This window comes from Streptomyces incanus (assembly GCF_042656345.1).
Classification (GTDB): Bacteria; Actinomycetota; Actinomycetes; order Streptomycetales; family Streptomycetaceae; genus Streptomyces; species Streptomyces incanus.
Genome location: NZ_JBHSPC010000100.1, coordinates 1 through 57300, shown reverse-complemented (window position 1 = coordinate 57300; position 57300 = coordinate 1). Strand labels below are relative to the sequence as shown.

The 57300-nt window shown below is 72.4% G+C and carries 50 protein-coding genes and 5 pseudogenes (1 of these 55 only partly in view); 40 read left to right on the top strand and 15 right to left on the bottom strand.

Annotated features, from left to right (window positions below):
* The 3 genes in view from ACFP2V_RS28950 to ACFP2V_RS28940 are tightly spaced (each overlapping or abutting the next) and all read left to right on the top strand, a layout consistent with a single transcriptional unit that may run on beyond the window.
* Nucleotides 1-691, top strand: the 3' portion of a protein-coding gene (locus ACFP2V_RS28950; protein WP_381218248.1) for a lycopene cyclase family protein. Its footprint begins 530 nt before the window's first position; the window shows 691 of its 1221 coding nt (coding positions 531-1221); the start codon falls outside the window, past its left edge; the stop codon is at nucleotides 689-691.
* Nucleotides 688-1419 carry a class I SAM-dependent methyltransferase gene (locus ACFP2V_RS28945; RefSeq protein WP_381218247.1) on the top strand — a complete coding sequence of 244 codons (732 nt, stop codon included), beginning with the start codon at nucleotides 688-690 and terminating at the stop codon, nucleotides 1417-1419. The genes ACFP2V_RS28950 and ACFP2V_RS28945 overlap by 4 nt, the downstream gene beginning before the upstream one ends.
* Entirely contained in the window at nucleotides 1416-2963 is a 1548-nt protein-coding gene (locus ACFP2V_RS28940) for an FAD-dependent oxidoreductase (RefSeq protein WP_381218246.1), read from the top strand. Before ACFP2V_RS28945 ends, ACFP2V_RS28940 begins: the two co-directional genes overlap by 4 nt.
* A 106-nt stretch (nucleotides 2964-3069) precedes the next feature.
* On the opposite strand, the gene ACFP2V_RS28935 is transcribed toward ACFP2V_RS28940, so the two are convergent.
* The 7 genes and pseudogenes from ACFP2V_RS28935 to ACFP2V_RS28905 form a co-directional block, all read right to left on the bottom strand.
* On the bottom strand, nucleotides 3070-4077 hold the full coding sequence (locus ACFP2V_RS28935) for a DUF5914 domain-containing protein (protein WP_381218245.1): 1008 nt from the start codon (nucleotides 4075-4077) through the stop codon (nucleotides 3070-3072).
* Entirely contained in the window at nucleotides 4074-5069 is a 996-nt protein-coding gene (locus ACFP2V_RS28930; protein ID WP_381218244.1) for a phytoene/squalene synthase family protein, read from the bottom strand. The genes ACFP2V_RS28935 and ACFP2V_RS28930 overlap by 4 nt, the downstream gene beginning before the upstream one ends.
* Nucleotides 5056-6636, bottom strand: a complete 1581-nt coding sequence (locus ACFP2V_RS28925) for a phytoene desaturase (RefSeq protein ID WP_381218243.1) — start codon at nucleotides 6634-6636, stop codon at nucleotides 5056-5058. Before ACFP2V_RS28925 ends, ACFP2V_RS28930 begins: the two co-directional genes overlap by 14 nt.
* The gene (locus ACFP2V_RS28920) at nucleotides 6633-7775 is read right to left on the bottom strand and encodes a polyprenyl synthetase family protein (RefSeq protein WP_381218242.1); all 1143 of its coding nucleotides are present in this window, start codon (nucleotides 7773-7775) and stop codon (nucleotides 6633-6635) included. The genes ACFP2V_RS28925 and ACFP2V_RS28920 overlap by 4 nt, the downstream gene beginning before the upstream one ends.
* Nucleotides 7776-8120: 345 nt before the next feature.
* Nucleotides 8121-9005: an SDR family oxidoreductase gene (locus ACFP2V_RS28915; protein ID WP_381218241.1), complete on the bottom strand. Its 885-nt coding sequence runs from the start codon at nucleotides 9003-9005 to the stop codon at nucleotides 8121-8123.
* A 129-nt stretch (nucleotides 9006-9134) separates the two neighbouring features.
* Complete coding sequence (locus ACFP2V_RS28910; RefSeq protein WP_381218355.1) at nucleotides 9135-9350, bottom strand: hypothetical protein; 216 nt, start codon at nucleotides 9348-9350, stop codon at nucleotides 9135-9137.
* 396 nt (nucleotides 9351-9746) lie between these two features.
* Nucleotides 9747-10031, bottom strand: a pseudogene (locus ACFP2V_RS28905) (hypothetical protein); the annotation flags it as partial.
* Between the two features lie 50 nt (nucleotides 10032-10081).
* On the opposite strand from ACFP2V_RS28905, the gene ACFP2V_RS28900 reads away from it, so the two are divergent.
* From ACFP2V_RS28900 to ACFP2V_RS28840, 13 genes are all read left to right on the top strand, one after another.
* Nucleotides 10082-10384, top strand: coding sequence for an urease subunit gamma (locus tag ACFP2V_RS28900; RefSeq protein WP_381218240.1), 303 nt, complete (start codon nucleotides 10082-10084; stop codon nucleotides 10382-10384).
* An 8-nt stretch (nucleotides 10385-10392) separates the two neighbouring features.
* The gene (locus tag ACFP2V_RS28895; protein WP_381218239.1) at nucleotides 10393-10758 is read left to right on the top strand and encodes an urease subunit beta; all 366 of its coding nucleotides are present in this window, start codon (nucleotides 10393-10395) and stop codon (nucleotides 10756-10758) included.
* Nucleotides 10755-12494 (top strand): urease subunit alpha, encoded by a 1740-nt coding sequence (locus ACFP2V_RS28890; RefSeq protein WP_381218238.1) that lies wholly within the window; start codon nucleotides 10755-10757, stop codon nucleotides 12492-12494. The genes ACFP2V_RS28895 and ACFP2V_RS28890 overlap by 4 nt, the downstream gene beginning before the upstream one ends.
* Before the next feature lie 2 nt (nucleotides 12495-12496).
* Nucleotides 12497-13192: an urease accessory protein UreF gene (locus ACFP2V_RS28885; RefSeq protein ID WP_381218237.1), complete on the top strand. Its 696-nt coding sequence runs from the start codon at nucleotides 12497-12499 to the stop codon at nucleotides 13190-13192.
* Nucleotides 13182-13886, top strand: coding sequence for an urease accessory protein UreG (gene ureG / locus ACFP2V_RS28880; protein WP_381218236.1), 705 nt, complete (start codon nucleotides 13182-13184; stop codon nucleotides 13884-13886). The genes ACFP2V_RS28885 and ureG overlap by 11 nt, the downstream gene beginning before the upstream one ends.
* Complete coding sequence (locus ACFP2V_RS28875; protein WP_381218235.1) at nucleotides 13883-14659, top strand: urease accessory protein UreD; 777 nt, start codon at nucleotides 13883-13885, stop codon at nucleotides 14657-14659. The genes ureG and ACFP2V_RS28875 overlap by 4 nt, the downstream gene beginning before the upstream one ends.
* The gene (locus ACFP2V_RS28870) at nucleotides 14656-15528 is read left to right on the top strand and encodes an urea transporter (RefSeq protein WP_381218234.1); all 873 of its coding nucleotides are present in this window, start codon (nucleotides 14656-14658) and stop codon (nucleotides 15526-15528) included. The genes ACFP2V_RS28875 and ACFP2V_RS28870 overlap by 4 nt, the downstream gene beginning before the upstream one ends.
* A 476-nt stretch (nucleotides 15529-16004) precedes the next feature.
* Entirely contained in the window at nucleotides 16005-16115 is a 111-nt protein-coding gene (locus tag ACFP2V_RS28865; protein WP_381218354.1) for an urease subunit gamma, read from the top strand.
* A gap of 144 nt (nucleotides 16116-16259) precedes the next feature.
* Nucleotides 16260-16481 carry a P-loop NTPase family protein gene (locus tag ACFP2V_RS28860; RefSeq protein WP_381218353.1) on the top strand — a complete coding sequence of 74 codons (222 nt, stop codon included), beginning with the start codon at nucleotides 16260-16262 and terminating at the stop codon, nucleotides 16479-16481.
* Nucleotides 16465-16830 carry an urease accessory protein UreD gene (locus tag ACFP2V_RS28855; protein ID WP_381218233.1) on the top strand — a complete coding sequence of 122 codons (366 nt, stop codon included), beginning with the start codon at nucleotides 16465-16467 and terminating at the stop codon, nucleotides 16828-16830. Before ACFP2V_RS28860 ends, ACFP2V_RS28855 begins: the two co-directional genes overlap by 17 nt.
* Before the next feature lie 150 nt (nucleotides 16831-16980).
* On the top strand, nucleotides 16981-20286 hold the full coding sequence (locus ACFP2V_RS28850; protein ID WP_381218232.1) for an FUSC family protein: 3306 nt from the start codon (nucleotides 16981-16983) through the stop codon (nucleotides 20284-20286).
* A gap of 177 nt (nucleotides 20287-20463) precedes the next feature.
* The gene (locus tag ACFP2V_RS28845) at nucleotides 20464-20805 is read left to right on the top strand and encodes a tyrosine-type recombinase/integrase (RefSeq protein WP_381218231.1); all 342 of its coding nucleotides are present in this window, start codon (nucleotides 20464-20466) and stop codon (nucleotides 20803-20805) included.
* Between the two features lie 79 nt (nucleotides 20806-20884).
* Nucleotides 20885-21799, top strand: coding sequence for a HipA family kinase (locus tag ACFP2V_RS28840; protein ID WP_381218230.1), 915 nt, complete (start codon nucleotides 20885-20887; stop codon nucleotides 21797-21799).
* A gap of 51 nt (nucleotides 21800-21850) precedes the next feature.
* On the opposite strand, the gene aceB is transcribed toward ACFP2V_RS28840, so the two are convergent.
* Entirely contained in the window at nucleotides 21851-23476 is a 1626-nt protein-coding gene (gene aceB / locus ACFP2V_RS28835) for a malate synthase A (RefSeq protein ID WP_381218229.1), read from the bottom strand.
* 182 nt (nucleotides 23477-23658) lie between these two features.
* On the bottom strand, nucleotides 23659-24357 hold the full coding sequence (locus ACFP2V_RS28830; protein WP_381218228.1) for a nucleotidyltransferase family protein: 699 nt from the start codon (nucleotides 24355-24357) through the stop codon (nucleotides 23659-23661).
* Nucleotides 24358-24648: 291 nt separating this feature from the next.
* Between ACFP2V_RS28830 and ACFP2V_RS28825 the strand changes: the two genes are divergently transcribed.
* Nucleotides 24649-24966 (top strand): DUF5955 family protein, encoded by a 318-nt coding sequence (locus ACFP2V_RS28825; protein ID WP_381218227.1) that lies wholly within the window; start codon nucleotides 24649-24651, stop codon nucleotides 24964-24966.
* A 149-nt stretch (nucleotides 24967-25115) separates the two neighbouring features.
* Here the strand turns inward: ACFP2V_RS28825 and ACFP2V_RS28820 are convergent, their stop codons facing one another.
* Nucleotides 25116-25922 carry an IclR family transcriptional regulator gene (locus ACFP2V_RS28820; RefSeq protein ID WP_381218226.1) on the bottom strand — a complete coding sequence of 269 codons (807 nt, stop codon included), beginning with the start codon at nucleotides 25920-25922 and terminating at the stop codon, nucleotides 25116-25118.
* Between the two features lie 226 nt (nucleotides 25923-26148).
* Between ACFP2V_RS28820 and allB the strand changes: the two genes are divergently transcribed.
* Both allB and alc read left to right on the top strand, forming a co-directional pair.
* Complete coding sequence (gene allB / locus ACFP2V_RS28815; protein ID WP_381218225.1) at nucleotides 26149-27489, top strand: allantoinase AllB; 1341 nt, start codon at nucleotides 26149-26151, stop codon at nucleotides 27487-27489.
* Nucleotides 27490-27703: 214 nt separating this feature from the next.
* Complete coding sequence (gene alc, locus ACFP2V_RS28810; RefSeq protein WP_381218224.1) at nucleotides 27704-28879, top strand: allantoicase; 1176 nt, start codon at nucleotides 27704-27706, stop codon at nucleotides 28877-28879.
* 78 nt (nucleotides 28880-28957) lie between these two features.
* Here the strand turns inward: alc and ACFP2V_RS28805 are convergent, their stop codons facing one another.
* A complete protein-coding gene (locus ACFP2V_RS28805) occupies nucleotides 28958-29713 on the bottom strand; it encodes an SDR family NAD(P)-dependent oxidoreductase (RefSeq protein WP_381218223.1) in 756 nt (251 codons plus the stop codon).
* A 142-nt stretch (nucleotides 29714-29855) separates the two neighbouring features.
* Here ACFP2V_RS28805 and ACFP2V_RS28800 point away from each other — a divergent pair, with 142 nt between their 5' ends.
* Nucleotides 29856-30482 (top strand): dihydrofolate reductase family protein, encoded by a 627-nt coding sequence (locus ACFP2V_RS28800; RefSeq protein WP_381218222.1) that lies wholly within the window; start codon nucleotides 29856-29858, stop codon nucleotides 30480-30482.
* A gap of 44 nt (nucleotides 30483-30526) precedes the next feature.
* Here ACFP2V_RS28800 and ACFP2V_RS28795 read toward each other — a convergent pair whose 3' ends face one another.
* On the bottom strand, nucleotides 30527-30727 hold the full coding sequence (locus tag ACFP2V_RS28795; RefSeq protein WP_381218221.1) for a hypothetical protein: 201 nt from the start codon (nucleotides 30725-30727) through the stop codon (nucleotides 30527-30529).
* Nucleotides 30728-30909: 182 nt separating this feature from the next.
* Between ACFP2V_RS28795 and ACFP2V_RS28790 the strand changes: the two genes are divergently transcribed.
* The 3 genes and pseudogenes from ACFP2V_RS28790 to ACFP2V_RS28780 form a co-directional block, all read left to right on the top strand.
* Nucleotides 30910-32196: a histidine kinase gene (locus ACFP2V_RS28790; protein ID WP_381218220.1), complete on the top strand. Its 1287-nt coding sequence runs from the start codon at nucleotides 30910-30912 to the stop codon at nucleotides 32194-32196.
* Nucleotides 32197-32277: 81 nt separating this feature from the next.
* Nucleotides 32278-32952 (top strand): response regulator transcription factor, encoded by a 675-nt coding sequence (locus ACFP2V_RS28785; protein WP_381218219.1) that lies wholly within the window; start codon nucleotides 32278-32280, stop codon nucleotides 32950-32952.
* Nucleotides 32953-33000: 48 nt separating this feature from the next.
* A pseudogene (locus ACFP2V_RS28780) lies at nucleotides 33001-33252 on the top strand (PaaI family thioesterase); the annotation flags it as partial.
* A gap of 109 nt (nucleotides 33253-33361) precedes the next feature.
* Here the strand turns inward: ACFP2V_RS28780 and tnpA (ACFP2V_RS28775) are convergent.
* The gene (tnpA, locus tag ACFP2V_RS28775) at nucleotides 33362-33760 is read right to left on the bottom strand and encodes an IS200/IS605 family transposase (protein WP_381218352.1); all 399 of its coding nucleotides are present in this window, start codon (nucleotides 33758-33760) and stop codon (nucleotides 33362-33364) included.
* Nucleotides 33761-33841: 81 nt separating this feature from the next.
* Here tnpA (ACFP2V_RS28775) and ACFP2V_RS28770 point away from each other — a divergent pair.
* Together ACFP2V_RS28770 and ACFP2V_RS28765 are read left to right on the top strand one after the other, a co-directional pair.
* Nucleotides 33842-35042 (top strand): annotated as a pseudogene (locus tag ACFP2V_RS28770) (RNA-guided endonuclease InsQ/TnpB family protein).
* 22 nt (nucleotides 35043-35064) lie between these two features.
* A pseudogene (locus ACFP2V_RS28765) lies at nucleotides 35065-35250 on the top strand (PaaI family thioesterase); the annotation flags it as partial.
* A gap of 72 nt (nucleotides 35251-35322) precedes the next feature.
* Here ACFP2V_RS28765 and ACFP2V_RS28760 read toward each other — a convergent pair.
* Nucleotides 35323-36345 (bottom strand): Gfo/Idh/MocA family protein, encoded by a 1023-nt coding sequence (locus ACFP2V_RS28760; RefSeq protein ID WP_381218218.1) that lies wholly within the window; start codon nucleotides 36343-36345, stop codon nucleotides 35323-35325.
* Nucleotides 36346-36473: 128 nt separating this feature from the next.
* Between ACFP2V_RS28760 and ACFP2V_RS28755 the strand changes: the two genes are divergently transcribed.
* From ACFP2V_RS28755 to ACFP2V_RS28690, 14 genes are all read left to right on the top strand, one after another.
* Nucleotides 36474-37211 carry a GntR family transcriptional regulator gene (locus ACFP2V_RS28755; protein ID WP_381218351.1) on the top strand — a complete coding sequence of 246 codons (738 nt, stop codon included), beginning with the start codon at nucleotides 36474-36476 and terminating at the stop codon, nucleotides 37209-37211.
* 277 nt (nucleotides 37212-37488) lie between these two features.
* Nucleotides 37489-38673, top strand: a complete 1185-nt coding sequence (locus tag ACFP2V_RS28750; RefSeq protein WP_381218217.1) for an ROK family glucokinase — start codon at nucleotides 37489-37491, stop codon at nucleotides 38671-38673.
* Nucleotides 38670-39248 (top strand): sugar kinase, encoded by a 579-nt coding sequence (locus tag ACFP2V_RS28745; RefSeq protein ID WP_381218216.1) that lies wholly within the window; start codon nucleotides 38670-38672, stop codon nucleotides 39246-39248. The genes ACFP2V_RS28750 and ACFP2V_RS28745 overlap by 4 nt, the downstream gene beginning before the upstream one ends.
* Nucleotides 39249-39429: 181 nt before the next feature.
* Nucleotides 39430-42441, top strand: coding sequence for a DEAD/DEAH box helicase (locus tag ACFP2V_RS28740; RefSeq protein WP_381218215.1), 3012 nt, complete (start codon nucleotides 39430-39432; stop codon nucleotides 42439-42441).
* Nucleotides 42438-44708 (top strand): SWIM zinc finger family protein, encoded by a 2271-nt coding sequence (locus ACFP2V_RS28735; protein ID WP_381218214.1) that lies wholly within the window; start codon nucleotides 42438-42440, stop codon nucleotides 44706-44708. Before ACFP2V_RS28740 ends, ACFP2V_RS28735 begins: the two co-directional genes overlap by 4 nt.
* Nucleotides 44709-45061: 353 nt before the next feature.
* Nucleotides 45062-45586, top strand: coding sequence for a hypothetical protein (locus ACFP2V_RS28730; RefSeq protein WP_381218213.1), 525 nt, complete (start codon nucleotides 45062-45064; stop codon nucleotides 45584-45586).
* A 450-nt stretch (nucleotides 45587-46036) separates the two neighbouring features.
* Entirely contained in the window at nucleotides 46037-48283 is a 2247-nt protein-coding gene (locus ACFP2V_RS28725) for a hypothetical protein (RefSeq protein ID WP_381218212.1), read from the top strand.
* 98 nt (nucleotides 48284-48381) lie between these two features.
* Nucleotides 48382-49956 (top strand): GT4 family glycosyltransferase PelF, encoded by a 1575-nt coding sequence (gene pelF / locus ACFP2V_RS28720; RefSeq protein WP_381218211.1) that lies wholly within the window; start codon nucleotides 48382-48384, stop codon nucleotides 49954-49956.
* Nucleotides 49953-51320: a hypothetical protein gene (locus ACFP2V_RS28715; protein WP_381218210.1), complete on the top strand. Its 1368-nt coding sequence runs from the start codon at nucleotides 49953-49955 to the stop codon at nucleotides 51318-51320. Before pelF ends, ACFP2V_RS28715 begins: the two co-directional genes overlap by 4 nt.
* A gap of 133 nt (nucleotides 51321-51453) precedes the next feature.
* Entirely contained in the window at nucleotides 51454-52455 is a 1002-nt protein-coding gene (locus ACFP2V_RS28710; protein ID WP_381218209.1) for a GDP-mannose 4,6-dehydratase, read from the top strand.
* A gap of 80 nt (nucleotides 52456-52535) precedes the next feature.
* Nucleotides 52536-53249 (top strand): sugar phosphate nucleotidyltransferase, encoded by a 714-nt coding sequence (locus ACFP2V_RS28705; protein WP_381218208.1) that lies wholly within the window; start codon nucleotides 52536-52538, stop codon nucleotides 53247-53249.
* Between the two features lie 6 nt (nucleotides 53250-53255).
* Nucleotides 53256-54251, top strand: a complete 996-nt coding sequence (locus tag ACFP2V_RS28700; protein ID WP_381218207.1) for an NAD-dependent epimerase/dehydratase family protein — start codon at nucleotides 53256-53258, stop codon at nucleotides 54249-54251.
* The gene (locus ACFP2V_RS28695; protein WP_381218206.1) at nucleotides 54248-54922 is read left to right on the top strand and encodes a spherulation-specific family 4 protein; all 675 of its coding nucleotides are present in this window, start codon (nucleotides 54248-54250) and stop codon (nucleotides 54920-54922) included. Before ACFP2V_RS28700 ends, ACFP2V_RS28695 begins: the two co-directional genes overlap by 4 nt.
* A gap of 38 nt (nucleotides 54923-54960) precedes the next feature.
* Complete coding sequence (locus tag ACFP2V_RS28690) at nucleotides 54961-55809, top strand: endo alpha-1,4 polygalactosaminidase (protein WP_381218350.1); 849 nt, start codon at nucleotides 54961-54963, stop codon at nucleotides 55807-55809.
* Nucleotides 55810-56192: 383 nt separating this feature from the next.
* On the opposite strand, the pseudogene tnpA (ACFP2V_RS28685) reads toward ACFP2V_RS28690, so the two are convergent.
* Nucleotides 56193-56633, bottom strand: a pseudogene (tnpA, locus tag ACFP2V_RS28685) (IS200/IS605 family transposase); the annotation flags it as partial.
* 29 nt (nucleotides 56634-56662) lie between these two features.
* Here tnpA (ACFP2V_RS28685) and ACFP2V_RS28680 point away from each other — a divergent pair.
* The coding region (locus tag ACFP2V_RS28680; RefSeq protein ID WP_381218348.1) for an RNA-guided endonuclease InsQ/TnpB family protein at nucleotides 56663-57300 on the top strand (638 nt) is incomplete at its 3' end.

The following is a 57300-nucleotide window of genomic DNA, read 5'->3' as shown; positions in this document are numbered from 1 at the left end:
GCGCACGGACACCGACCGGTTCGATCCCGGGACCGCCGACCTGATGGACTTCCGCGTGCCGCAGCCGCGCCACGGGCTCGCCTTCGGCTACGTCCTGCCGCTGGCGCCCGACAGGGCGCTCGTCGAGTACACCGAGTTCTCCCGGACCCCCCTGACCACGACGGCGTACGAGGCGGCACTGGGCCACTACAGCCGGGACATCCTCAAGCTCGGTACGTACACCGTCGAAACGGCGGAGCAGGGCGTCATCCCGATGACCGACGCCCGCTTCCCCCGCCGCACCGGGAACGCCGTCTTCCGCATCGGGACCGCCGGCGGCGCCACCCGCCCGGCCACCGGCTACACCTTCTCCGCCGTGCAACGGCAGAGCCGGGCCATCGCCGCCGCCCTGCGCGACGGCCGCGCGACCGCGCCCCGGCCGCACGGGCGGCGGGCCCTGGCCATGGACGCCGTCCTGCTGCGGGCCCTGGACACCGGGCGGATCGACGGCCCCGGCTTCTTCACCGGCCTGTTCCGCCGCGTTCCGCCGGAACGCCTGCTGCGCTTCCTCGACGGCGGCACCTCACCCCGGGAGGAGTGGGGCATCGGCCTGCGCACTCCCCTCGGCCCCATGCTCCGGACCGCCGTCGAGGTTCCCTTCCTGCCCCGTCGTTCCCATCCCGTCCCACGTATCGGAGAGAGCCGGCGATGACACTGCTGCGCGACCGTGGCCTGGCACGCGCCTTCGACCACGCGTCGCACACCTACGACCGCCTCACCGCCCTCAACCCCGGCTACCGCACCGGCCTCCCGCGTTCGGCGCGGCGGCTCCGGCTGCCCCGGGCCGGAGCGGGGCAGCGCATCCTCGGTCCCGGGTGCGGGACGGACGCCGCCACCCCGGCCCTCCTACGGGCCGCGCCCCACGCCCGGATCACGGCCGTCGACGCCTCGTGGAGAACGCTCGGGCGCGCACTGGCCACACCGTGGCCGAGCCATGTGCGCTTCCAGCACCTGACGGCCGGGGAAGCGGCCACGGCCGGGGAGGGACCGTACGACACGGTGTTCGCCGCCTGCCTGTTCCGCGACGTCACCGACCCGGACGGCGTCCTCACCACCGTCCGGAGTCCGCTGCGACCGGGCAAACGCCTCGCCGTCCACGAGTACAGCCTCAGCGGTCCGGCCGCCCACCGCGCCCTGCGGACGGCCGTGTGCCGGGGGGTGGCCATCCCCGCGGGAACCCTCGGCGGTGCCCGTGCTCTCCACCGCCCCCTGTGGCGCAGCGTCCTCGGCTTCGACCCGGCCCCCGACGTCACCGACCGTCGCGAGAGGGCCGGGCTCACGGACGTGCGGATCGTCCCCGTCGCCGGATGGCGGACCGGGATCGTGCACACCTTCCTCGCCCGCAACGGCTCTGCCGCGCCAAGGGAGCACGCCCGATGAGCATTCCGCACCGTGCCGCCCGGCGGGGCCGGGACCGCAAGGCCGAAGTCCTGATGCCCGCCCCCGGCCGGAACCGGTTCGCCCGCGCGGACGCGCCGAGCGTCGCCGTGATCGGCGCGGGGATCGCGGGTCTCGCGGCGGCCACCCTCCTGGCCGAACGAGGAGCCCGCGTGACGCTCTACGAACGCGAGGAGTCGCTCGGCGGACGTCTCGCGGGATGGCGCACCCGCCTCGCCGACGGCAGCGGGGCGACCATGAGCCGCGGCTTCCACGCCTTCTTCCGCCAGTACTACAACCTGCGCGGCCTCCTGCGGCGTACCGATCCCGCGCTCGACCGTCTCAGTCCGCTGCCCGACTACCCGCTACGGCACAGCGGAGGGCTGACCGACAGCTTCGCCCGTGTTCCGCGCACACCACCGTTCAGCGCCCTCGGGTTCGTCGCCCTGAGCCCCACCTTCGGCTGGCGCGACCTCGCCGCCATGGACGCACGGGCCGCGCTGCCCCTCCTGGACGTCCGCGTGCCCGAGGTCTACGAGCGTTTCGACTCGCTCAGCGCGACCCGCTTCCTGGAACGCGTCCGCTTCCCCGAAGCCGCGCACCATCTGGCGTTCGAGGTGTTCTCGCGCAGCTTCTTCGCCGACCCGCGCGAACTGTCCGCCGCGGAACTCCTGCTGATGTTCCACATCTACTTCCTCGGCTCCGCCGAGGGCCTGCTCTTCGACGTGCCGGACGAGCCCTTCCCCCAGGCCCTGTGGGAGCCGCTCGGCGAGTACCTCCAGCGCCTCGGGACGGACGTCCGCACCGGCACGCCCGTGCACGGCGTCCACCCGCGCGACGGCGGGGGAGTGGAGGTGCGGACGGACACCACCGCGGACCGCCACGAGGCGGCGGTGCTCGCCCTCGACCCCGGGGCCCTGCGCGGCGTCGTCGCGGCGTCACCCGGTCTGGGCACCCCCGCCTGGCGCGAGGACATCGCCGCCCTGCGCACCGCCCCGCCCTTCACCGTCTCCCGGCTCTGGCTCGACCGGCCGGTCCGCGCCGACCGCGCCGGGTTCCTGGGCACCAGCGGCTACAACGGCCTCGACAACATCAGCGTCCTGGAACGCTACGAGGGAGAGGCCGCCCGCTGGGCCGCCCGCACCGGCGGCTCGGTCGTGGAACTGCACGCCTACGCCGCCGACGCGGAGCCCGAAACGGTGCAGACCCGACTGATCGACAGCCTGCACCAGGTCTACCCGGAGACCAGGCGGGCACGGATCGTGGACGCCCGCCACGAACGGCGCGCCGACTGCCCGCTCTTCCCGGTCGGCACCTACTCCCGCAGGCCCACCGTCCGAACCCCGCACCCCCGGGTCGTACTGGCCGGCGACGCCCTCCGCTGCGACCTGCCCGTGGCCCTGATGGAACGCGCCGCCACCACCGGCTTCCTGGCGGCCAACATCCTGCTTGCCGACCGGGGCGTCCGGGGCCAGGTGCTGTGGACGGTTCCCCGGGCGGGCCGCTCACCCGCGCTGCGGGCACTCGGCGCTCTCGCCGGACGCTGAGGTCGCGTCTCCCGGCGAGGCTTCCCGGGACCGGGGCGCGCGAGCGCGCGGCGGGAGGGCGGGCGGCGCCGTGCGCCCTCCCGCCGCCCGCCCTCCCGCCGTGCGCTCAGCCCGGAAACCGTCCGGTGCCGCGCAGCGCCCAGCGCCGCTCCGCGTACGCCAGGTCGTCGCGCCACAGCCGGCCGGCCGTCCGGCGCATCAACGGGCGCAGTGCGGGCGCGACGGCCCGCGCCAGCGCGAAACCCCGCCGGTCCGAGGCGGCGAGGACCGCCTCGATCACGGCGGTCCGCGGCCGCTCGTCGGCCTCGCCGGTCAGCGGCGTGGCATGGGTCTCCACCACGGACGTGGTCCCCTCACCCTCGGTGACGCGCATGACGACCGTACGCGGGCCGGGAGCGGTGAACTCCGCCCGGACCGGCACCACCAGTCCGCCGGTCACCCGGAAGGAGACGTCGACGACGAAGGCGTCGTCCTCCTCGCCCCGCGGCGGCCGGACCACCGTCAGGTCGACGAACGAGTAGGGGTGGAACCACGAGCCGTGCCACGGGTCCAGCCGGTTGGCGACCACGTCCTGCGGCTCGCACCGTCCCACCGCCGTGAACACGGCGTCCACCGCGCTGCCCGCGGCCGGCCGCACCGGCACCACGGGACGCTCCGACGGCTCCTCGCCGCCGACCGAGTCCAGCCGGACCCACACCAGTACGCCGTCGTCGTGGACGGGGTACGGATCCCAGCCGGCGAACGACCCGCCGTCCAGGGCCAGTCCGTGCCAGTGGCACACCAGCGTGCCGCACACCACCCGGCTGTCGCGCAGGGGCGCGCCGAGGTGCGGGCAGGCCCCCGGGCCGGCGTGCAGCTCGCCCGTGTCCGACCGCCACAGCACGACCTCGACTCCGCCCACCGTCCTGCCGTAGGGACGGCCACCGGCCCGTACGTCCCGGGAGGCACCGACGACGAACCAGTTTCCGGACGGACGGGCGGACGCCCGCTTGAGTACGTCGGCGATCAGCGCGGGGCGCGCCTGCCGCCAGGTCGGCGTCTGCGTCGCCCAGCCGGACCGGCGCCGCCGTCGCAACGGCGGTGTCCAGCGGGTCCGGTTCGCTCGGTCCCTCACCGCACGGGTCCTTTCCCCTGGAGTGCCGCGCGGGACGCGCGGGGCGCCCGGTCCGCGGCGCGTGCGCGCCGCCGCGCACGCATGATGTGGACGACTCCCACGGCGGCCGTGGCCGCACGGCGCCCGCCCGAGACCACCGCGCGGCGGTGCAGCACCGTGTACCCCTGGTCCGCGATCGCGTCGAGGATGCCGCGGTAGAGGGTGAACGCGGTGCGGATGCAGGGGCGCACCCGCGGGTCGAGCATGGCGATGCCCGGCTCCGCCGCCCGGTACACCTCCCTGGTCATGGCCTCGGCAGCGACGAGCGCCTCGCGAATCCTCGAGTCGCGGCGCCCTGTGCGGCGGCTCCACTCCAGCAGGGGCCGGTCAACGCCGTGGGCGGCGAGCAGGTCCGCCGGCAGATAGACGCGGCCCCGGTCCAGGTCCTCGCCGACGTCGCGCAGGAAGTTGGTGAGCTGGAAGGCGACGCCGAGGTCCGCCGCGTGCGGTGCCGCCTCCTCGCGTGAGGTGACCGTGCCGAGCACGGGCAGCATCTGCAGTCCGATCACCGCGGCCGAGCCGTGCATGTAGGTGCGCAGGTCGGCGTAGGTCGGATAGTCGGCGACGTGCAGGTCGCTGCGCATCGAGGCCAGGAAGTCGGCGAACAGCGTGTGCTCGATGTCGTACCGGGCGGAGGTGTCGGCCACGGCCCGGACCACGGGCTCGTCCCCGCCGCCCGTACGCAGCCCGTGAGCGAGGTCGCTCTCCAGGCGCCGTAGCAGCAGGTCCCGTTCCTTCGGCGGCCGGGGCCGGTCGAGGTCGTCCACGATGTCGTCCGCCCAGCGGGCGAAACCGTACAGCGCGTGCACGGCACAGCGGCGTTCCACCGGGAGCAGCCGGGTGGCCAGGAAGTAGGTTCTGCCGTGGCGGGCGTTGAGCCGTCTGCAGCGGGTGTAGGCGGCGCGCAGCGAGGGATCGGTGATCCCGGCGGCGTCCAGTTCACGACGGGTCATGGGAGCCTTCCTCGGCCGGGGTCGCGGCGGCACGGGCGACGGGCGGTGCCGGACGGGGGCGGACAGTGCGGACGGAACTGCTGCGGCCGCCGCCGGTGACGCGCGCGGCGGCGAGCCTGCCGCTGATGAGCACCGTCGGCACGCCCACACCGGGGGTGGTCCCGCAGCCGGCCAGCACCACGTTCTCGAGGCCGCGCACCAGATTGCGCGGGCGGAACGGGCCCGTCTGGGCGAAGGTGTGGGAGACCGAGAACGGGCTGCCCGCCGCATGCCCCTGCGCGGCCCAGTCCAGCGGCGTCACCAGCAGTTCCTCCTGGACGCTGTCCGCGAACCCGTCCAGGCCCCGGCGCTCCAGCTCGGCGACCAGGCTGTCGCGGTAGCGCGGACCCAGATCCCGCCAGGCGGCGGCGGAGGGCCCGACGGCGGTGTTCGGGCACGGGGCCAGCACATAGTGGAGGTGCCCGCCCGGCGGGGCCAGTGCGGGATCGTGCGCCGTCGGCCGGGTGATCAACAGGGACGGGTCGCTCATCAGCCGTCCCGAACGGGTCAGCTCGTCGAAGGTGCGCTCCCAGGCCGCGCCGAAGGAGAGGGTGTGGTGGGCGAGACCGGGCCAGGTCCGGTCGGTCCCCGCGTGCAGGACCACGGCGGACGGCGAGTGACGCAGCCGCACCGGGCGCCGCGGGGCACGCCCCAGCAGCCGGTGCGCCGCGGTCAGCTCGCAGGTCAGCACCACCGCGTCGCAGGGGATCCGCTCGCCCGAGGCCAGACGTACGGCACGCACCCGGCCGGCCGAGCGTTCCAGCGCGGTGACCTCGGACGACCAGCGGAAGCCGGCGCCCGCGTCGGCCGCCGCGTCCGCCATGCCGCGGGGCAGCGCGTGCATGCCGCCCTTGGGGAACCAGACACCGGCCACGGTGTCCATGTAGGCGATCACCGCATAGGCCGCGAGGGCCCTGGCCGGGGCGACTCCGGCGTACAACGCCTGGAACGAGAAGACACGCCGCAGCCGGGGGTCGGAGAGGAAGCGGCCGATGCGGCGGTCCAGCCGTCCGAAGCCGCCCAGCCCCGCCAGACGGGCCAGGTCCGGGTGCAGGAGCTGGAAGGGCGAGTCGAAGTTCGTGTCGATGAACCGGCGCATCTGCGCCCGGTACAGCCGCTCCAGCCATTCCCGCAGCCCGCGGTAGCCCGCCGCCTCGGCCGGTCCGGCGAACCGTCGCACCTCCGCCTCCATGGCCTCACCGTCGGTGTGGACGTCGAGCGACGTCCCGTCCGCGAAGCACGCCCGGTAGGCCGGGTGCAGGGCCGTCAGATCGACGTGCCGGGCGAGGCTGTCGCCGACGGCGGCGAAGGCCTCGTCGGCCAGGTGCGGCATGGTCAGCACCGTGGGACCGGTGTCCACCTCGTAGCCGCCGAGGCGCACGCGGCCGGACCGGCCGCCCGGACCGGCGTCCCGCTCGACGACCGTCACCCGGCGGCCGGCGCCCAGCAGATGCAAGGCGCACGCGAGGCCGGACAGCCCGGCACCCACCACGACGACGTGGTCCGTCGCCCCCGGTACCGTTCTCACGCGGCCTCCCCGGTCCGCTTCGGAGCAACGCCCGACGCCCGTTCGACCAGCGCGGCGAACTCCCGCCGTACGGCGGGGTCCGCACTGGCCCGCGCGAAGTGCCGCAGGCTCGTCGCCGCCGATTCCGCGATCTTGGCTTCCACGACCGTCCACGCACCGGTCCGCTCCAGTGCCGCCCTCATCCGCTCCACGGTGTCGTCCGACCGGGCGGAGACGTGCGGGCCGAGCACGTCGGCCGCCTCCTCGTCCCCGGAGGCGGCCGCGAGCCGGAGGCCGACGGCGAGCAGGTAGGTCAGCTTGCGGGTCCGCAGGTCGTCACCGGCCGGTTTGCCCGTCAGATCCGGGTTGCCGAAGGCGCCGAGGAGGTCGTCGCGGAGCTGGAAGGCCAGCCCCGCACACCGTCCGGCGGAGCGCAGCGCCTCCAGGGTCTGCGCGTCGGCGCCGGCCAGGGAAGCGCCCAGCGCCAGCGGGCGCTCGACCGTGTACAGGGCGCTCTTGAGGGTGGCGATGCTCACCGCCTCGTCGACGCCGGAGGACCCGGCCGCCTGCGCGTGGATGTCCCGGTACTGCCCCGCGACCATCTCGCCGCGCATCGCCCGCCACTCGCGGTACAGCTGCGGGCCGCACGGCGAGCCGAGTGCCGTCTCGGCCAGCAGATCGTCCGCCCAGACCAGGGCCAGGTCGCCGGCGAGTACCGCGACGGATGTCGCGAACGCTTCGGGCGGACCCGCCATCCGCGCGGCGCGGTGCATGCGGGCGAGGTCGACGTGCACCGCGGGTGCGCCCCGGCGCAGCGGCGAACCGTCCATGACGTCGTCGTGGATGAGAGCACACGCCTGCACCAGCTCGAGCGCGACTCCCGTCCGCAGGAGCGCCGCGGCGTCGCCCGAGCCGCCCGCCGCCCGCCAGCCGCACCACGCGAACGCCGTGCGCAGCCGTTTTCCGCCCCGCCGGACGAACGCGGTGACCCGGCCGGCGACGTCCCGCGCGAACAGGGGGTCCACGTCACGGGCCCGGCACAGTGCCTCGTCGAGGACGTGCCCGAGCTCCGCCTCGACGGCGCGGACGGCGTCGAGGGCCGTGAGCGGACCGTCGACGGGCCCGATCGGTTCGGCCACGGTGGGCCCGAGTCCCCACATACACAACCTCTTCTCACTCTCGGTCACCTGCACGCCAGTGCTTCTGCCGGGTTCCCTTGTGCGGATGCGCTGATTCCTGCCCGTTACGGGGTCTGTTCCGGATGACAGTCACTCCCCTGGCCCAGCGGTGTGGGTGCCATGGCGGTACGTCGCCTCGGGCGCGCCCCTGACGACGCACCGGTGCGATGCCGGTGAGCCGGTCCGACGGTGCCGGCCGGCGCACCGGGCGGGCGGTGCCGGCCCGCGGTACCAGGTCGCCGACGCCGATCCCGACGGTCACGTCGGTGGCCCGGCCGCTCTCAGCCGACCGCGCCCGTGAGCCCGGCATGGTCCCAACGGGAGGCTCTAGCGGTGCGGGGAACCGGCCTGGTCGGCCCGGCCGCCGGCGCCGAGCAGGCCCGTGGCCTCGAACGGCTCCTCGGCGGCGAGACGAGGCAGTTCACGTCGGGACAGCATCGTCACCACAGGAGGCATCGCGGCGCGCACGAGCTGGGCCGACCGTAGCCAGCGGGGCACGTAGACCGACGGGCGGCGCCGTTCGATCGCGGTGACCAGCCGGCCGGCCACGTACTCGACGGGGTACACCTTGCGCGCCGGCGGCGGCATGTGGCCACGGAGCTCTCGCAGCACCGCGTACTCGTCGGCGTCGCGGATCATGTCGGTGTCCGTCCAGTTGATGTAGGCGATCCCGACGCCCACACGCCGGTGGGCCACCTCCGCCCGCAGCGAGTGGGCGAACGATTCGACCCCCGCCTTCGACGCGCAGTACGCGCTCATCATCGGCGCCGCACCGAGGGACGCGAGTGACGCGACCTGGAGAAAGTAGCCCTGGGTGTCGAACAGGTACTTGAGGAACGTCCGGGCCGTGACGGCGCTGCCGATCAGGTTCACCTCGACCACCCGGCGCCAGACCGCGGGATCGGACTCGGCGAACGGACCGCCCTCGGCCACTCCCGCGTTGGCGACCACGATGGAAGGAGGCCCGAGCAGCGCACGGATTTCCGCCCCGGCCCAGGTCATGCCCCGGTCGTCCGTAATGTCGACTTCCCAGCACTCGGACGTACCCGGCAGGGAATCCCTGACCCGGGCCAGCGTTCTCTCCTCACGCCCGAGCAGCGCCACCTTCGCCCCCCGGCCGGCCAGGTCCCGGGCCATCGCCGCCCCCAGACCGCGTGCCGCTCCGGTCACGACAGCTGTCCGTCCGTACAGCGGGCTCTCGGTGACCGGCATGGAACGGTTCCTCTCCCGCGGCGGCGTTCCCCCTCCCCTCACGGTAGGGGTGGACACCGCTACCGGCATGCGGGGCACCGTCGCACCGACTGCACGACGGCCTCCAAAGCCGCTGTGCGCTGTATGCCGTCACTTTTCATAGGTGGACAAGGCCAGACCGAGGGCGAAGAACGTGGGGGCCCACTCACCGACGAAGATGCCCAAGCGGTCGGCGCGTTCTTCGCCCTTCTTCTCCACACTCAGGGAAGCGCACCAGGCGACGACGGACATCCCGATGGAGATGAAGCCGGCGGTGTAGGCGTGCTCGGCACGGATGCCGGATTCGTGCAGCTTCTTGACGATCATGAAGGGCCTCTGCTTTCGGGATGCGGGGACGGGGCCTGTCGTCCATCTCATCCGGGCGCGTCGGGCGACGCGCCCGGATGACGGCCATGCGGCCCAACGAATCCACCCGCCGGCCGGGGCGGAGCCTTTCTCCGCTCGTCGAAGCAGCGGCTCGGACCCTCCTCGCCGGCTGTCACGCTCGGTTACCATGCTCACTTCATGCCGGAGGCCGGGAGTAAGGGGCACGCCGCAACCGACGGACTGTCCCGAAGACGGGGAGAACAGTGTGCCGACCGAGACTCCCCGGATTTTCCCCAGGGCTTGGCGCGGCCGGCTCACTGGGGCACGCCCGCTCAGGGCGGTCATGGACTGTAAGGGTGAAGAGTTGAACGGCCTGGGAGAATGCTGACCGAGGTCACCGCGACCCGCTACATCACGCCCCTGCGGTCCGGCCGCGAGGACGGGCCCGTACGGGCTCTGGGTGACCGGCCGCCAGAAGTTCTCCTTGAGGACGTCGACTTCGCAGCCCTGTCCGGTGGCCGGGGCGGTCACGGTGAAGCGGGCGGACAGCGGGGCGGTCTCCAGCGCGTGCACCGTCCAGCCGCGGGCTTCCAGGCCGGTGCCGGAGGGGGCGGCGATGTCGGCCATGGGGGCCGGGTTCTCGGCGGCGACGTCGAGGTCCTGGCTGGGGCGGTTCAGTACGGGAGCCAAGCTCAGGTTGCGGTTATCTCCCGCGGTACTACAAAGGAACCATGCATCTGTCACCGCAGGAGCAGGAAAAGCTTCTGGTTTGCGTTGCCGCCCAACTCGCCCGCAGTCGGCTGGAGCGGGGGGTGCGGCTGAATTACCCGGAAGCGATCGCGCTGATCACCGAGCACGTCGTCGAGGGAGCTCGTGAGGGGCGCAGCGTGTCCGAGCTGATGTCCAGTGGACGCCACGTTCTCGGACGTGAGCAGGTCATGGAAGGTGTCCCGGAGATGATCGACGACGTACAGGTCGAGGCGACCTTCCCGGATGGAACCAAGCTGGTCACCGTCCACTCGCCGATCGCCTAGGAGGGCCCGTGCTGCCAGGAGAGATCATTCCCGCGGACGAAGCCGTGCCGTTGAACCCCGGACGTGTCCGCACGCGGATCCGCGTGGTGAACCCCGCGGACCGACCGGTGCAGGTCGGCTCGCACTACCACTTCGCCGCCGTCAATCCTGAGCTGGAGTTCGACCGCCAGGCCGCGTGGGGGCATCGACTGGACATTCCGGCCGGTACCGCCGTGCGCTTCGAGCCCGGCGTCGAGCGGGAGGTGACGCTGGTCCCCATCGCCGGGCTCCGCAGGATCCGGGGGCTGCGCCTGGAATGGGCCGGTGACCTGGACAGCCGGGACCACCAGCCGACCGAATTCGCCTATGGACGCAAGGGTGAAGGACACCGATGACTTCGGAAGAGAACACGCCGCGGATGGATCGCGCACGCTACGTCGAGTTGTTCGGCCCTACTACGGGCGACCGAGTGCGCCTGGCCGACACCGACCTGTTCATCGAGGTCACCGAGGATCGCAGCCTGGGGCCGGGCGGTTCCGGCGACGAGTCCGTGTTCGGCGGCGGCAAGGTGGTCCGCGAGTCGATGGGGCAGTCGATGGCGATCCGTGCCGAGGGCACGCCGGACGTGGTCATCACCGGTGCTGTGATCCTGGACCACTGGGGGGTGGTCAAGGCCGATGTCGGCATCCGCGACGGACGCATCGCCGGCATCGGCAAGGCAGGCAACCCGAACGCCGCCGACGGCATCGATCCGGCGCTGGTGATCGGTCCGTCGACGGAGATCATCGCGGGAAACGGCCGGATCCTCACCGCCGGGGCGATCGACTGCCACGTTCACTTCATCGATCCCCGATCGATCGACGTCGCGCTGGCTTCGGGAACGACGACATTGATCGGTGGCGGTACCGGGCCGGCGGACGGGTCCAGGGCGACCACGGTGTCGCCGGGCGACTGGAACATCGGGCGTATGCTGCAGGCCCTCGACGGCGTCCCGATGAACATCCTGCTGCTCGGCAAGGGCAACACCATGCGCCGCGAGGCACTGACCGAGCAGCTGCGCGGGGGCGCCGGGGGCCTGAAGCTGCACGAGGATTGGGGATGCACCCCGGCGGTGATCGACAACGCCTTGCGCATCGCCGAGGAAACCGGTGTGCAGGTCGCGATCCACACCGACACCCTCAACGAGTCCGGCTTCCTCGAGTCCACCCTGGAGGCCATCAACGGCCGGTCGATCAACGCGTTCCACGCCGAGGGCGCCGGCGGAGGGCACGCACCCGACATCATCCGGGTCGCCTCCGAGCCGTACATCCTTCCGTCGTCGACGAACCCGACCCTCCCGCACACCGTGAACACGATCGACGAGCACCTCGACATGCTCATGGTGTGCCATCACCTGAAGCCGTCGATTCCGGAAGACCTGGCCTTCGCCGAAAGCCGTATCCGACCGACCACCATCGCTGCCGAGGACGTGCTGCACGACGTGGGCGCGATCTCCATGGTCAGTTCCGACGCGCAGGCCATGGGGCGCATCGGCGAGGTCGTCATGCGCACCTGGCAGACCGCACACGCCATGAAACGGCGTCGGGGTTCGCTGCCGGGCGATGACCGCGCGGACAACATGCGCGCCCGCCGGTACATCGCCAAATACACGATCAACCCGGCGATCACGCATGGCATCCAGGACGCGGTCGGTTCGGTCGAAGTCGGCAAAATCGCCGACCTGGTGCTGTGGGAACCGAAGTTCTTCGGCGTCAAGCCCCACATGGTCCTCAAGGGCGGATTTGCCGCTCGGGCCGCGCTGGGCGATGCCAACGCCTCGATCCCCACACCGCAGCCGGTGCTCTCGCGTCCCATGCACGGGACGAACCTGAAGGCGGCCGCGGCGAGCAGCGTGCACTTCGTCGCCCCCACAGCGCTGGACGCCGAGCTCCCCGAACGGCTGCGTCTGTTCCGTAGGCTCGTCGCTGTCACCGACACCCGCTCGACCACCAAGGCCGACCTGCCGCTCAACGACGCCACCCCGGAGATCCGGGTGGACCCGGACAGTTTCGCGGTGCGCATCGACGGGGAACTCGTCGAACCGGATCCGGTCTCGGAGCTGCCGATGGCGCAACGCTACTTCCTGTTCTGATCATGTCGTGTTCGCCGGCCATGCTGGCCCTTGCCGACGCCCGTTTTCCGGGCGGTGGCCACGCGCACTCGGGCGGGGTGGAGGAAGCCGTCCGCCGAGGTCTGGTCACCGAGGCCGGAGACCTGGGGGAGTTCCTGTTCGGACGGCTGCGGGGCGCGGGTTGCGTGGCCGCGGTGTTCGCCGCCGCCGCCGCTCACGCAGCCGACGCGGGAGTCGACGACCGGTACTGGCGGCGGCTGGACTCCGAGATCGACGCGCGCACGCCGTCCCCCGCGCAGCGCGAGGCGTCCCGCGCACAGGGGCGCGGGACCGCGCGCGCCGGTCGTGCCGCCTGGCCCTCGGCAGCGCTCGACGCGTTGCTGGCGGTGTCCACGAGACCCCACCACCCGGTCGTCATCGGCGCTCTGATGGGGGGCGCGCGTGCCGGCACACCGCGGGAGGCCGCCGCTGTGGCGGCGTACCTGTCGGTCAGCGGCCCCGCTTCGGCCGCTGTGCGGCTGCTGGGCCTCGATCCCTTCGCCGCGAACGCTGCCGTGGCCGCGCTCGGGCCGGATCTCGAACGCATCACCGAGTACGCCGCTTCCGTGGCCGGGCACGCCCCGGCCGCTCTCCCCGCGATGGGCGCTCCCGCACTCGATCTGCTGGCGCAGGCCCACCAACGACGCCATCGAGACGAGGTGCGACTCTTTGCTAGCTGACCACGACCACCAGCACGACCACGACCACCGGCATCCGGTGAACTTCGATCCGACCGCACCGGAAAAAGACCCCTTCGGCCCCGCGCCCACCGCGGGACGCCCGTTTCGCATCGGGCTGGGCGGCCCGGTCGGAAGCGGGAAAACCGCGCTGACCGCCGCCCTGTGCCGCTCCCTCGGTGCCGAAGTCGACCTTGCGGTGGTCACCAACGACATCTATACGACCGAGGACGCGGACTTCCTGCGGCGTGCCGGTGTCCTTGCTCCGGACCGGATCGAGGCCGTGCAGACCGGGGCCTGCCCGCACACCGCGATCCGCGACGACATCACGGCCAACCTCGACGCCGTCGAACGCCTGGAGCAGCGCCACCCCGGTTTGCGCCTGATCCTGATCGAAAGCGGCGGCGACAACCTGACGGCCGTGTTCAGCCGCGGGCTGGCCGACGCCCAGATCTTCGTCGTGGACGTCGCCGGAGGTGACAAGGTGCCACGCAAGGGCGGTCCCGGCGTGACCACGGCCGACCTGTTGGTCATCAACAAGATCGACCTGGCCGAGCGGGTCGGTGCGGACATGACGGTCATGACCGCCGACGCGCACCGGATGCGCGGCGAGCTTCCGGTGATCACCCAATCGCTGACCGACACCCCTGAAGCGCCCGAGGTGACGGCCTGGGTCCGAGAGCAGTTGGCACGATGAAGGCCCGCGCGCGCCTGGCCGTGGAGCTCGACTCACGGGGCCGCAGCGTCGTCCGGGAGCTGTCCTCGGCCTCGCCGCTGACCCTGATGCCCCGGCGCGGGGCCGTCCGACCCGCCGCGGGACCGGCGGATCGGGCGGTGGTCCACCTGGTCAACTCGGTGACGTCCCCACTCGGCGGAGACGAGCTGGACCTGCGGGTGCGGGTCGGAGCGGGCGCGCGCCTGCTGCTGCGTGGTGTCGCCGCCACGCTGGTGCTGCCCGGACACCGCCGGGGCGGCAGCCGCAGCACCGTGCACGTCGAGGTCGCCGAGGGCGGCACCCTCGAATACCTGCCGGAACACACCGTGGTGACCGCCCGCGCCGAGCACGAGGCCGAGTTCCGGGCGGAGCTGGCGCAGGACGCGCTCATGCGCTGCCGCGAGATGCTGGTACTCGGACGCAGCAATGAGCGCCCCGGTCTGTTGCGGACCAGCACGCACATCACGCGCGGGGAAGTACCGCTGGTGCGGCAGACGCTCGAACTCGGAAACTCCCGCCTGGAGGCCAGTGCCGGCTATCTCGCCGGGGCGCGGGTCGTGGCCACCGAATCCGTGGTCTGGAAGAACGACCCGGTGGAGCCGACGAGCGGCGAGTGGTGGTCGTTGACCTCGCTGGCCGCCGGCGGGGCGACGGCCCTCGCCCTGGCTCCCGACGCGGTGACCGCGCAGCACCGGCTGACCGAAGCCCTTCGGACGCACCCGGACGGGAAGGAGCTCACGGAGGAGCACTGGTGAGCACGAAGACACCCCCACCGGAACATCGCAACGCCCTCGGCCTCGAAGCACTGCGGGGGCTCCCACGTGGAGTCGCACAGGTCTACCTGCAGAACAACACGCTCACCGGTGTGCTGTTTCTGGTGGGGCTGTTCATCTCCGGCGAGATAGCCGGGCTGAGCGCACTGCTCGGAAGCGCGGTCGGGATCGCCACCGCCGCGCTGTTGCGGGTACCGGCCGAGCGGATCGGACAGGGACTCTACGGCTTCAACGCCGCCCTGGTCGCCCTGGGAGCCGCCGGCTCGTTCCGGCCGCTGTGGCTCACCGCACTCGTCGCTGCCGGGGGCGCGGTGGTAGCCACGCTGCTCACGCACGTCGCCCAGTACTTCCTGCGCGTACCGGCCTACACCGCGCCCTTCGTGTTCACCTACTGGCTACTGGAGTACCTGCATGAGTCCAGGCACTGGCCTTCGGCACCACCGTCCCACCCGGTGCTCGGACTGGGCATCTTCGCCAGCGAGGCCGAGGTCTTCCTCGTGACAGGTCTGCTGCCGGGCCTGTTCATCCTCGCCGGACTCGCGGTTTCACGGTGGACCCTGGCAGTGGGAGCCTTCGCGGCCGCACTGGTCACGTACGGAATCGTGCAGGGAATTCCGCTGTTCCCGCCCAACGAGATCACCACCGGCGTCTACGGCTTCAACGCCGTGCTCGTCACGGTGGGCATGCTCAGCACCGGCAGAGGATGGCGAGCATGCGTCCTCGCCGTTCCCGCCGTGTTGCTGTTGCAGGCCGGGATCGAAGCGGTTCAACTCACTCCGGCCACGTTTCCCTTCGTCCTGGCGATGTGGTGCGCCGACCTCTGGCGTGCTCGCTCGAGGCACGCGGAGTAACCGAGCGCAAGCCGACTCGGCGATGCTGCAGTCGCTGTCATCGAGGCCGAGGGCACCGTCATTCCCGAACACGGCGGGCCCCGCACCGAGCCCGGGCCCTGACGTCACCTGATGACCGCACACGACCACCGAGCCGGGATGACCGTCCGCTTCGCCCTCTGGGACCGGATCACCGGCGTCACCGGTCTGCCCGCCGTAGCCTGAGCCGCTGTCACCACCGAAGCCGAAACGCGCCGAACCCGCTCACACCCCCGAGCACTCGCTCAACCGGACAACGCCCCCACAGATCACCGTTGGAGTCGACACCCACGGCCTGACCCACCACGCCGCCGTGATCCGCCACGCAGCGTGACCACCGATTACGGGGCAGAGCCGATGGCGGCTGGACAGGCCCGGCTTGACACCGAGGGCTTCGAGTCGCGCCGGGAACGGCCCAGAACAACAATGAGCAGGGAAGGAGGGCGGCCACGGCTGAGATCGTCACACAGGTCCAGGTCGAGGGCACCTTCGACGACGGCACCCAGCTGGTGACCTGCGGCAACCCGATCTCCCGCACCCCAAAGGACACGCAGGACACGTCGCAGTAGCGGTCCCGCCGACACGCATCCGGTCAACGAAAGGAGTGACGACCATGATCGTGGGCCAGACGTTCCTCGCCGACAGCCCCGTGCAGATCAACGCCGGACGCCGCACCACGCGACTGTTGGTGCGCAGTCGGCGAGGGCGACAAGATCCCCCGCAAGTGTGGGCCAGGGATCACCGACTCCGGCCTGCTGGTGATCAGCAAGGTGGACATCGCGCCGTATGCGCGTGCCGACCTCGCAGTGATGCGACGCGACGCGGCCCGATTCCGCGGTAACCGGCCATTCGTACTCACCGACTGTCTGAGCGGGCACGGGGTGCGGGCGGTCGCCGACCATCTCACCGGTATGTTCCGTGGACGGCCGGCGTGAGCATCACCGCACGGCACCAGGACGAAGCGCCCAGACTGGGCCGGGCACATCGACGTACCTCACCTCACAGGCCGCCACGAAGTCGTATCGAATGGACCACAACCACGCCGCCCGGACTGTCGATCTCACCGCCGATGCGGACGCGTTCTGTGAGTACCCGCCCGACCCGCTCGTACCGTTCCGGGGGTCTCGCTTCTACCAGCGCATCCGCGTCACCGCCGACCCTTCGGCCACGGTCATTCCCGGCGAGGCCGGCCGGCCGGACGGCAGGCTGTTGTTCGCCGACCGAGCGCACCTCGCCCCCCGGAGGCCAACCTGCGCACGATGTCGCGCCGCTGGGACAGCCTGACTCCCCGCAACACCGGAAAACGATGACCGTACCAGAGGGGAGCGTGCACATGCTCTGTCCAGGCCGGGTGCTACGTGCCCGTGCTGTCAGCGAACACTGGGCCCATCACTGGGCGCCGGCCTGCCGAGACTGACCCGGGGGTGTCGCGAAATGGCCGCGTTCTGGATCGCGCTGGGCATCGTGGTGCTCGGGGCCGGGCTGGTCGACTTGTTCCTGACGTCGTTGGACTACGACGAGGCCGGGTTTCTGGCGACCCCGTTGTGTGCTCTGCAGTGGCGGGTAATGCGCCGGGCCACCCGCCGGATGCCGCGTCGGTGGCGGCCCGCCGCGCTGCGGCAGGCCACGGGGCTGCAGATCGCGACGAGCCTGCTGGCCTGGCTGTTGTGCATCGTGCTCGGGTTCGGGTTCATTTACTACGGCCTGACCCCGGGCAACGGCTTCAGTTACGACGGGCGGGGGCTGGGGCCGAGCATGTTCAGCGCTCTCTACCTCTCCGCCGCGCAGCTGGCCACCGTGGGCACCTCCCAGATCACGCCGGAGACCGACGTGCTGCGCACGCTGACCATCCTGGAGACAATGAGCGGGCTGGTCCTGGTCACCCTGGCGCTGACCTTCCTGCTGGGTGTCTATCAGGTGGTGCGGGACCTGTCAGCACTGTCGTCGAAGTTGTTCCACGTGGCCGGCACCGAAGACCCGGTCGCCAGCCTGGCCCCGTACTTCCCGCAAGGTCAGGCCACCGGGCTCGACGGCTACCTGGAGAGTCTGCACGACAGCTTCTCCTCCTACACCGACGGACTGCGTCTGCATCACATCACCTACTACTTCCAGAGCGGACGGGACCACTTCTCGCTGCCCTACGCGCTGAACAGACTCGGCGGGATCATCGCCACACTGCGCTGGGGCCTGCCCGCCGACCATCCGGCCGCGCAGCAACCACTGCTCACCCCGCTGACCCTGCACTTCACCCGGTTCGCCGACTACCTGCACCAGCAGCTGCGCTGGCAGAGCACCGACGTGCCCGAGGCCGTGGCATTCGACGCGTTCGCGGCCGCCTACCCCGACGGCAGGTCGGCGGACCGCTGGGTGAACCGCTTCCTGCGGATGGACCGGGAGATGGCCACACTCGCCGCCCTCGACGGTGCCGAGGACGCGCACCGCGCCTACCAGCGCTACCAGCAGTGGCTGCCGTTCGCTTTCCGGGCGCAGCAACTGGCCGCCGCGGTCGGCCGCGACTTGGACTACCAGCCTTTGCTGCCGGCCCGGCGCGACGAACCACCGCCGCCGATCGGTCGTACCGGCCCAGCCCAGCCGATCGGGCACCGGCTGCGCACCGCCACGTATCTGTGGGTGGCGGTGCCCGACCCCGGGCTGACCCGGCTGGCCGGCGCTGCCCGTGCCCTGCTCGCCGTGGTCGCCGCCATCGCCACCATGTACGGCCTGCTGAACGGCCTCGGCCGCGGCGCCACCGCGCTCCCGGTGGCGATGTTCGGCGGGATGGTCGCGATGCAAGCCGCGACCAAGGCGCGGGACGCCACCATCGGCGGGCGCCGACTGACCACCACCCTGATGGTCCTGCCCGCGGTGGCCGGCGTCGCGATCGGCGCGGCCACGGATCCGGTGCCCGCGGCGGCGGCCGGCGCGCTGGTCGGCGTCGTGTTCTGCGGGGTGTGGGCTCGTCGGTTCGGTGTCCGCTCCGCCGCGCTCGGGCAGCTGGGGTTCATGGCAAGCTACTTCGCGCTGTTGCTGCGGCTGCCCCTGTCGCTGATGCCGTGGCTGACCGTGTCCGCCGCGGTCGGCACGATCTGGGCCTACCTCGCCCGATTCGTGCTGATCCCCGAGCGTCCCGCACAGGTGCTGCGCCGCGGGCTGGTCGCCTTCTCGGGTCGGCTGCTCGACGTGTTCGACCCGCTCATCGACGCGGTGTCGGCCGCCCGCTGGGACCCCGACATCACCCGCCGAGTGCGCACCGACCTCCGCCAGCTGCACCGGTGCGGGAGATTCCTGGAGGGCCAGCTACGCGCCCTCGCCCCCACGACCGTCGACACCACGCAGCAGCCCGGCGACCTGCGGCTGCGGCTGTTCGACGCCGAACTCGCCGCCGGACACCTCGTCCGGACAGCCGGCCGCATCGCCCAGACCGGCACCGAGGTACCCATCGTGGTCCGGGCCCGCTTGGCGGGCATGCTCACCGAAGCGCAACAAAACCTACGCAAGACCGCTCACCGCCACCGCGTGACCCGGCCCACGTCGGGAGCCGGCGCCCCCGAGGCCACCACACCGGTGCCCGCCCGACCGAGCCTGCCGACGGACGATACCCGTCGCCTGCACGACGCCATCGAGGAACTGCTCGCGGCCGTCGCCCGCGCCAGTGACTTGCAGACCGCCGTGTTGGCCGACCGCAACGCGACCCGCGGGGAGGTGACCACCGACTCCGTCCCCACCGACCCCGAGCCGCCGCCTGTCACCCCCACCGGTCACCCCCGGCTGAGTTTCACCACGCGACAGGCCATCCAGGCGGCCGTGGCCACCGGCCTGGCCCTGCTGGCCGGCGCGGCCCTCTCCCCCACCCGCCAATACTGGGCGGCCATCGCCGCGTTCGTCGTCTTCGGCGGTACCGATACCTCCGGCCACGCCATCGTCAAGGGCCTGCAACGCATCGCCGGCACCCTGCTCGGCGCGATCATCGGGTTCGCCATCGCCCTGCTCACCGGCGCTGCCCCGGCCGTGGTGCTGCCCCTGGTCGCAGTGTGCGTGTTCGCCGCCATGTACACCGCGCCCATCTCCTATGCCCAGATGGTCTTCTGGATGACCATGCTCATCGCGCTGCTCTACGAATTCCTCGGCAAACTCAACACCCTGGCGATCGAACTGCGAGTCGCCGAAACCGTCCTGGGCGCCGTCATCGCGCTGGCCACCGCGACATTCCTGCTGCCCACCCGAACCCGGCAAAAATTCACCACCGACCTGCTGGCCCTGCTGCGCACCATCGGCGACATCACCCGGACCGCGCTCACCGGCCCACCCGACCGGCACGCCCTCCGCCACCAGACAAACACCATGAACCAGAACCTGCGCCGCCTCTATCGAACCGCCACACCATTCCGCCGCGCCGCCGGCGCCCTACGCCGCGACGGCATCGAGCGCCAACTTACCGCCCTGTCCGCACTCGCCTACTACACCCGACACCTCTCCGACCCCCGTACCCCGCCACCCCCCGCCGCGCCCCTGGATGAACTGGCCGAGCTCACCGACGAGAATCTGCACGCCCTCACCCAAGCCATCACCGGCCACCCCTCCGGCGACACCCACGATCCCGCAGCCATCCTGCCCCCGACCGACGATCCCGCTTCCGGACACCCCACCGTGCGCGACGTCGTACGCATCAACCAGATCATCACCACCCTCACTGCCGACATCACCCCCGACGAACCAGACCCCGACTCCCACCGGGAGTGAAGAGACCCCGAAGACGCGCACCGCCGACATGCCCGCATCGGTGGCCGCGGAACTGAAGCGCCATGCCGAGATGTTCCCGCCGGTGGAGGTGGAGCCCCATGGGGGAAGCCGGGGCCGGACGGACCGACAAGGAAGTTCTCCCTCGCGCTCATCGCGCGCTTCAGCGACGCCATCGCCGTGAACACGTGGAACAGCTACACCTGGAAGCCCGCGCTCGCCGAGGCCGGGATCATTCCACCGGGTGCCGAGGGTGCGAAGCAGTGGCAGTGGGAGGCCGCGCCGAAGGACGGCTTCCACGTACTGCGCCACACCTGTGCCTCGATCATGTCGGAGGCGGGGGAGTCCGTGGTGACGTTGGCGCGATGGCTCGGGCACTCCTCGCCGGCCGTCACGCTCGGTTACTACGCTCACTTCATGCCGGAGGCCGGGAGCAGGGGGCGCACCGTGATCGACGGGCTGCTCGGGCAGCCGGGAGATCAGTGTGCCGGCCGAAACTCCCCGGATTCTCCCCGGGGCTGACCGTGGCCGACTTCCCGCACCACGGTGGTCCGGAGGAGGTCGTGGATTGCAAGGTCGAGGGATCGCGTAGCCTGGCGAAATGCTGACCGAGGTCACCGCAACCCGCTACATCACGCCCCTGCGGTCCGGCGGTTCCGTGCCCGGAGTCGTCGAGGCCGACGACTCCGGTACGTACGTCGTGAAGTTCACGGGATCCGCGCAGGGACGCAAGGCGCTGGTCGCCGAGGTGATCGTCGGGGAGCTGGCGCGGGCCCTGGGGCTGCGGTTCCCGGAGCTGGTCCTGGTGGACTTCGATCCGGCGATCGCCGCCGGCGAGCCGCATCAGGAGGTGCGGGAGCTGCACGCCGCCAGTGCCGGGATCAACCTCGGCATGGACTTTCTACCGGGTGCGCGGGACTTCACGCCCGAGGTCGCCGAGGTCTTCCCCGTCGATCCGGTGGAGGCCGGGCGGATCGTCTGGCTCGACGCGCTCACGGTGAACGTGGACCGGACCGTCCACAGCTCCAATCTGATGATCTGGCCGACGCTCGGCGTCGTGCCGCCCCGGCTGTGGCTCATCGACCACGGGGCCGCGCTCGTCTTCCATCACCGCTGGGACACGTCCGCCCCGGCCAAGGCCTACGACTTCCGCCACCACGCCCTCGGCGGCTACGGTCCCGACGTCCGCGCCGCCGACGCCGAACTCGCGCCCAAGGTGACCGAGGAGCTGCTGCGGACCATCACCGCCGCGGTGCCCGACGCCTGGCTCGCCGGGGAGCCGGACTTCGCGACGCCCGACGCGGCCCGCGAGGCGTACGTGACGTATCTGTACGCGCGGGCGCGGACCTCGGCCCAGTGGCTGCCGACCGACTTTCCCGGCGCGGAGGAACTGGCCGCGGAGAACGCCCGCCGTGCGGCCCGCTCCCGGCAGGGGCGCCCGGCCTGGCTCAAGGACGTTCCCGATCTGCACGGCAAGCCCACGGCGGAGCAGGACTGGTCGGTGCACCTGGGATGACCCGGGGGCGCGGGCCCGCCCCGCCGCGGCGGGCCTCCCGAGCGGCGGCCGTCAGCCCTTGAGCTGTTCGTAGGCCGGCAGGGTGAGGAAGTCGGCGTAGTCCTCGTCGAGGGCGACCGTCAGCAGCAGGTCGTGGGCCTGCTGCCAGTGGCCCGCTGCGAAAGTCTCCTCGCCCAACTCGCCGCGGATGTTCGACAGTTCCTCGGCGGCGACCCTGCGGGCCAGCTTCGCGGTGACCGGCTCGCCGTTGTCGAGGACGACACCCGCGTTGATCCACTGCCAGATCTGGGAGCGGGAGATCTCGGCGGTGGCCGCGTCCTCCATCAGGTTGAAGATGGCCACCGCGCCGAGGCCGCGCAGCCACGCCTCGATGTAACGGATGCCCACCTGGACCGCGTTGACCAGGCCCGCGTACGTCGGAGCGGCCTCCAGGGAGTCGATCGCGATCAGGTCGGCGGCACTGACGTCGACGTCCTCGCGCAGCCGGTCCTTCTGGTGCGGCCTGTCGCCGAGCACCCGGTCGAAGGACTCCAGGGCGATCGGGACCAGGTCCGGGTGGGCGACCCAGGAACCGTCGAAACCGTCGTTCGCCTCGCGGTCCTTGTCGGCGCGCACCTTCTCGAACGCGACCTTGTTGACCTCCGGGTCCCGGCGGGACGGGATGAAGGCCGCCATGCCGCCGATCGCGTGCGCGCCCCGCTTGTGGCAGGTGCGCACCAGGAGTTCGGTGTACGCGCGCATGAACGGAGCCGTCATCGTGACCGCGTTGCGGTCCGGCAGGACGAACTTCTCCCCGCCGTCACGGAAGTTCTTGACGATGGAGAACAGGTAGTCCCAGCGTCCGGCGTTCAATCCCGAAGCGTGGTCGCGCAGTTCGTAGAGGATCTCCTCCATCTCGTACGCGGCCGTGATCGTCTCGATGAGGACGGTGGCGCGCACGGTGCCCTGGGGGATGCCCACATAGTCCTGAGCGAAGACGAACACGTCGTTCCACAGGCGGGCTTCGAGGTGGGACTCCGTCTTCGGGAGGTAGAAGTACGGGCCCTTGCCGAGGTCCAGGAGACGCTGGGCGTTGTGGAAGAAGTACAGCCCGAAGTCGACCAGGGCGCCGGGCACCTGGGTGCCGTCGGCGTCGGTGAGGTGGCGCTCGTTCAGGTGCCAGCCGCGGGGGCGCGTGACGACCGTCGCCAGTTCCCCGTCCGGGCGCAGGGCGTACGACTTGCCGGACACCGGGTCGGTGAAGTCGATGGTCCGGGTGTAGGCGTTGATCAGGTTGAGCTGGCCGAGGACCACGTTCTCCCAGGTGGGCGCGGAGGCGTCCTCGAAGTCCGCGAGCCACACCTTCGCGCCCGAGTTGAGGGCGTTGATGGTCATCTTGCGGTCGGTGGGGCCGGTGATCTCGACCCGGCGGTCGTTCAGGGCCTCGGGGGCCGGGGCCACCCTCCAGGAGTCGTCCGCGCGGACGGCGGACGTCTCGGGAAGGAAGTCGAGCGTGGAGGTGCGGGCGATCTCGGCACGGCGCTCCGCGCGGCGGGCGAGGAGTTCGTCGCGCCGGGGCGTGAACCGCCGGTGCAGCTCGGCCACGAAGGTGAGGGCCGCCTCGGTGAGGACCTCCTCCTGCCGGGGCAGGGGCTCGGCGTCGACGATGGCCGGCGGGTGCGGCGCTGGTGCGGACATCAGCTGTCACTTCCTTCGGCGGGCACGGCACCGGGTGCCGGTCGGCCCGGGTACGGCGGAGAGCGCCCGGGGGAGGGGTGGGTCCGAGGAGCGCTCCGGGCTGTGGATAGTAGTTTTCTTATCGTGGAAGTTCAATGGTTTGTTGACGTGGGGCCGCCTCGGGTCGGGCAGGCGGTCCCCGCTCACCCGAGGCGGCTCAGGTCCTCCTTCGTGTCGATGTCGTAGGCCTCGGCCACGTCCCCGCACTCGACGAGGACGAGGTCGTCCGCGTGTTCCTTCAGGTAGGCGCGGGCCCCCTGGTCGCCGGTCGCGGCCGCGGCGACACCGGCCCAGTGCGTGGACCCGAACAGGACGGGATGACCGCGCACGCCGGCGTAGGCGGCCGAGATGAGCGGGTCCTGTACCTCCCGCACTTCCTGCGCCTCCTGCGCCTCTCGCGAGTTCCGCGTGTCCTGCGGGTGCCTCGTCTCCTGTGCCGCGTACGCGGCGAGCACCCGCGCGACCGCCCGCGCGCCGATTCCGGGCTGGTCGACCAGCAGGACCAGGGCGGCCCGCGCTTCCGTACCGGCCAGCGAGGCGAGCCCGGCCCGCAGGGACGAGCCCATGCCCTGCTCCCAGTCCGGGTTGTCGACGAGCACGCAGTCCGGCAGCTCGGCGCGCGCGCGGACGTCGTCGGCCCGCGCGCCGAGCACCACGTGCACGCGCTCGCAGCCGCCCGCGCGCAACGCCCGCACCGCGTGCTCCACCAGCGGCCGCCCCTGGTGGGTCAGCAGTGCCTTGGGCCGGCCGCCCAGGCGCCGTCCACCGCCCGCCGCGAGCAGCAGTCCCGCCACCTGTCCAGTGGCCCGTCCTGAGTCCGGGCTCGTCCGACGTGTCGTCATGCGTTCTGCATACCCCACTACTCAACGGACCGCCGGGTGCCGGAGGAGTCCGGTGGGTGGCGCGGGGGTGGCGCGGTGGGTGACGTGGTGGATGGCGCGGAAGGGGCGGAAACGGGGCGGAGGCAGGGAGCGTGAAGGGGCGCATCCGGCCTGCGACGTCACGCTGTGGAGCAAGACGATGACGCAGCGGACTGGCGCGGAGGGGGTGGGGTGGCGTTTACTGGCGCGCACCGGCCGACGGGGCGGCGGGGCCGGTGGGGAGGCGCACCACCGCGTGCGAGGGGGAGGACTGTGTTGCGGAGCGTAGAGCAGCGGCATGCGACCGGCAGTCGAGAGGACGATCCACGGGTGACGGAGCTGCGCTCCGCCGTGGCCCGGCTGCGTCGCCAACTGGCAGCCCATCCGGCGGAGTTCCCTGACAGGATCATCGCGGAGGACGAACTCGCCGCACTGGACGCCCACGCGGCCGGCGGCAATCCCGAGATTCCCCGGTTGCGCCGTTCCCTGCTGCTGATCGCCGGCGCGATCGGCTCGGTGAGCGCACTGGGCCGGGGGCTGGGCGAAGTGCGGGACGCGGTGGATCTGTTCGGGCCGTCACCGAAGGGTTGACGCACACCTGTGCACACGCTTCTCGAAAGGGGGGCGTGCGCGGGCGCTGTGGTCGCGGTGGGTGACCGGGGCGCGTCGGATCAGGTCGTCGCGTCGGCCGGTCGTCGAGTCGGGTCGGCCGCCGAGTTCGGTCGTACCGTCGGGCCGGGTCAGACCGTCGGGCCGCTGCCCGGGGAGGTGAGCACCTCGGAGAGTTCCGTCGCCACCTGCTGGAGCACCGGCACGATCCGCTCCGTCGCCGCCTCCGTGACCCGTCCCGCGGGACCGGAGATCGAGAGGGCGGCCGGGGTGGGGGCGTGGGGCACGGGGACGGCGAGGCACCGTACGCCGATCTCCTGCTCGTTGTCGTCGATGGCGTAGCCCTGGCGGCGCACCTCGTCGAGCGCCGCCAGGAAACCCTCCGGCGTGGTGAGGGTCCTGTCCGTCGCCGCGGGCATTCCGGTGCGGGCGAGCAGGGCCCGTACGTCCTGTGACGGGAAGTCGGCCAGCAGGGCCTTGCCCACGCCGGTGGAATGCGGCAGGACACGGCGCCCGACCTCGGTGAACATCCGCATGGAGTGCTTGGACGGCACTTGCGCGACGTACACGACCTCGTCCCCGTCGAGCAGCGCCATGTTGGCCGTCTCGCCGGTCTCCTCCACCAGGCGGGCCAGATACGGGCGCGCCCAGGTGCCCAGCAGCCGGGAGGAGGACTCGCCGAGCCGGATCAGGCGCGGGCCGAGCGCGTACCGGCGGTTGGGCTGCTGGCGTACGTAACCGCACGCGACCAGGGTGCGCATCAGGCGGTGGATCGTCGGCAGGGGCAGTCCGCTGCTCGCCGACAGTTCGCTGAGGCCGACCTCGCCGCCCGCGTCCGTCATCCGCTCGAGCAGGTCGAAGGCGCGCTCGAGGGACTGCACTCCGCCGCCCGGGGTGGACCGGACGGAGTCGTTGGTGCTGGCGCTGGACGTCGGCACGGCGCGTTCCTTTCGGACTGGCGGGAAGGGGGAAGCCTACCCGGCAGTCGGTCGACTGCCTGTCTGTGCATTCACTCATTCTGCCTCCCGGAATTCTAATTCCGCTTTATGGAATCGTCCAGGGATCGGCCGCCGGTGCCCGTGCGGGCAGTGTGCCTCTTGACGGCACCGGAGCGGGAGTGAAGACTCCTTCAACAGAACGTTGAAATCGGGTGAGGGGGTGCGGGTGCCCGACGTCGAACTGGTGCTGCGCTCGACGCGCGTCATCACTCCCGAGGGGACACGCGCCGCGTCGGTCGCCGTCGCCGACGGCACGATCACGGCCGTCCTGCCGCACGAGGCGTCCGTCCCCAGGACGGCCAGCCTGACGGACCTCGGCGACGACGTCCTGCTGCCCGGCCTGGTCGACACCCACGTACACGTCAACGACCCGGGCCGCAGCGAGTGGGAGGGCTTCTGGACCGCCACCCGCGCGGCGGCGGCCGGCGGCATCACCACACTCGTCGACATGCCGCTCAACTCCCTCCCGCCGACCACGACAACCGCCCATCTGCGCACCAAACAGCGGACCGCCGCCGGCCGGACCCATGTCGACGTCGGCTTCTGGGGCGGCGCCCTGCCCGGCAACGTCGAGGACCTGCGCCCGCTGCACGAGGCCGGCGTCTTCGGCTTCAAGGCATTCCTTTCACCGTCCGGCGTCGACGAGTTCCCGCACCTCGGACAGGACCGACTCGCCCGTACCCTGGAGGAGATCGCCACCTTCGACGGGCTGCTGATCGTGCACGCCGAGGACCCGGACCACCTCGACGCCGCCCTGCGGCGCGGCGGCCCCAAGTACGCCGACTTCCTCGCCTCCCGCCCGCGCGACGCCGAGGGCACCGCCATCGCCCGGCTCCTCGCGCAGGCGAGACGCCTCGACGCGCGCGTGCACATCCTGCACCTGTCCTCCAGCGACGCGCTGCCGCTGATCGCCGGGGCCAAGTCCGACGGAGTGCGCGTCACCGTCGAGACCTGCCCCCACTACCTGACCCTCGCCGCCGAGGAAATCCCGGACGGAGCCAGCGAGTTCAAGTGCTGCCCGCCCATCCGCGAAGCCGCCAACCAGGGTCCGCTCTGGCAGGCGCTGGCGGACGGCGTCATCGACTGCGTGGTCACCGACCACTCCCCGTCCACCGCCGACCTCAAGACGGCCGACTTCGCCACCGCCTGGGGCGGCATCTCCGGCCTCCAGCTCAGCCTGCCCGCCGTCTGGACCGAGGCCCGCGAACGGGGACACGGCCTGGAGGACGTCGTGCGCTGGATGTCGGCGCGGACGGCGGAACTCGTCGGCCTCGACGACCACAAGGGCGCCATCGCGCCCGGCCGGGACGCCGACTTCGCCGTCCTGGCCCCCGACGACACCTTCACCGTCGACCCGGCGGGGCTCCAGCACCGCAACCGCGTGACGGCGTACGCGGGCAGGACCCTGTACGGCGTCGTGAAGTCCACCTGGCTGCGCGGCCGGCGCATCATGGCCGACGGCGAGTTCACCGCACCGCAGGGCCGGCTGCTGACCCGCGTCCCCTGACGGGGCGGGGGAGGGGGAGGGAAACGTCAGGCGTCCGGCACCCGCCGACCGCCGGCCAGGGCCTCGTCCACCGCCCACCGACCAGTGCCCACCGCCCACCGATCCACCGACCAGTGCCCACCGTCCACCGACCACCGACCAGCGACCAGCGATCCACCGTCCACCGACCACCGACCAGCGCCCGCCGACCACCGAAAGGCAGGACCGGACCACCGTGACCGCGCAGCACACATACCCGGCGTCCCGTTTCACCGGCGCCGCGCGTCCCTACGGCGGCGGTGACCCGTACGCGGACTACCGCACCGCCGACTTCCCCTTCACCCGGCTCACCGACCTCGCCGACCGCCGGCTCGGCGCCGGTGTCGTCGCCGCCAACGACGAGTTCTTCGCCGAGCGCGAGAACCTGCTGCTGCCCGGTCGTGCCGTGTTCGACCCCGAGCACTTCGGCCACAAGGGCAAGATCATGGACGGCTGGGAGACCCGGCGCCGCCGCGGCTCCTCCGCCGGGCACCCCTGGCCGACGGCGGAGGACCACGACTGGGCCCTGATCCGCCTCGGCGCGCCCGGAGTCGTCCACGGCATCGTCGTCGACACCGCCCACTTCCGCGGCAACCACCCCCAGGCCGTGTCGGTCGAGGGCGCCTCGCTGCCCGGCTCCCCGGGACCGGAGGAACTGCTGTCGGGCGAGGTGAGGTGGACGACGCTGGTCCCGCGCGCCCCGGTGGGCGGCCACGCGGCCAACGGCTTCGCCGTAACGGCCGACCGGCGCTTCACCCACCTGCGCCTGTCCCAGCACCCCGACGGGGGCATCGCGCGCCTGCGAGTGTACGGCGAGGTCGTCCCGGACCCGGTGTGGCTGGAGGCCCTGGGCACCTTCGACGTCGTCGCCCTGGAGAACGGCGGCCGGGTCGAGGACGCGTCCGACCGCTTCTACTCACCGCCCGCGAACACCATCCGGCCCGGTCGCTCCCGCCGGATGGACGACGGCTGGGAGACCCGACGCCGCCGTGACCAGGGGCACGACTGGATCCGCTACCGGCTCGCGGGCCAGGCGGAGATCCGCGCCCTCGAGATCGACACGGCCTACCTGAAGGGCAACAGCGCCGGCTGGGCCTCGGTGTCGGTACGGGACAGCGAGGACGGCGCGGCCGATGGGCAAGGCGGGGACGGCAGAGGCAGCGGGGAAAGCGGCTGGCGGGAGATCCTGCCCCGGACCCGTCTCCAGCCCGACACCGACCACCGCTTCGTCCTCCCCGTCCCGGCGATCGGCACGCACGCGCGTGTGGACATCTTCCCGGACGGCGGCATCTCCCGGCTGCGCCTGTTCGGTTCACTGACGGAGCAGGGCTCGGCCGCCCTGACCGCACGCCACCGGGAACTGGGCGGCTGACCCACCGGGGTCCCCGCGCGGCGCACCGGCCGCACAGCACCGGTGCGCCGCGCGGGTCCTCGGCGTCCTACGGCGCGCTCACGCCGCGTGGCCCCCGTCCACCGAGAACTCGGCGCCGGTGACATAGGAGGCGCCGGCCAGATGGGCGATCATGGCGGCCACCTCGTCGGCCGTGCCGAAGCGGCCGACGGCGGTCATCGCCGCCTGAGCCGGGCCGTGGGGGCCGTCCGCCGGGTTCATGCCGGTGTCGATCGGGCCCGGGTGCACGATGTTCGCCGTGATGCCCCGACCGCCCAGCTCCCTCGCCAGCGCCTTCGTCAGCCCGACCAGGGCCGCCTTGCTCATCGCGTAGAGCGTGCCGCCGGGGCCGGGCACGCGCTGGGTCATACAGGTGCCGACGGTGATGATGCGGCCTCCGTCGGTCATGTGGGAGGCGGCCGCCTGGGAGGTCAGGAAGGCGCCGCGCACGTTCACCGCGAGGACCCGGTCGACATCGGTGAGGGACAGGGTCTCCACGGGGCCGAGCACACCGACGCCCGCGTTGTTCACCAGGACGTCGAGCCGGCCCAGCGCCCGCACGGCGCCCGTCACCGCCCCGGCGGCCTCCTCCGCGTCCGCGGCGTCCGCGCGCAGTGCCACCGCGCGGCGCCCCAGTGCCTCGACGGCCCGGACGACGTCCTCGGCCGCCTCCTTGCCGTTCACATAGGTCACGACCACGTCCGCGCCCTCCCGCGCGAGCCGCAGTGCCGTCGCAGCGCCGATCCCGCGGCTGCCGCCGGTGACCAGGGCCACCTTGCCGCTCGGGACTTTTACAATGTTCGCCGGTGAGTTCATGTGTCCATCCCAGCGCCGTCGTCCCCGGCCTGCTGGCGGTGAACGGACGTCGACCCGGCGCACGACCGATGAGTTGCGGGCGCCGCGGGGGTCTGCATCGGTGACGCCGCATTCCCCGCACACCACAAGGCAGGAACCTCTCATGGGCAAGCTCGTTGTCACCACCTTCGTTTCGCTCGACGGCGTCTACCAGGCCCCCGGCGGCCCCCGGGAGGACACCAGGGACGGCTTCGACCAGGGCGGCTGGAGCGTCCCCTACGGCGACGAGGACTTCGGCCGGTTCATCGACGGAGTCTTCTCCCGCGTCGGCGCTTTCCTCCTCGGCCGTCGCACCTACGACATCTTCGCCACCTACTGGCCGAAGGTGACCGACCCCGCCGACCCGGTCGCCGGCAAGCTGAACGCGCTGCCGAAGTACGTCGCCTCCGCCACCCTCACCGACCCCGGGTGGGCGGGCACCACCGTGATCGGCGGCGACCTCGCCAAGGAGGTCACCGCCCTCAAGGAGCGCACGGACGGCGAACTCCAGGTGCACGGCAGCGGGGCCCTCGCCCGGTCCCTGTTCGCGCTCGACCTCGTGGACCGCCTCCACCTGCTGACCTTCCCGGTCGTCCTCGGAGCCGGGCGCCGCCTGTTCCCGGAGGGATCGCTGCCTACCGCCTTCCGGCGCACCGACGGACAGGTCACGGCCGCGGGCGTCTCCCTTCAGAGCTACGACCTCGCGGGGCGCCCCGAGTACGGCTCGTACGAGCTTCCGGAGAAGGCCTGACCACACCGGCACCGGGACGGAGCACCCGGAAGTCCGGCCGGTGATCAGCCGGACTTCCCGCTCTCTGCGGTGGCGAACAGGGCGAAGCCCAGCGCCACCAGGGCAATGCTGGCGTAGATCTCGAAGCCGTTCAGGAACCCCACTCGTTGCACCGCGCCCCAGCCCCAACCGGTGAACTGGTGCACCAGGCCCGCGACCCCTTGGATCAGGGCGATCAACCCGAGAATCTCCAGTAGTTTCTTCATGCGGAAGACGATGGCCGCGCGCCCCCGGCGCGTACATCGGCCGCCGGGCGGTTCCCCGATGACGAAAGTCTCCGTCCTCTCGAAGCGGGCATGCCGAAAGTCTGCGCCCTCGCCACTTTGGTAGGCGATGCGGCCTACCCCGGGGCGGGCCGGGCGGGCCCTGCGTAGATTCGTCGACTGTGATGAGTAGTGACAAGGCGGCGGGGACCGCCCCGGTGTTCCTGGGACGCAGATGGTTCTTCCCGTCCGCCCTGGTCCAGGAGCTCAACCCCGAGACCGCCCGGGCCGGGCGCCGCCCCCGGCGCACCGCGCGCGACTGGGGCGTCGACTTCACCTGTTTCCTGCTGGCCGTCGGCGTGGGCCTGCTGGGTGCCGACACGGTCACCGCAAACCCCGCCGTCCCGCATTCGCTGGCCGCCTTCGACCAGGTGATCGGGGCGCTGTCCTGGGGCGCGGTCTGGCTGCGCCGCCGTTGGCCGCTGGGGCTGGCCGCGGTGATGGTCCCCGTCAGCTTCGTCTCGGAGACCTCCGGCGGCGTGGCCGTGATCGCCCTGTTCTCCCTCGCCGTGCACCGCCCCTTCCGTTACGTGGCCTGGGTGGGCGGCGCGCACATGGTGCTTGTCCCGTTGTACTTCTGGTGGCGCCCCGACCCCGAAGTGCCCTATCTCGCCTTGCTCGTCCTGTTCATGGTGCTGATGGGGGCGGTGGTCGGCTGGGGCATGTTCGTCCGGTCCGAGCGGCAGTTGATGCTGAGCCTGCGGGACCGGGCACGGCGGGCCGAGACGGAGGCGCGGCTGCGGGCCGAGCAGGCGCAGCGGGGCGCACGGGAAGCCATCGCCCGGGAGATGCACGACGTGCTGGCGCACCGGCTGACGCTGCTCAGCGTGCACGCGGGCGCACTGGAGTTCCGGCCCGACGCGCCCCGCGAGGAGATCGTGCGGGCGGCCGGCGTCATCAGGGAGAGCGCGCACGAGGCGCTGCAGGACCTGCGGGAGATCATCGGTGTCCTGCGGACCGGCGAGTCCGAGGACGCGGGCCGGCCGCAGCCGACGCTCGCGGCGCTGGACACGCTGGTCGCCGAGTCGCGGAAGGCCGGGATGAAGGTCACCCTCGACCACCGCGTCCTCGGCTCCGCCGCCGTCCCGGGTTCCGCCGCTGTCCCCGCCTCCGGCGCCGTCCCCGCCTCCGTCGGCCGCACCGCCTACCGGATCGTCCAGGAGACCCTGACCAACGCCCGCAAGCACGCCCCCGGTACGGAGGTCACCGTGTCGGTCACCGGCGGCCCGGGGGAGGGCCTCACCGTGTCCGTCCACAACCCCCCACCCCAAGGAGACGTGCCCCCCGTCCCCGGCGCCGGGCAGGGTCTGATCGGCCTCACCGAACGGGCTGCCCTGGCGGGCGGCACCCTGGAGCACGGCCCCACGCCCGACGGCGGGTTCGAGGTCCGGGCCCGGCTGCCGTGGGGGTGAGCGGAAGCCGACATCGCGACCGCGCAACGGAGTTGAGCCCCCGCTGGCCCCGCCCCGGCCAACCGTGATGACGTGAGGCCCATGACTGCGATCAGACTGCTTCTCGTCGACGACGATCCGCTGGTGCGGGCCGGCCTGTCCCTGATGCTGGGCGGCGCCGGCGACATCGAGATCGTCGGGGAGGCCGCCGACGGCAGCGAGGTGGGGGCACTCGTGGACCGCACCCGCCCGGACGTCGTCCTCATGGACATCCGGATGCCGTCGGTGGACGGTCTCACCGCGACCGAGCTGCTGCGCCGGCGCGCGGACGCCCCTCAGGTCGTGGTGCTCACCACCTTCCACGCCGACGAGCAGGTGGTGCGCGCGCTGCGCGCGGGAGCCGCGGGCTTCGTCCTCAAGGACACCGCGCCCGCCGAGATCGTCGACGCGGTGCGCCGGGTCGCGGCCGGCGACCCCGTGCTGTCGCCCACGGTCACCAGGCAGCTGATGGCACACGTGGCGGGCACCACCGCCGACGCGCGGCGCGCGAGCGCACGCGCGCGCCTGGCCGCTCTCAACGACCGTGAACGCGAGGTCGCCGTGGCGGTCGGCCGGGGGCACGCCAACGCCGGGATCGCCACCGAGCTCTACATGAGCGTGGCCACCGTCAAAACCCATGTCTCCCGCATCCTGGCCAAGCTGGACCTCAACAACCGCGTGCAGATCGCACTGCTCGTCCACGACGCCGGACTCCTGGACGACACCGAGGAGCGTTAGCGTCACCGGTGCCCCGTCCGATCCGCCGCCCGAAGGAGCCCCGTTCCCATGACCGCGTCCCCCGGACTCGACCTGGCCACGGCCCAGCAGGCGCTGGACAGCCAACCCTTCAGCCGGCTGCTCGGCGCACGCGTGACCGCCTTCGGGGAGGGTGCGGCCACCCTCGAGATCGACGTCCGCGCGGAGCTCCACCAGCAGAACGGCTTCCTGCACGGCGGCGTCCTCTCCTACGCCGCCGACAACGCCCTCACCTTCGCGGGCGGCACCGCGCTCGGCCCGTACGTCCTCACCGGGGGCTTTCTTCATTCCTGATTTTGCGTGGGTATCCCCGGCTTCAGCCGGGGAGGGAAACGCATCCTGAGCGTGGAGGCGCGAAGCGCCGGAGTTCGCTGCGCCCTTGGGGTGACGGTCAGGCAGGTCGCTTCTGCCCTTCGATGTATTGGCGGATCACGGTCAACGGTGTTCCGCCGCAGGATCCCGCGGAGTAGGAGCGGGACCAGAACACTGACCCCATGCCGGTGTGGTTGATCCGGCCCGTGTACTCAGCCCGCAGGTACCGGGAGCTGACACCCTTGAGGCTGTTGATCAGCTTCGACAGGGCGACCTTCGGTGGGTAGTGCACCGATAGGTGAACGTGGTCGGCTTCGCCGTTGAACTCCCTCAGCTCCGCTTCGAACTTGCGGCAGACCTCACGCATGATCTCTTCGCATCGCTTCAGCATGGCGTCATCGAACACGCCGCGCCGGTACTTGGTGACAAACACCAAGTGCGCGTGAAGGTGATAGGTGACGTGACGACCGGTGCGAATGTCGGAGTTTGATTACCAACGTAGCGACATACGTCAAGCGTAATAGGATGTCCGAAACTGGTCAGGAAGGGGGTGGGCCGGATGATCCGTGCGTACAAGTTCCTCATGCGGCCCACCGTGGGCCAGCAGGGCGCGCTCGCCGAGATGCTTCGTGACCACTGCTCGCTCTACAACGGCGCGTTGCAGGAACGCCGCGACGCCTACCGGCACACCTCGAAGACGACAGTCCGCTACGGGCAGCAGTCCGCCCAGCTCAAGGACATCCGCGCCTTCGACCCTGCGCGTCAGGGCCGTTGGTCATTCTCCTCTCAACAGGCGACGTTGCGGCGGCTGGACAAGGCGTTCGCAGCGTTCTTCCGGCGGGTCAAGGCAGCGGAGAAGCCGGGCTATCCGCGTTTCCGTTCGGGTAAGCGGTTCGACACCGTGGACTTCCCGAAGGACGGCGACGGCTGCCGCTGGGACTCGACCCCGCACGATCCCGTCACCCGCGTCCGCCTCCAGGGCGTCGGCCACGTCAAGGTGCATCAGCACCGTCCGGTCGTCGGCAAGGTGAAGACGGTCTCGGTCAAGCGTGAAGGACGGCGCTGGTACGTCATCCTGACTGCCGAGCAGACCGCGCCCGAGCCGCTTCCCTCAACCGGTAGCGTGATCGGCATTGACATGGGGATAGCGAACTTCCTTGCCGACTCCAACGGCGAGTTCGTGCCCAACCCCCGTCACGGGGCGAAGGCCGCCGCCAGGCTGGAAGAGGCCCAGCGGGCACTCGCCCGGTGCAAGCGCGACAGCAAGCGCCGGCGCAAGGCCGTGGAGACGGTGGCACGGCTGCACCGCAAGGTGCGCCGGCAGCGTCTGGACCACGCGCACAAAGCCGCGCTTGACCTCGTACGCGAACACGATTTCATCGCGCACGAAGACCTCGAGATCCGCAACATGAGCAAGTCCCCGGCCCCGAAGCCGGACCCCGCCACGCCGGGCGGCTACCTGCCCAACGGGACCGCCGCCAAGGCCGGGCTGAACCGTTCGATCGCTGATGCCGGATGGGGGGTGTTCCTGACGATCCTCATCGCCAAGGCAGAATGCGCCGGAGGGGAAGTGACGGCCGTGGACCCCCCGCAACACCTCCCGGCGGTGTCCCGTATGCGGGCACACCGCCAAGGAGAACCGGCCCACCCAGGACAAGTTCCACTGCATCTCGTGCGGCCATCACGCGCACGCGGACACGGTAGGCGCCCTGAACGTTCTACGGGCCGGGCTGGTCCGTCGCGAAGCCCAACCGGCATAGCGAGAAGCCACCACCTTCAGGTGGGGGAGGAGTCACCCAGTACCTCCGTCCGGCCACCGGGCGCACCCTGCGCGCCCGCGCCGAGGTCGTGCACGCCGGCCGCCGTCAGGCCGTCGTCCGCTGCGACCTGCACACCCTCGACGACGACGGCACCGCGACCCTGTGCGCGGTCGCCCAGGGCACGGTCCTGCCGGTCTCCGCGCCCTGAGAGTCGATGCCCGGGCGCCCGAGTGCCCGGGCGCCCGAGTGCCCGGGCGCCTGAGTGCCCGGGCACCGACGCTCACCCGTAGGCCGATGCCGCCCCGCCCGCGATCTCCCTCAGCCGTACCGGTCTGCGCTCCCGCCGGGACAGCTCGCACGCCTCCGCGACGCGCAGCGCCTGGAGGGCTTCGCGCCCGTCGCAGGGATTGGCCCGCTCGCCCCGCACCACCTCGACGAACCCGATCAGTTCCGCCTCGTACGCGGGCCCGAAGCGTTCCAGGAAGCCCGTCCACGGCTTGTCCGCGGCCGGGGGCCCGGTCGGCTCGGTGGACGCGATCGGCGTACGGTCGTCCAGGCCGACCACGATCTGGTCCCGCTCCCCGGCGAGCTCCATACGCACGTCGTAGCCCGCGCCGTTCATCCGTGTCGCGGTGAGGACGGCGAGCGTGCCGCCCTCGAGGGTGAGGAGCGCCGCGCCGGTGTCCACGTCGTCCGCCTCGCGGAACATCGCGGGACCCGCGTCGGACCCGGCGGCATAGACGTCCACGATCTCCCGGCCGGTCACCCAGCGCACGATGTCGAAGTCATGGATCAGCGTGTCCCGGTACAGCCCGCCGGACTGCGGCAGATAGCCGGCCGGTGGCGGCTCGGGGTCACTGCTCATGGCCCGTACGGTGTGCAGCCGGCCGAGCCGGCCCGAACGCACCGCCTCACGCGCGCCGGTGTAGCCGGGGTCGAACCGGCGCTGGAAGCCCATCTGCAGGACCGTCCCGGCCGCCTCGACCTCCGAGACCGCCTGTAACGTGCCCGCGAGGTCGAGGGCGATGGGCTTCTCGCAGAACACCGGCAGCCCCGAGCGGGCCGCCCGGCCGATGAGTTCGGCGTGGGCGGACGTGGCCGTGGTGATCACCAGGGCGTCCACCCCCCAGGTGTAGATCTCGTCCACCCCGGGCGCCGCCGTCTCACCGAGCCGGTGTGCGAGAGCCTGTGCCCGAGCCGGGTCGGCGTCCGTGAGGATCAAGGATCCGACGTCGCGATGCCTGCTGAGTGTGTGGGCGTGAATGGTGCCGATACGGCCCGTACCGATGACCCCGATGCGCATGGGAACAACCTGCGGCCCGCGCCCCTCCCTGTCAATCCGTATGTCCGGACAACCGAACTACACTACTTCCCGTCAACCACGCACGGGACTACGCTCGGGCCGTGCCCAAACCAGGAGTGGACCCGACCGTGCAGCTGGAGCTGAGCGTGGACCGCGGCTCCCCCGTACCGCTGTACTTCCAGCTGTCCCAGCAATTGGAGGCCGCCATCGAGCACGGCAGGCTGACCCCCGGGAGCCTGCTGGGCAACGAGATCGAGCTGGCCGGGCGCCTCGGTCTGTCCCGGCCGACCGTCCGCCAGGCCATCCAGTCCCTCGTCGACAAGGGCCTGCTCGTGCGGCGGCGCGGAGTCGGCACCCAGGTGGTGCACAGCCAGGTCAAGCGGCCCCTGGAGCTCAGCAGCCTCTACGATGACCTGGAGTCCGCCGGTCATCGCCCCACCACGAAAGTCCTGGTCAACACGGTCGTCCCCGCATCCCCCGAGGTCGCCGCCGCCCTCGGGGTGGCCGAAGCGGGCGAGGTGCACCGCATCGAGCGGCTGCGGCTCGCGCACGGGGAGCCGATGGCGTACCTGTGCAACTACCTGCCCCTCGGGCTGCTCGACCTGGACACCCGGCAACTGGAGGCCACCGGCCTGTACCGGCTGATGCGGGCGGCCGGGATCACCCTGCACAGCGCCCGCCAGACCATCGGCGCCCGCGCGGCCGGGGCCGCCGAGGCCGAGCGGCTCGGCGAGGAGTGGGGCGCCCCGCTGCTCACCATGCAGCGCGTGACCTTCGACGACACCGGCCGCACCGTGGAGTTCGGCACCCACACCTACCGGCCCGACCGCTACTCGTTCGAGTTCCAGCTGCTCGTACGGTCGTGATGCCCCTGGACGGATACCGAAGTCGCGGTGAACGCCAGGCGACTCGGGGGACTTGGGATGATCTTCGTCGTGTTGTCCGGACAATGTGACCGGACCGCGGGACGAGGTGACGAAATGCGGGAGTCGTCCCGGCGGGAAGAGTTCTCGGAACGCACCGGGAAGGCGTTCGAGGGCCACGGGGAAGCGGCCGGAAGCACCCCGGAGGCGGCGCGCGTCGCACGATCCCTTTGCTCCCGAGTACGCCACCCAGGGTCACCGTGAGGCAGAATCGGCGACGATGAGCACCTACCGCGACCTCGCACTCCCCAGGGCACTGAGTTCAGCCCGGGCGGGCGCCGCCCCCGTCGGCTCCCGCCGTGCTCCCGTGCTCCGCACGGTCGGCACCCGGGAACGCCGCTCGCACCTGACGGCACCGCGCGTGCCGACCGTCGGCATCGACATCGGCGGCACGAAGGTGATGGCAGGCGTCGTCGACGCCGACGGCAACATCCTGGAGCGGCTCCGCACGGAGACCCCGGACAAGTCCAAGAGCCCGAAAGTCGTCGAGGACACCATCGTCGAACTGGTGCTTGACCTGTCCGACCGGCACGACGTGCACGCGGTCGGCATTGGCGCGGCCGGCTGGGTCGACGCCGACCGCAACCGCGTGCTGTTCGCCCCCCACCTTTCATGGCGCAACGAGCCGCTGCGCGACCGCCTCGCCGGCCGCCTCGCCGTTCCCGTCCTGGTCGACAACGACGCCAACTCCGCCGCCTGGGCCGAGTGGCGCTTCGGCGCGGGACGCGGCGAGGACCACCTCGTCATGATCACGCTGGGCACCGGCATCGGCGGCGCGATCCTCGAGGACGGCCAGGTCAAGCGCGGCAAGTACGGCGTCGCCGGCGAGTTCGGCCACATGCAGGTCGTCCCCGGCGGCCACCGCTGCCCCTGCGGCAACCGCGGCTGCTGGGAGCAGTACAGCTCCGGCAACGCACTGGTCCGCGAGGCGCGCGAGCTGGCCGCCGCCGACTCGCCGGTCGCCTACGGGATCATCGAGCACGTCAAAGGCAACATCGCCGAGATCAGCGGCCCGATGATCACCGAGCTGGCCCGCGAGGGCGACGCCATGTGCATCGAGCTCCTCCAGGACATCGGCCAGTGGCTCGGCGTCGGCATCGCCAACCTCGCCGCCGCCCTCGACCCCTCCTGCTTCGTCATCGGCGGCGGGGTCTCGGCCGCCGACGACCTGCTGATCGGCCCCGCGCGGGACGCGTTCAAGCGGCACCTCACCGGCCGCGGCTACCGCCCCGAGGCCCACATCGTCCGCGCCCAGCTCGGCCCCGAGGCCGGCATGGTCGGCGCCGCCGACCTCGCCCGCCTGGTCGCCCGCCGCTTCCGCCGCGCCAAGCGCCGCCGGGTCGAGCGGTACGAGCGCTACGAGCGGTATGCGGAGGTCGGCCGAGCCACCCAGGAGACGCCGTGACGGGCGACGTTCCCTACCAGGCCGGCCGTCCCGGCGGGCCCCGGCCGCCCGAGGGCCGCGGGCACATGATCCGCCGCAGGACGCTCACCCTGCTGATCATCGTGCTGCTCATCGGTGTCCCGGCCGGATATCTGATGATCTCCGCGAACCAGAGCCGGGCCAGCGGCAAGGACAAGGAGGCCAGGTACTCGGCGACCAGTCTGACCCAGGGCTGGCCGTCGAAGGTGCAGCGCCGCCTCTACCAGGTGCCGGTTCCGCACCCCGCCTGGTGGGTGACCACCTATGAGACGAACAACTGGAAGACCAGCCGCCTGTACGTCGAGTTCGAGACCACCGACGCCGGCCTCAGCGTCTTTCTCACCAGCATGGGCGTGCAGCAGGACGACCTGAAGCGGGACAGCATCACCATCAGCGACCGCGACCAGGAAATCACCGGCTGGAAGTTCGACCGCCCCGGCATCTGGTCCGGTCTCGTCAACGAACAGAAGAACCCCGCGCCCACGCACGATGTCGTCGTCAACGAGGGCAAGCCGGGCTTCCCCAGGGTGTACGTCGTCTCCCGGACGATTCCCTGATCCGCACCGCCGCTCCCGACCCGTGACCGGGTGCGCCCGGGTGTGACCGGGTGTGCCCGGTCCGCCCGGGCCCGGCCGCGGGACCGATTGTCAGTGCCCGCCCGTAGAGTCGAAGGCGAAGGGGCTGACGACACGGGTGGGCATGGGCGGGGACGGGGACGGGCGGGAGGTGACAGGGCGCATGAGCGAGGGAACCGTGACGGCCGAACGGCACACGGCCGGGGCGGGCACGGGGGAGGCCGGCCCGGCGCGTGCGGCGATCGCGGACGCCGCTGTCGCGGAGATCCCCGCAGGTCTCGCCGCCGTCTTCCTGCCGTCGGCCCTGCCGCGCGACGGACGCATCGCCTTCTACGACCCCGGGAGCGACCTCGCCGAAGCCGTGCCGGAACCCGCCGGGCCAGGCGGTCCTGGGGCTCTGGAATCCGAGCCGGTCGTGGGCGGCTCCGGTGGTCCGCGGGCCGCCGACTCGGTACCCGCACCGGAGCACGCCCCGCGCACGCGGCTCACCGTCACCCGCCCGCACGGCGACGGGGTCCGGCGGCGGACGGTCACCGCGCTCTCCCTTCCTCTCGACGAGGCCCTGCCCCTGCTGGTCCGCGCCCGGCACGACCCCGCGGCGCACCCCGCCACCGCCTGCTGGGGCGCCGCCGCCCTGCACGCCCTGCGGCTCACGGCGCGCGGCCGGCTGCTGCCCGGCCTGACGGCCACCGGTCATGACGCCTGGCGGGCAGGACCTCTCGACCCGGACGACGTGGCACACCTGCGCGCGGTGGCCGCGGCCCTGCCGTTCGAGGGCCACGCCGTCCCGCTGTCCGGCCCCGGCCCGCTCCGGCTGCCGCAGCCGGAAGCCCTGGTCCGCGCCTTCCTGGACGCGGTCGCGGACACCCTGCCCCGCACCCCGGCCGCGCCGTACGCCTCGGGGCCGGCGTTCGCCGCCCGCAAGGCCCAGCGGCTGCCCGGCGCCCAGGACTGGGCCGCAGAGGTCGCCGCAGGTATGGACGCCGGCGTGCGCGTCTCGCTCCGCCTCGACCTCTCCGCGCACGACCTGTTCGACGGTGCCGGCGAGGGTGCGGGGGGCACCGGCGCCCGCGGTGCGGGCGCGGCGGTCGTCCAGGTGCACAGCCTCGCCGACCCCACCCTCGTCGCCGACGCGGCAGCCCTGTGGGCGGGGACGGCGGACAGCGCGTTCGGCCCCCGCGCGCGTGTGGACGCCGCCCTCGCCGTCCGCCGGGCCGCCCGCGTCTGGCCCCCGCTGGACCGGCTCTCCGACCAGGACGTACCCGACGTGCTGGCCCTGTCCGAGGACGAGCTGAACGACCTGCTCGGCGTCGCCGCCACCCGCCTCGCCGCGGCCGGTGTCGCCGTGCACTGGCCCCGGGACCTGGCCCAGGACCTGACCGCGACGGCGGTGGTCCGGTCGGCCCCCGGATCGGCGACCGACGGGAGCGGCTTCCTCGAGAGCGAGGACCTGCTGCGCTTCGGCTGGCAGATCGCGCTCGGCGGCGACCCGCTCACCGAGGCCGAGATGGACGCCCTGGCCGAGGCCCACCGCCCCGTCGTCCGGCTGCGCGACCAGTGGGTGCTGGTCGACCCGGCCCTCGTCCGCAAGGCCCGCAAACGGGAGCTGGGCCTGCTCGATCCCGTCGACGCGCTGTCCGCCGCCCTCACCGGCACCGCGGAGGCCGACGGCGAGATCGTCGAGGCGGTCCCCGTCGGTGCCCTCGCCGTCCTCCGGGACCGCCTCACCACGGGCGTCCAGCCCGCCGACCCGCCCCCCGGACTCGACGCCACCCTGCGCGACTACCAACTGCGGGGCCTGGCCTGGCTCGACCTCATGACCTCCCTCGGCCTCGGCGGCTGCCTCGCCGACGACATGGGCCTCGGCAAGACGATCACCCTCATCGCGCTGCATCTGAAACGGGACCGCACCGAGCCGACCCTGGTCGTCTGCCCCGCCTCGCTGCTCGGCAACTGGCAGCGGGAGATCACCCGGTTCGCTCCCGGCGTCCCCGTGCGCCGCTTCCACGGCCCGGACCGGACCCTGGGCGACCTGACCGGCGGTTTCGTCCTCACCACCTACGGCACCATGCGCTCGGCCGCCCCGACACTGGCCGCACAGCGATGGGGCATGGTCGTCGCCGACGAGGCGCAGCACGTCAAGAACCCGCACTCGGCCACGGCGAAGGCACTGCGCACCATCCCGACCCCCGCGCGCGTGGCCCTCACCGGCACCCCCGTCGAGAACAACCTCTCGGAGCTGTGGGCCCTCCTCGACTGGACGACCCCCGGACTCCTCGGCCCCCTCACGTCCTTCCGCGCCCGGCACGCCCGCGCGGTGGAGGCCGGCGAGGACGACGAGGCCGTCGAGCGACTCTCCCGCCTGGTGCGGCCCTTCCTCCTGCGGCGCAAGAAGTCCGACCCGGGCATCGTCCCCGAACTGCCGCCCAAGACGGAGACGGACCACCCCGTCCCGCTCACCCGCGAACAGGCCGCGCTCTACGAGGCGGTGGTGCGCGAGTCGATGCTCGCCATCGAGACCGCCCAGGGCATGGGCCGCCGAGGCCTGGTGCTGAAGCTGCTGACCGCGCTCAAACAGATCTGCGACCACCCGGCGCTCTACCTCAAGGACGAGCAGGCACGGGCCGGCGGCGACCGCCTCGCGGCCCGCTCCGGCAAACTCGCCCTGCTGGACGAGCTGCTGGACACCCTCCTCGCCGAGGACGGATCGGCCCTGGTCTTCACGCAGTACGTCGGCATGGCCCGGCTGATCACCGCACACTTGACCGAGCGCGCGGTGCCGGTCGACTTCCTCCACGGCGGTACGCCGGTACCGGAGCGGGAGCGCATGGTGGACCGCTTCCAGAGCGGCGCGACCCCCGTCCTGGTCCTGTCCCTGAAGGCGGCGGGCACCGGTCTGAACCTCACCCGCGCGGGCCATGTCGTCCACTTCGACCGCTGGTGGAACCCGGCGGTCGAGGAGCAGGCCACCGACCGCGCCTACCGCATCGGCCAGACCCAGCCGGTCCAGGTCCACCGCCTGATCACCGAGGGCACGATCGAGGACCGCATCGCCGAGATGCTCGAGGCCAAGCGGGCCCTCGCCGACGCGATCCTCGGCTCCGGCGAGTCGGCCCTCACGGAACTGACCGACCGCGAGCTGTCCGACCTGGTCTCCCTGCGGAGGACGTCATGACCCCCCGCCCGTCCGACGAGGTCCGGGAGGCCCTGCGGGCGGCCCGCAGACGTGCGAGCGCCGATCCGGCGCCGGATGCGGGGGAACACGGGAAACCCGCGGGCGCCCAGGAACAACGCCCCGGTGACGTGGCCCGCGACGCCCTGCGCAGGGCGGTACGGGCCCGGCGCGCGACGGACACGGGGAGTCCCGGGACGGCGGACGGGGACGGGGGCGGGTACAGGGCCGGGTACGGGAAGGGCGACTCGGGCCCGGAGAAGGAGGGGGAGACAGCGACGGCTTACGAGGGGTCGGCGACCCCATCGGCGACCGGTGACGCCGGTACGGACACCGGCGTGCGGGCGGAGCGGTGCGCAGGGGAGGCGGACGGCGCCGCCCTGCCGTCCGCTGCCGACGGCATCCGGAGTCATCCGGATCATCCGGGCCGTCCGGACTACCCGGACTACCCGGACCGCCCGGACTCCCCGGATCACCCGGACCGTCCGGGCCGCTCGGATGGCTCGGATCCTCAGTCCGCCCGGCGCCCCGGAGACATCGCGCGGGAGGCCCTGCGCTCAGCCCGTCAGGAAGCGCTGCGCGCGCGAACGGAGACCGACGCCCGGTCCTCCGACGCCCGGGCAACCGGCGACTGGAGGAGCGACGACCGGGAGACCACCGCCGGCCCACGCGCCAGCCGTATCCCGTCGGGCACCGCCCTCCGGGTTCCTCGCGTCCCCCGCACCACCCGAGGCGACCGAGCCGCTGGTGTCCGGTCGGGCGAGGCACGGGCCGAAGAGACGGGAGCACCCGCGGTACGGGACCTGCTCACCGGCGCCGTCCCCTCACTCCCGCCCCCGCCCGCACCCTCCGACGCGACCGAACCGCCCCCGACGCCCGACGACCGCCCCCACAAGCCGCCGACCGCCCACGAACCCCCGGCGCCCCTGGCACCCCCGACGCCCCCGGCACCTCAGGAACTCCCGGCCCCCAAGGCGCCCCCCGCCACCCCCCGAACGCCCCGCTCCATGGCCGCCCCCGCCCGGGACGGTGAGCTGCGCCGTACCTTCCCCGCGTTCCCGCCCCGCACCCCGGACGGCACGGGGTTCGCCGACACCTGGTGGGGCGACGCATGGGTCACGGCGCTGGAGGAGGGTGCGCTGGACGCCGCGCGGCTCGCGCGCGGACGCGGGTACGCGGAGCGGGGGCACGTCGACGCCATCACCGTCACCCCCGGGCTCGTCCTCGCCTACGTCAAGGGAAGCCGACCCCGCCCGTACCGCGTGCAGGTACGGCTGCGTACCTTCGCGGACGCCGAGTGGGAGCGGTTCCTGGACGCGGCCGCCGACCGGCCCGGCCACATCGCGGCCCTGCTGGACAAGGAGATGCCCCAGTCCCTCGCCGACTGCGGGGCCCCGCTGCTGCCCCGCCCCGGCGACCTCGACCCGCGGTGCAGCTGCCCCGATTCCGGCCATCCCTGCAAGCACGCCGCCGCCCTCTGCTACCAGACCGCCCGGCTGCTCGACGCCGACCCGTTCGTGCTGCTCCTGCTGCGCGGCCGGGGCGAGCTCGACGTGATCGACGCCCTGTCCCGGCTCAGCGCCGCCCGCACGGCCCGCGCCGCCCGGGACAGGGAACCGGAGCCCCTCCCCGGAGTGCGGGCCGGTGAGGCCGTCGCCCCGCGCGCTCTCCCGCCGCTTCCACCGCCGCTGCCCCTGCCCCCGCACCCGGAGCAGCCCCCGGTGTACCCGGCGGCCCCGGGCGGTCCGGACCCGTTCGCGCTCGACCAGCTCGCCACCGACGCCGCCGCCCGTGCGCACGCCCTGCTCACCACAGGCCGCGACCCCGTCGGCCGGCTCACGCTGTGGCAGGACGCGGTGCGGCTCGCCGCCGCCCGCCCCGGCTCCGGTCTCACCGCCGCCACCCGCGCGCTGTACTCCTCCCTCGCCCGCGCGGCCGGGCGCACCCCCGCCGAGCTGGCCCGGGCGGTCGCCGCGTGGCGCCAGGGCGGCCCGGCCGGGCTCGAGGTCCTGGAGGACCCCTGGGACCCGCCGGCCGGCCGTTTCGACCGCGCCCGCCCCCTCCTCCTCGCCGCGGACCTGCCGGCCTTCCGCCCCTGGCACAACCACCTCACCCACCCCCGGGGACACCTCCAGCTCCGCCTCGGCCGCGACCACCTCTGGTACGCGTACGAGTCCGAGCCCGGCCACGACGACTGGTGGCCCCGCGGCACCCCCGACCCGGACCCGGTCGGAGCCCTCACCGGCCTGGACACCCCGGGCGCTCTGTGATGGCGCCAGGTGTCCGGGGCGGGTCCGCAGGCGGCCGTCAGGCGCGCCGGCCGCGGTCAGCGGAACGAGGGCGCCCACGCCGATCACCACCGGCCGTCACCGTACGCCATCGTGCCGTCACTCGAACGGTATGCGCCAATGCCCCCGGGCGCGGCAGTGCGGCCGCCCCGTCCCGCCCGTCGCCCCGGTCGCTCCACCGGGACCGTCCGTGTGGTGCGGTGATGTCACCGGCCGGCGGGCGTCACGATGTGCGCACAACTCCTTCACGGCAGGTGCGCTTTCGGTCGGCGGGCGGGCGGGAGGCCGCGCGCGGGGGAGACGGTCGCCGGGGCGCCTGCTTAGCCTCCCGGGTCATGAGATCACCACTGAGACGCCTCGGTCTCGCCGCCGTTCTCGCCTTCGTCCTGGCCCTGTTCGGCATGGCCCCCCAGGCCGCCGCGGCCGAACCCGCGCCCGCCGAGCTGACGTTCACCACCGAGACCGCCACCACCACACCCGGCGGCACGGTCCGGCTGTCGATGACCCTCACCAACAACCGGACGTACGACATCTGGTTCGTGTACCAGACGATCGACCCCACGTGGCTCACCACCCAGCGCCCCGACCTGAAGTACGGCTTCACCGGCTGCGCCCTGGCCACCGCGGCCGGCAGCACCCCCTGTGCGGGGACCGGGCCCGCAGACCTCGGCGCCAACTACGGCACCACCGTCCCGCCCGGGCAGAGCCGGACCGTCACGCTGACCTTGCAGGTCGCACCCGACTCCGGCTGCAACGGCAACATCGGCTTCTACTCTTACTACTACGCCGAGTTCAGCGACACCGAGAACGCCGTCGGCGGTCCGGTCTACACGCCCGAGGCTCGGGTGCTCTGCGCCTGACGGGCCTGACAGGCCGACGGGCCGACGGGCCTGACGGGTCAGCCAGGCCTCCGACGGTCTGCCGGTCCCCGGCGTCGTTGACCGAATCCGGTGCGGCGCCGCACCGGCCAAGAGGTCCAGACCTCCGGCAGGCGCACCGGCGGGCCCCCGGCCCGCCGGTGGTCCGTTCACGTCTCCGACCTGCTCCGGTGTTCCACGCGCCCCCTCCGGCCTCCCGTGTCCCGAGGCGCCGCACCGGTCGCTTCCGGACCGCTGGCGCCCTGATGGTCACCCGCACTTTTCCGTCAGGTTTCGCAACTCACCCACAGGAAGCACACAAAGACATCACTATGTGACGCGACGGATGCGTCGACGACTGGCTTCTGAGGGGGACGCCGGCGTCACGCGAGGGGGTGCGTCGGCTCCGGCGGAGCGGTGTCCACCCCTGCCCGTGGGAGGGGACTGCACCGCATGAAGCGGATCACACGCACCGCCGTGCTCACGGTGGGCGCACTCATCGCCGCCCTCGGCCTGCCGAGTACGGCCGCACACGCCGCCGACGACTTACCCCGCGTCGACCTGCGCGTCCTGGTCGTCAGCGACGGGGGGTCGGCCGTGGACGCGATCGCGGCCGAACTCGAGGCCGCCGGCACGCCGTACACCGAAGTGGACCTCACCCGGTCCGATCGCCCCGCCCTCGACGCCGGCTTCCTCGCCGACACCGTGGACGGGCGACCGCGCGCCAAGTACCAGGCGGTGGTCCTGCCCAACGACAACCCGTTCCCGGTGAACTCGCCCGAGATGACGGCGCTCGCCGCCTACGAGCGGACCTACGGCATCCCTCAGGTCGACGCCTACACCTACGCGCGTCCGGAGGCGGGCCTGCGGTACCCGGTCGACGGCGGCTACGCCGGCGGCATCGACGGGGCGCGGGCCGAGGTGACCGCCGCGGGCCGGGCGGGCCCCTTCGGTTACCTGGACGGCCAGGTCCCCTTCGAGGACAACTCGCCTACCGTGGGCGAGAGTTACGCTTATCTGTCGACCCCCGTGGCCGGCGCGGACTTCACCCCGTACGTCGAGGCTGCGATCCCGGGCCGGACCGGGCGGGGCTCGCTGGTGGGGGAGTACCGGCACGACGGGCGGCGGGAACTCGTCGTCACGTTCGTCTACAACCATTATCAGCAGCAGTTCAGACTGCTGGCCCGCGGCATCGTGGACTGGATGACCGGCGGCGTGCACCTGGGCGCCTCCAGGAACTACTTCGCCGTGCACGTCGACGACGTCCTCGCCGCCGACGACCGCTGGGACACGGGGTTGAACTGCACCCCCGGCGACGTCGACTGCCCCGAGGGCGAGGGCACACCCGACCCGATCCGCATGCTCCCCGCCGACGTCGACCACGCCGCTTCCTGGCAGAGCGAGCAGGATTTCACCCTCGACTTCGCCTACAACGGCGCCGGGAGCGTCGATCACCGCGAGGACAACGACGGAGCCGACGCCCTGGCGGACAAACTGATCGCCGAACGCGACCGGTTCCGCTGGATCAACCACACCTACACGCATGCCTTCCTCGGCTGCGAACAGGACACCACGGTGGTTCCCTGGCGATGCGCCACCAGCGCCGACGGCAGCACCAAGTGGGTCGGCCGCACCGCCATCTCCGACGAGATCGCCACCAACCGCGTCTGGGGACGGACCGTCGGCCTGCCGCTGCACGACGACGAGTTGGTGACCGGCGAGCACTCCGGGCTCAAGGTGCTGCCGCAGCAGCCCGACGACAACCCGAACCTGGCCCCCGCCCTCGCCGACAACGGCATCACCTGGCTCGCCTCGGACAACTCCCGTGACTCCGCGCAACGTCGGGTCGGCCCGGCCACGACCGTGTCCCGGTACCCGATGAACGTCTTCTACAACGTCGGGAGGGCAGCCGAGCAGGTCGACGAGTACAACTGGATCTACACCAGCCGCGCCCAGGGCGGAAGCGGAATCTGCGAGGACAACCCGGCCACCACGACGTGCCTGCCGGCTCCGCTGGACACCGCGACGGGGTACGCCGAGCACATCGTGCCCCTCGAGACCCGGATCGCGCTCGGCCACGTCCTCGCCAACGATCCCAAGCCGCACTTCATCCACCAGTCCAACCTGGCCGAGGACCGCATCGCCTACCCGGTCCTGGACGGCGTACTCGACGGCTACGAGGCCCTGTTCGCCGACAACACCCCTGTGGTGAACCTGCGGATGAAGGACATCGGCGCCGAACTCCAGCGCCGCGCCGCCTGGGCCGACGCCCTGCGGGACGGCCAGGTCACCGCCTACCGCACCGGCGGCACGGTGACCGTCGAGGCACCGGACGGCACGGCCGTCACCGTCACCGTGCCCACCGGAACCACCCTCGCGGACGATGCGTTCGGCGAGGCGTACGCGGGCCGGACGTCCGGCTGGACGCCGAAGGAGGGCCAGGCCCTGGCCTTCACCCTGCCGGCGTCCGCCACGACCGGTGCCGGCACCGACACTGCCACGACCGGTGCCGGCACCGACACCGCCACCACCGACGACGGACGGGCCCCGGGCACGACGGCCCCGGACACGACGGCCCCGGGGACAAGGGCGCCGGACAAGAACGCCCCGGCCGTGACGGCCCCTGTCACCGAGCCGGCCCCGGACACCCGGGTCCCCGCCGGCGTGAGCGACCACGTCCCGTACACCGTGCGGAGCTGAACGGCGCACGACCCGAGAGCCCGGCCCCCGACGCGTGAGCGGGGGCCGGGACCTGCACGACCCTCCCCGCACCCCACACCCGGCCGTGGAGCCCACCGATGCACGTTCACCACGGCGCGCCACGCCCCCGCGCGACGCGCGTCACCCTGCTCACCGAAGGCACCTATCCGCACAGTCACGGCGGTGTGAGCGTCTGGTGCGACCAACTCGTCCGCGGTATGCCCGACATCGACTTCGACGTCCTCGCCGTCACCGGCACCGGCCGCGAACCCGTCGTGTGGGACCTGCCCGCGCACGTCTCGAACGTCCTGACCGTCCCGATGTGGGGGACCCCGCCCGAGGGCCGCCCGCCCGGGCGGCGTCCGCGCGAAGTCCTGGCCGGTGCCTACGAGCAGTTCCTGAGGGCGCTGCTCGACCCGTGCGCGGAGAGCGGATTCGCCCCGGCCCTGTACACCATGGCGCGGGCCGCCGCCGACGGAACCCTCGGCCCGTTCCTGCGCGGCGACCGGGCGATCGCCGTGCTGACCGCCGTGTGGAACCGCCGGGGCCTGGTCGTCCGCGAGGCTCGCCCCACGCTGCACGACGCGGTCACCGCCACCGGACTGCTCGAGCACGCCCTGCGCCCGCTGGCCGCGCCCCTGCCGAAGGACGGGGTCGCCCACGCGGTCAGCGGGGGTGTCGCCGTCCTGCCCGGACTGGCCGCCCTGGAACGGCACGGTGTTCCCCTGCTCCTCACCGAGCACGGCGTCTACCTCCGCGAGCGTTACCTCGGCTACCGCACCGGTCCCTACCGCTGGCCGGTCAAGGCGCTCGTCCTGGGCTTCTTCCGGCTGCTGGCCGAGGAGAGCTACCGCAGGGCCGCCCTGATCACACCGGGCAACCGCTACAACCGGCTGTGGGAGGAGGAGGGCGGGGCCGACCCGGCGTCGATCCGCACGGTCTACAACGGGGTGGACCCGGACGCCTTCCCGCCGGCCGGACCCGAACCGGACGTGCCGACCCTCAGCTGGGCCGGCCGCGTCGACCCGATCAAGGATCTGGAGACCCTGATCCGGGCCGTCGCCCTGGTCAGGGCGGAGCGTCCCGACGTCCGGCTGCGGCTGTTCGGCGGGACACCCCGGGGCGGGGAGGCGTACCGGGAACGGTGCGAGGCCCTCGCCGCCGAACTCGGTCACCGGGACGCCGTCACCTTCGAGGGCCGCGTCGACGACATCAGGGACGCGTACGCCGCCGGCAACGTCGTGATGCTCTCCAGCATCAGCGAGGGCTTCCCCTTCACCCTGATCGAGGCCATGTCCTGCGGGCGGGCGACGGTGTCCACCGATGTCGGCGGAGTCCGCGAGGCCGTGGGGGACACGGGTCTCGTCGTATCGCCCCGGGACCCGGCCGCGATGGCCGCCGCCGCGCTGGAACTGCTCGGGGATCCCGCGCGGCGCGCGGCCATGGGGGAGGCGGCCCGGCTCCGGGTGATCGAGCAGTTCACCCTGCGCCGGACCGTCGACACCTTCCGCGCCGTCTACCTGGAGCTGGCCGGCACCCGGCGGCCGGCCGAGGCGGGAACACGGGACGGCACGGGGACGTACGCACAACGGTCGGCCGGCCCTGCCGCACCGTCCCCGGACGAGCGCACACGGGTTCCGTCACCCATGGCGACAAGGAGCGTGGCCATATGAGCGGCCCCATGGCACTGGAGCCGGGCGGAGCCGAACAGGACACCCTCGCCCTCCGGCCGGCCACCGCCGTCCTACGGCTGCCGCGGACCCTCCCGGACCAGGAGGAGGTGGACCGGCTGGCCGCCGGCCTGGCCGACCGCATCGGCCCCGCCGTCCACCCCTACGAGGTGGCCGCGCTGCTGGAGGCGGAAGGACTGTCCGCGGACGCCGTCCGGCAGCGGTACGGCCATCCGAACCTGTTCTCCCTGGCTTCCGCCCTGTACGAACGCGTCCCCAGGACGTTCCCCGAGCTCGCGCCCGCCCCCGACCCCTGGCGTCCCGACACCGCGCGCTGCCTGCTGCGCGGCGTGCTGTTCGCCCTCCCGGGCCTCGCCTACCTGCTCGCCGCACCGCTGTGGCAGGCCGTGCGGTACGCCCCCGCCCTCATCGCGGCCGGTGTCGTCTCCTGGGCCTGGGGCCAGGCACTGGGGCACCGCGCCCACCTGCGCCTGGCGACGGGGCGCCACGAGGCGGGCCGCACCCTGCTGACCGGGACCGCCCTCGGCGCGGCCCTGGCCACGGCGACCGCGGCCGTGGTGGCCGGCGGCGGACCGGTCACCCTGGCCGCCGCCGCACAGTCGCTGTACCTGGCCGCCGCCTCGGCGCTGCTGGTCCTCGCCCGGGAAAGGCTGCTGCTGGCAGCCCTGACACCACTGATCGCCGGCGCCGCGCCGCTACCGTGGTGGGAGCCCGGCCCCGTGCTGAGGCTCGGTCTGCCCCTGCTGGCGCTGGTGGCCACACTCGCCGCCGCCGGCTGGTCGCTGCGGGGCGTGCTAGGCACCCCGCCCGCCCCCGGTGCGCGCCGGCCACCGCTGCCGGTCTCCCTGCCCTACGGACTGTTCGGCCTCGCCGCGGCGTCACTGGTCCTGCTGGAGGGCCGGCAGCACCCGTACGCCGTGATCGTGCTGACCGTGAGCATGGGACCGGCCGAGTGGCTGCTGTACCGCTACCGCGGCTGGTCGGTCGCGGCGCTGCGGGCGACCGCGACGCCTACCGCCTTCCTCCTGAGGTCGGCCGGCCTCCTCGGCCTCTGCCTGCTCGCCTATCTCCTGCCGTTGACGCCCGCGGCACTCCTCACCGGAGCCGACCCGGACGCGCTGCTGCTCCTCGCCGCGACGTTGTGGACGGCCCTGCTGCTCCAGGCGTTCGGCGTCGCCTGGCCCCCCGCCCTGATCTGCCTGACCGCCGCGGGCTGCGCCGCCCTGGTCACCCTGCTGCGCCTGCCGCCGGGGCCGGCCGTCCTGCCGCTGTGCTGCGGCGCCGCGGCCCTGTGCCTGTCGGCGTGCGTGCTGAGGCTGCTCGGCCGGCCGGCGGTGCACGCCTGACCGCTCCCGCGTATCACCCGCACCCCAGTGCCACCGGGCAGACGGGGGCACCACCCCGCGCCACGACCTGACACCGCGCACCATTGGGCACCGCCGCACATCACCCGTTCAAGTAACCGGAAGGAAAACCGAGTTGACCTCCGCACCGCTCGCCGCCGTCACCGGGGCCGAAGGCTTCATCGGCTCCCACCTCACCGAAGCGCTCGTCGCCTCAGGGCACCGCGTCCGGGCCATGGCCCAGTACAACTCCTTCTCCTCCTACGGATGGCTGGAGACCCTGTCCCCGGACGTCCTGGACCAGGTGGACATCGTCCTCGGCGACGTCCGGGACCCCGGATCGGTACGCGGCCTGCTCGAAGGGGCCGACTGCGCCTACCATCTGGCCGCGCTCATCGCGATCCCGTACTCCTACCGGGCGCCGCACAGTTACGTGGACACCAACGTCACCGGCACCCTCAACGTGCTCGAAGCGGTACGCCAGTTGAGCACGCCGAGGCTGGTGCACACCTCCACGAGCGAGACCTACGGCACCGCGCGAACCGTGCCGATCGCCGAGGACCATCCCATCAACACCCAGTCCCCGTACGCCGCTTCGAAGGCGGGCGGGGACCGGCTGGCCGACAGCTACCACGCGAGCTTCGACACCCCGGTGGTGACGCTGCGGCCGTTCAACACCTTCGGGCCGCGCCAGTCGATGCGCGCGGTGATCCCCACCGTCATCGGCCAGGTCGCGACGGGGGAGCGGACCATCACCCTCGGCGACCTGCGGCCCACGCGGGACTTCACCTACGTCGGGGACACGGCGCAGGCCTTCCTCGCCGTCGGCACCGCACCCGCCGAGCAGGTCGTGGGCCACACCTTCAACGCCGGCACCGGCGGGGAGATCTCGGTCGGCGACCTCGTCGCGCTGATCGGCAAGGTCATGGACACCGCCCTCGACGTGCGGGAGGACACGGCCCGGCTGCGGCCCGCCAACTCCGAGGTGATGCGGCTGGTCGCCGACGCCACCCGGCTCACCGCCGCCACCGGCTGGAAACCCGCCCACACGCTGGAGCAAGGACTCGCCCGGACCGTGGAGTTCTTCCGCGACCCGGCCAACCTGGCCCGCTACAAGGCCGGCATCTACAACATCTGACCCGCCCCATCCGACCCGTACCACCCGATCTGCGTCCGGCACGTCCCCGGGGAACACGAAGGATCCGAAGGAGAAGCCCCATGCACGCAGTGATACTGGCAGGAGGCAAGGGCGTCCGGCTGCGGCCCTACACCACAGCCCTTCCCAAGCCGCTCGTCCCCATCGGCGACCAGCACACCATCCTGGAGATCGTGCTGCGCCAGCTCGCCACGTCCGGCTTCACCCACTGCACCATCGCCATCGGCCACCTCGGTGAGATCATCCGCGCCTATGTCGGCGACGGCTCCCAGTGGGGCATGGACATCGACTACGCCACCGAGGAGAACCCCCTGGGCACCATGGGCCCCCTGCTCACGCTGCGTGAGCGGCTGCCCGAGACCTTCCTGGTGATGAACGGCGACGTCCTGACCGACCTCGACTACGCCGACGTCCTGAACCGGCACCGGGAGTCCGGTGCCCCGCTGACCATCGCGACCTACGCCCGCAAGGTCCACATCGACTTCGGCGTGCTGACCACACAGGCGAGCAGGGTCGTCGCCTTCACCGAGAAACCCAGCATGGACTACCGCGTCTCCATGGGTGTCTACGGGTTGTCCCGCTCGACGCTGGAGGACTACACGCCCGGCCTCCCGCTGGGCTTCGACGAACTCGTCCTGGACCTCCTCGCCGCCCAGCGCCCGCCGCACGCCTACGAGTTCGACGGCTACTGGCTGGACATCGGACGTCCGGACGACTACGACCGGGCCAACGCGGAGTTCACCACCCGCAAGTCCATGCTGCTCAAGGGGGCCTGAGCACCCATGCGCATTCTCGTCCTGGGCCGTACCGGTTACCTGGGCCGTCATGTCGTCGCGCACCTGCGCGGCCTGCCGGACACACACCTGCCCGAGGCCGGCCGCTCATCCACGGGGGCCGGCGCAGGTCTGCGCATCGACCTGGCCGCCGACTCCCCGGAGCGGCTGGCCAAGACCCTGGCGGAGGCGGCGCCGGACGCCGTGATCAACTGCGCGGGCGCGACCAGCGGGGACGCGGTCACCCTGGCCGAGGTCAACGCCCGTGGCCCCGCCGCCCTGTGCGCCGCACTGCGGCAGGCCGCACCCCGGGCACGGCTGGTGCATCTGGGGTCGGCCGCCGAGTACGGCCCGGGGGAACCCGGCACCAAGGTGACCGAGACGGCGGCGACCCGTCCGCTCGGAGCGTACGGCGCGACCAAGCTCGCGGGCACGGCGGCGGTGACGGCCTCCGGCCTGGACGCGGTGGTGCTGCGCGTGGGCAATCCGGTGGGACCGGGCGCGCCGCCCACCGGCCTGCCCGGCAGGGTCGCCGCCCTGCTGCGCGAAGCCGGCGCGGCGACAGGGGCAGGGACAGCGACAGGGGCAGGGACGATGCTGCGGCTCGGTGACCTGTCCGCGTACCGCGACTTCGTCGACGTACGCGACGTCGCGCGCGCGGCGGTGCTCGCCGTCACGGCGGCCGGGTCGCTCCCGCCCGTCCTCAACATCGGCGGCGGCGAGGCGGTCCGCGTGCGCGACCTGGTGCACATGCTGGCCCAGCGGGCCGGTTTCGGGGGACGGATCGAGGAGGACACGGGGACCACGAGAGGCTCGGGCCGCTCGGCGGCGGTGTCGTGGCAGTGCTCCGACATCACGGCGGCGGACGAGGCACTCGGCTGGCGTCCCTCGTGCACCCTCGAGGAGTCACTGGCCGCGCTGTGGGCGGACGGCGGCACGGGCGCGGGCGGCACGGGCACCACGGGGAAGGGCATCACCGGCACGGAAGGCGACCGCTCGCCGTGAGTCTGCTGATCCCCCTGTACGTCCATCCGGCCGAGGACCCGGGCGCCTGGCACCGGCTCATCACGGCCGCCGACCGTACCTACGCCGTCGTGCTCAACCCGGCGAACGGCCCCGGGGCCGGCCCGGACCAGGCCTTCGCGGCGGTCGCGGACGCGTTGCGGACGGCGGGCGCCCGGCTGCTCGGCTACGTCGACACCGACTACGGTGCGCGGGACCCGTCCGCGGTCACCGCCGACGCGCGCCGGCACCGGGAGTGGTACGCGGTCGACGGCTGCTTCCTGGACCGGGTGACCGCAGGGCCGGACGGCCTGCCGGGCTGCCGCAGGCTGGTCCGGTCCCTGCGCCGGACCGGCGCGCGGACCGTCGTGCTCAACCCCGGCGTGGACCCGGCGCCCGGCTACGTCCGCCTCGCCGACCTGACCGTCACCTTCGAGGGGCACTGGTCCACCTACGTCGCCGCGTTCAGCCGCTCCGCCCGGGCGAAGCCGCCCCCACCGGAACGACTCTGCCACCTTGTCTACGGTGTGCCCGAAGCGCTCGTGCCCCTGGCCGTACGTACCGCGCAGGACCGCGGCGCGGGGATCTGCGGCCCCGTGACGGGTGAACTGCCGAATCCCTGGGCGGGGTTGACTCCTGCCCTGACCGTGACCGAAGACGAGGGGCGGACATGAGCAGGAAGCCTTCGCCGTACGCGCCCGCGCCGCCCGCGATGACGGTGCTGGCCGCGCTGGTCGTGCTGGCCACCACGGTCCTGACCGGGTGCTCCGGCCCGGACGGCGCCAGGGACACGGACGCCGCCCGGTCCGCACCGCCCCGCACCTCACCGGCCCCGCCCAAGACCTCCCCCACCCCCGGCAGGACACCCTGGCGCCCGCGCCCCGGGCTCGCCTGGCAGTGGCAGCTCGACGGCCGGGCCGACCCGTCGGCCGAGGTACCCGTCTACGACATCGACGGCTTCGAGAACACCGCCGCGGACGTGGCCCGCCTCCACCGCGACGGCCGCAAGGTGATCTGCTACGTCAATGTCGGCGCCTGGGAGGACTTCCGGCCCGACCGGGACGCGTTCCCGCGCTTCGTTCTCGGCAGGACCAACGGCTGGGAGGGTGAGCGCTGGCTGGACATCCGCCGGATCGCCGTGCTGAAGCCGATCATGGAGCGGCGGTTTGACATGTGCCGGGACAAGGGCTTCGACGCGGTGGAGCCGGACCTGGTGGAGGGCTACGACGACGACACCGGGTTCCCGCTCACCGCCGCCGACCAGATCCGCTACAACCGCATGATCGCGGACATCGCACACGAACGCGGTCTGTCGGTGGGCCTCAAGAACGACCTGCCGCAGATCCCGCACCTCGTGGACGACTTCGACTTCGCCGTCAACGAGGAGTGCGCGCAGTACGACGAGTGCGCCGAGCTCACTCCGTTCATCGAGGCGGGCAAGGCGGTCTTCCACGTGGAGTACGCGGAGCCGACCGGAGAGTTCTGTGCCGAGTCCCGCGAGCTGAGGCTGTCGTCCATGCGGAAGAAGCCGGAACTGGGGGTGTGGCGGGACCCGTGCTGACCCGGAGGATCCGGCCGTGCTTCCCCTTCCGGAGCATGACACCCGGGCCCTACGCCGGCCGGCGGTGGAGAGAAGACGCGGCCCCGCCGGCATGTTCCGGCGGGGCCGCGCCGCGCAGCGGGCTACGGCGTCGTGCGGCTTTGGGCGCGGGTCCGGACGATGACGTCGCCGACCGGTTCCCGGCCCGGGACGGACGCCGGCTCACCGTTCCCGAGTCGAGAGCCCCCACCCGCAGGGGGCCCGTTCGCGCGTGTGCGAACGGGCCCCAGGCTGGTGTGGCCCGCCGGGGCGGACGGTGGTTACCGGTGACCTTGCGTGAAAGCCCCGGCGTTCACGCCGGGGATGAAACGCATCTCAGGACTGCTCTGACGTGCACCTTGGAGCGGACGTTTTTGCTGCTCGATGTACTGGCGGACGATCGCCAACGGTGCTCCGCCGCACGACGCGGAGAAATACGAGGGCGACCACAGGTGCCCGTGCATGATGGCGCGATTGACCCTGTCCGGTGAACTCTCCCCCGGCCTTCGGCCGGGAGGTGCCCCCAGCCTTATCCGGCGGGCGGAGACGCCCTTGAGACTGTTGACCAGCTTCGAGACGGCGACCTTCGGCGGGTAGTGCACCAACAGGTGGACGTGATCGCGTTCGCCGTTGAACTCCTTCAGCTCCGCCTCGAAGTCCTCGCGCACCTTGCGCATGATCTCTTCGCAGCGTGTCGGCATCTCGTCGTTGAACACCCCGCGTCGGTACTTCGTCACGAAGACCAAGTGCACATGCGTCGCCGAAACAACGTGCCTTCCCCGCCTGTAGTCGTTCCGCCCATCGATGAGATCACATCGTAGTAGTGTCATGGTTTGTGCAGCTCCGCTACAACTACCGGGCCTACCCGGACGCCGCGCAGCGTCGTGCGCTGGCGCAGGCGTTCGGGTGCGCCCGCGTGGTGTGGAACGACTGCCTGCGCGACCGCAGGCAGGCGCACGCGGCGGGACTGCCGTACGTGACGTCGGCGGAGCTGTCCCGGCTTCGCATCACCCAGGCCAAGCGCACCGAGGAACGTGCCTGGCTCGGTGACGTCTCCGCGGTCGTCCTGCAGCAGTCCCTGCGGGACCTGGACACCGCCTACCAGAACTTCTTCGACAGTCTCAAGGGCAAGCGGCAGGGCCGCAAGGTCGGCCCGCCCCGCTACAAGTCGAAGAAGGACACCCGCCAGTCGATCCGCCTCAACACCAACGCCTTCTCCCTCCAGGCGGGCGGCACGGTGTACGTGGCCAAGGTCGGTAACCTCAAGGTCACGTGGTCGCGCCGGCTTCCGGTCGCGCCCACGTCCCTGACCGTCACGCAGGACAGCTGTGGCCGCTACTTTTTGAGCTTCGTCGTGGACACCGAGCCGGACATCCTCCCCGGCCTTCAGACCGACGCCGGTCTCGACCTCGGGCTGTCCGCCTTCGCCGTCCTGTCCGACGGCCGCAGGATCGACAGCCCCCGCTTCCTGCG

Bases quoted from the DNA above. Each gene is read 5' to 3' on its own strand.
- ACFP2V_RS28730 (WP_381218213.1), top strand. From the start codon at position 45,062: ATGAGATCACCACTGAGACGCCTCGGTCTCGCCGCCGTTCTCGCCTTC.
- ACFP2V_RS28700 (WP_381218207.1), top strand. From the start codon at position 53,256: ATGCGCATTCTCGTCCTGGGCCGTACCGGTTACCTGGGCCGTCATGTC.
- ACFP2V_RS28715 (WP_381218210.1), top strand. From the start codon at position 49,953: ATGAGCGGCCCCATGGCACTGGAGCCGGGCGGAGCCGAACAGGACACC.
- ACFP2V_RS28830 (WP_381218228.1), bottom strand. From the start codon at position 24,357: ATGACGACACGTCGGACGAGCCCGGACTCAGGACGGGCCACTGGACAG.
- ACFP2V_RS28840 (WP_381218230.1), top strand. From the start codon at position 20,885: ATGCTGACCGAGGTCACCGCAACCCGCTACATCACGCCCCTGCGGTCC.
- ACFP2V_RS28875 (WP_381218235.1), top strand. From the start codon at position 13,883: ATGAAGGCCCGCGCGCGCCTGGCCGTGGAGCTCGACTCACGGGGCCGC.
- ACFP2V_RS28725 (WP_381218212.1), top strand. From the start codon at position 46,037: ATGAAGCGGATCACACGCACCGCCGTGCTCACGGTGGGCGCACTCATC.
- ACFP2V_RS28750 (WP_381218217.1), top strand. From the start codon at position 37,489: ATGAGCACCTACCGCGACCTCGCACTCCCCAGGGCACTGAGTTCAGCC.
- ACFP2V_RS28800 (WP_381218222.1), top strand. From the start codon at position 29,856: ATGGGCAAGCTCGTTGTCACCACCTTCGTTTCGCTCGACGGCGTCTAC.
- ACFP2V_RS28930 (WP_381218244.1), bottom strand. From the start codon at position 5,069: ATGACCCGTCGTGAACTGGACGCCGCCGGGATCACCGATCCCTCGCTG.
- pelF (WP_381218211.1), top strand. From the start codon at position 48,382: ATGCACGTTCACCACGGCGCGCCACGCCCCCGCGCGACGCGCGTCACC.
- ACFP2V_RS28915 (WP_381218241.1), bottom strand. From the start codon at position 9,005: ATGCCGGTCACCGAGAGCCCGCTGTACGGACGGACAGCTGTCGTGACC.
- ACFP2V_RS28945 (WP_381218247.1), top strand. From the start codon at position 688: ATGACACTGCTGCGCGACCGTGGCCTGGCACGCGCCTTCGACCACGCG.
- aceB (WP_381218229.1), bottom strand. From the start codon at position 23,476: ATGTCCGCACCAGCGCCGCACCCGCCGGCCATCGTCGACGCCGAGCCC.
- ACFP2V_RS28740 (WP_381218215.1), top strand. From the start codon at position 39,430: ATGAGCGAGGGAACCGTGACGGCCGAACGGCACACGGCCGGGGCGGGC.
- ACFP2V_RS28790 (WP_381218220.1), top strand. From the start codon at position 30,910: ATGAGTAGTGACAAGGCGGCGGGGACCGCCCCGGTGTTCCTGGGACGC.
- ACFP2V_RS28705 (WP_381218208.1), top strand. From the start codon at position 52,536: ATGCACGCAGTGATACTGGCAGGAGGCAAGGGCGTCCGGCTGCGGCCC.
- ACFP2V_RS28885 (WP_381218237.1), top strand. From the start codon at position 12,497: ATGTCGTGTTCGCCGGCCATGCTGGCCCTTGCCGACGCCCGTTTTCCG.
- ACFP2V_RS28735 (WP_381218214.1), top strand. From the start codon at position 42,438: ATGACCCCCCGCCCGTCCGACGAGGTCCGGGAGGCCCTGCGGGCGGCC.
- ACFP2V_RS28850 (WP_381218232.1), top strand. From the start codon at position 16,981: ATGGCCGCGTTCTGGATCGCGCTGGGCATCGTGGTGCTCGGGGCCGGG.
- ACFP2V_RS28760 (WP_381218218.1), bottom strand. From the start codon at position 36,345: ATGCGCATCGGGGTCATCGGTACGGGCCGTATCGGCACCATTCACGCC.
- ACFP2V_RS28805 (WP_381218223.1), bottom strand. From the start codon at position 29,713: ATGAACTCACCGGCGAACATTGTAAAAGTCCCGAGCGGCAAGGTGGCC.
- ACFP2V_RS28940 (WP_381218246.1), top strand. From the start codon at position 1,416: ATGAGCATTCCGCACCGTGCCGCCCGGCGGGGCCGGGACCGCAAGGCC.
- ACFP2V_RS28795 (WP_381218221.1), bottom strand. From the start codon at position 30,727: ATGAAGAAACTACTGGAGATTCTCGGGTTGATCGCCCTGATCCAAGGG.
- ACFP2V_RS28910 (WP_381218355.1), bottom strand. From the start codon at position 9,350: ATGATCGTCAAGAAGCTGCACGAATCCGGCATCCGTGCCGAGCACGCC.
- ACFP2V_RS28890 (WP_381218238.1), top strand. From the start codon at position 10,755: ATGACTTCGGAAGAGAACACGCCGCGGATGGATCGCGCACGCTACGTC.
- ACFP2V_RS28785 (WP_381218219.1), top strand. From the start codon at position 32,278: ATGACTGCGATCAGACTGCTTCTCGTCGACGACGATCCGCTGGTGCGG.
- ACFP2V_RS28690 (WP_381218350.1), top strand. From the start codon at position 54,961: ATGACGGTGCTGGCCGCGCTGGTCGTGCTGGCCACCACGGTCCTGACC.
- ACFP2V_RS28920 (WP_381218242.1), bottom strand. From the start codon at position 7,775: ATGTGGGGACTCGGGCCCACCGTGGCCGAACCGATCGGGCCCGTCGAC.
- ACFP2V_RS28900 (WP_381218240.1), top strand. From the start codon at position 10,082: ATGCATCTGTCACCGCAGGAGCAGGAAAAGCTTCTGGTTTGCGTTGCC.